This window comes from Ktedonobacter racemifer DSM 44963 (assembly GCF_000178855.1).
Taxonomy (GTDB): domain Bacteria; phylum Chloroflexota; class Ktedonobacteria; order Ktedonobacterales; family Ktedonobacteraceae; genus Ktedonobacter; species Ktedonobacter racemifer.
Genome location: NZ_ADVG01000001.1, coordinates 1557132 through 1614802, shown reverse-complemented (window position 1 = coordinate 1614802; position 57671 = coordinate 1557132). Strand labels below are relative to the sequence as shown.

Annotated in this window: 51 protein-coding genes and 4 pseudogenes (1 of these 55 only partly in view); 27 read left to right on the top strand and 28 right to left on the bottom strand. The window is 52.6% G+C overall.

The window, feature by feature from the left end:
- The 3 genes from KRAC_RS07105 to KRAC_RS07090 all read left to right on the top strand — a co-directional run.
- A protein-coding gene (locus tag KRAC_RS07105) for a hypothetical protein (RefSeq protein ID WP_007905610.1) crosses the window boundary here: on the top strand, positions 1 to 226 show its 3' portion. It extends 173 nt beyond the left edge of the window; 226 of the gene's 399 nt are visible here — the last part of the coding sequence; its start codon lies off the left edge, out of view; its stop codon occupies positions 224 to 226.
- Positions 227 to 959: 733 nt separating this feature from the next.
- Entirely contained in the window at positions 960 to 1772 is an 813-nt protein-coding gene (locus tag KRAC_RS07100; RefSeq protein ID WP_007905608.1) for a pentapeptide repeat-containing protein, read from the top strand.
- Between the two features lie 468 nt (positions 1773 to 2240).
- The gene (locus KRAC_RS07090) at positions 2241 to 2624 is read left to right on the top strand and encodes a DUF7715 family protein (protein ID WP_007905601.1); all 384 of its coding nucleotides are present in this window, start codon (positions 2241 to 2243) and stop codon (positions 2622 to 2624) included.
- A 45-nt stretch (positions 2625 to 2669) separates the two neighbouring features.
- On the opposite strand, the gene KRAC_RS07085 is transcribed toward KRAC_RS07090, so the two are convergent.
- Positions 2670 to 3002: a hypothetical protein gene (locus KRAC_RS07085; protein ID WP_007905599.1), complete on the bottom strand. Its 333-nt coding sequence runs from the start codon at positions 3000 to 3002 to the stop codon at positions 2670 to 2672.
- A gap of 497 nt (positions 3003 to 3499) precedes the next feature.
- Between KRAC_RS07085 and KRAC_RS07080 the strand changes: the two genes are divergently transcribed.
- Both KRAC_RS07080 and KRAC_RS07075 read left to right on the top strand, forming a co-directional pair.
- Complete coding sequence (locus tag KRAC_RS07080; protein WP_007905597.1) at positions 3500 to 4417, top strand: hypothetical protein; 918 nt, start codon at positions 3500 to 3502, stop codon at positions 4415 to 4417.
- 460 nt (positions 4418 to 4877) lie between these two features.
- Positions 4878 to 5507: an IS607 family transposase gene (locus KRAC_RS07075; protein ID WP_007905594.1), complete on the top strand. Its 630-nt coding sequence runs from the start codon at positions 4878 to 4880 to the stop codon at positions 5505 to 5507.
- A gap of 220 nt (positions 5508 to 5727) precedes the next feature.
- Here the strand turns inward: KRAC_RS07075 and KRAC_RS07070 are convergent, their stop codons facing one another.
- Both KRAC_RS07070 and KRAC_RS07065 read right to left on the bottom strand, forming a co-directional pair.
- Positions 5728 to 6207, bottom strand: coding sequence for a DUF4268 domain-containing protein (locus KRAC_RS07070; protein WP_007905593.1), 480 nt, complete (start codon positions 6205 to 6207; stop codon positions 5728 to 5730).
- Between the two features lie 48 nt (positions 6208 to 6255).
- Positions 6256 to 6498 carry a hypothetical protein gene (locus KRAC_RS07065; RefSeq protein WP_007905592.1) on the bottom strand — a complete coding sequence of 81 codons (243 nt, stop codon included), beginning with the start codon at positions 6496 to 6498 and terminating at the stop codon, positions 6256 to 6258.
- A gap of 248 nt (positions 6499 to 6746) precedes the next feature.
- Between KRAC_RS07065 and KRAC_RS61005 the strand changes: the two genes are divergently transcribed.
- Positions 6747 to 7868, top strand: coding sequence for a hypothetical protein (locus tag KRAC_RS61005; RefSeq protein WP_052568064.1), 1122 nt, complete (start codon positions 6747 to 6749; stop codon positions 7866 to 7868).
- Positions 7869 to 8147, top strand: a complete 279-nt coding sequence (locus KRAC_RS07055) for a hypothetical protein (protein ID WP_040442062.1) — start codon at positions 7869 to 7871, stop codon at positions 8145 to 8147. It begins immediately after the preceding gene.
- Here the strand turns inward: KRAC_RS07055 and KRAC_RS07050 are convergent.
- Positions 8139 to 8453: a DUF1841 family protein gene (locus tag KRAC_RS07050; protein ID WP_007905589.1), complete on the bottom strand. Its 315-nt coding sequence runs from the start codon at positions 8451 to 8453 to the stop codon at positions 8139 to 8141. The genes KRAC_RS07055 and KRAC_RS07050 overlap by 9 nt on opposite strands.
- 490 nt (positions 8454 to 8943) lie before the next feature.
- Here KRAC_RS07050 and KRAC_RS75635 point away from each other — a divergent pair, with 490 nt between their 5' ends.
- The 3 genes from KRAC_RS75635 to KRAC_RS07025 all read left to right on the top strand — a co-directional run bounded on the left by KRAC_RS75635 (position 8944) and on the right by KRAC_RS07025 (position 11082).
- Positions 8944 to 9441, top strand: coding sequence for a hypothetical protein (locus KRAC_RS75635; RefSeq protein ID WP_040442059.1), 498 nt, complete (start codon positions 8944 to 8946; stop codon positions 9439 to 9441).
- Positions 9365 to 10201, top strand: a complete 837-nt coding sequence (locus KRAC_RS75630; protein WP_157506337.1) for a hypothetical protein — start codon at positions 9365 to 9367, stop codon at positions 10199 to 10201. Before KRAC_RS75635 ends, KRAC_RS75630 begins: the two co-directional genes overlap by 77 nt.
- A gap of 416 nt (positions 10202 to 10617) precedes the next feature.
- Positions 10618 to 11082, top strand: coding sequence for a hypothetical protein (locus tag KRAC_RS07025; protein ID WP_007905588.1), 465 nt, complete (start codon positions 10618 to 10620; stop codon positions 11080 to 11082).
- A 129-nt stretch (positions 11083 to 11211) separates the two neighbouring features.
- Here KRAC_RS07025 and KRAC_RS07020 read toward each other — a convergent pair whose 3' ends face one another.
- The 5 genes from KRAC_RS07020 to KRAC_RS07000 all read right to left on the bottom strand — a co-directional run bounded on the left by KRAC_RS07020 (position 11212) and on the right by KRAC_RS07000 (position 17580).
- Positions 11212 to 11580, bottom strand: a complete 369-nt coding sequence (locus KRAC_RS07020; protein ID WP_007905586.1) for a calcium-binding protein — start codon at positions 11578 to 11580, stop codon at positions 11212 to 11214.
- Between the two features lie 538 nt (positions 11581 to 12118).
- Positions 12119 to 13324 (bottom strand): RNA-guided endonuclease InsQ/TnpB family protein, encoded by a 1206-nt coding sequence (locus KRAC_RS07015; RefSeq protein ID WP_007905584.1) that lies wholly within the window; start codon positions 13322 to 13324, stop codon positions 12119 to 12121.
- A gap of 250 nt (positions 13325 to 13574) precedes the next feature.
- Positions 13575 to 16460 carry a helicase-related protein gene (locus tag KRAC_RS61000; RefSeq protein ID WP_007905580.1) on the bottom strand — a complete coding sequence of 962 codons (2886 nt, stop codon included), beginning with the start codon at positions 16458 to 16460 and terminating at the stop codon, positions 13575 to 13577.
- 118 nt (positions 16461 to 16578) lie between these two features.
- Complete coding sequence (locus KRAC_RS07005; RefSeq protein WP_007905579.1) at positions 16579 to 16932, bottom strand: hypothetical protein; 354 nt, start codon at positions 16930 to 16932, stop codon at positions 16579 to 16581.
- Between the two features lie 147 nt (positions 16933 to 17079).
- Positions 17080 to 17580 (bottom strand): hypothetical protein, encoded by a 501-nt coding sequence (locus tag KRAC_RS07000; RefSeq protein ID WP_007905578.1) that lies wholly within the window; start codon positions 17578 to 17580, stop codon positions 17080 to 17082.
- Positions 17581 to 18187: 607 nt separating this feature from the next.
- On the opposite strand from KRAC_RS07000, the gene KRAC_RS78145 reads away from it, so the two are divergent.
- The 3 genes from KRAC_RS78145 to radC all read left to right on the top strand — a co-directional run bounded on the left by KRAC_RS78145 (position 18188) and on the right by radC (position 20002).
- The gene (locus KRAC_RS78145) at positions 18188 to 18322 is read left to right on the top strand and encodes a hypothetical protein (RefSeq protein ID WP_274532085.1); all 135 of its coding nucleotides are present in this window, start codon (positions 18188 to 18190) and stop codon (positions 18320 to 18322) included.
- Between the two features lie 466 nt (positions 18323 to 18788).
- Positions 18789 to 19016 carry a hypothetical protein gene (locus KRAC_RS06995; RefSeq protein ID WP_007905577.1) on the top strand — a complete coding sequence of 76 codons (228 nt, stop codon included), beginning with the start codon at positions 18789 to 18791 and terminating at the stop codon, positions 19014 to 19016.
- Positions 19017 to 19267: 251 nt separating this feature from the next.
- Positions 19268 to 20002, top strand: coding sequence for a RadC family protein (radC, locus tag KRAC_RS06990; RefSeq protein WP_007905576.1), 735 nt, complete (start codon positions 19268 to 19270; stop codon positions 20000 to 20002).
- Here the strand turns inward: radC and KRAC_RS06985 are convergent.
- Together KRAC_RS06985 and KRAC_RS06980 are read right to left on the bottom strand one after the other, a co-directional pair.
- Positions 19971 to 20690, bottom strand: a complete 720-nt coding sequence (locus KRAC_RS06985) for an HhH-GPD family protein (protein ID WP_007905574.1) — start codon at positions 20688 to 20690, stop codon at positions 19971 to 19973. The two genes, radC and KRAC_RS06985, sit on opposite strands and share 32 nt — an antisense overlap.
- A 66-nt stretch (positions 20691 to 20756) precedes the next feature.
- A complete protein-coding gene (locus KRAC_RS06980) occupies positions 20757 to 21134 on the bottom strand; it encodes a response regulator (protein WP_211221251.1) in 378 nt (125 codons plus the stop codon).
- Positions 21135 to 21554: 420 nt separating this feature from the next.
- Here KRAC_RS06980 and KRAC_RS06975 point away from each other — a divergent pair, with 420 nt between their 5' ends.
- On the top strand, positions 21555 to 22634 hold the full coding sequence (locus KRAC_RS06975; RefSeq protein WP_169460865.1) for an AfsR/SARP family transcriptional regulator: 1080 nt from the start codon (positions 21555 to 21557) through the stop codon (positions 22632 to 22634).
- A 366-nt stretch (positions 22635 to 23000) separates the two neighbouring features.
- On the opposite strand, the gene KRAC_RS06970 is transcribed toward KRAC_RS06975, so the two are convergent.
- The 3 genes from KRAC_RS06970 to KRAC_RS06960 form a co-directional block, all read right to left on the bottom strand.
- Complete coding sequence (locus tag KRAC_RS06970; protein WP_007905562.1) at positions 23001 to 23333, bottom strand: hypothetical protein; 333 nt, start codon at positions 23331 to 23333, stop codon at positions 23001 to 23003.
- A 760-nt stretch (positions 23334 to 24093) separates the two neighbouring features.
- Entirely contained in the window at positions 24094 to 24651 is a 558-nt protein-coding gene (locus KRAC_RS70885) for a hypothetical protein (protein WP_157506336.1), read from the bottom strand.
- A gap of 329 nt (positions 24652 to 24980) precedes the next feature.
- On the bottom strand, positions 24981 to 26603 hold the full coding sequence (locus KRAC_RS06960) for a hypothetical protein (RefSeq protein ID WP_007905558.1): 1623 nt from the start codon (positions 26601 to 26603) through the stop codon (positions 24981 to 24983).
- An 849-nt stretch (positions 26604 to 27452) separates the two neighbouring features.
- Between KRAC_RS06960 and KRAC_RS06955 the strand changes: the two genes are divergently transcribed.
- Positions 27453 to 28127 carry a response regulator transcription factor gene (locus tag KRAC_RS06955; protein ID WP_007905556.1) on the top strand — a complete coding sequence of 225 codons (675 nt, stop codon included), beginning with the start codon at positions 27453 to 27455 and terminating at the stop codon, positions 28125 to 28127.
- Between the two features lies 1 nt (position 28128).
- Positions 28129 to 29127 carry a sensor histidine kinase gene (locus KRAC_RS06950; RefSeq protein ID WP_007905553.1) on the top strand — a complete coding sequence of 333 codons (999 nt, stop codon included), beginning with the start codon at positions 28129 to 28131 and terminating at the stop codon, positions 29125 to 29127.
- 252 nt (positions 29128 to 29379) lie between these two features.
- Here the strand turns inward: KRAC_RS06950 and KRAC_RS06940 are convergent.
- Positions 29380 to 30775, bottom strand: a pseudogene (locus tag KRAC_RS06940) (zinc ribbon domain-containing protein).
- A 267-nt stretch (positions 30776 to 31042) separates the two neighbouring features.
- Here KRAC_RS06940 and KRAC_RS69000 point away from each other — a divergent pair.
- Positions 31043 to 31450: a helix-turn-helix domain-containing protein gene (locus KRAC_RS69000; protein WP_040442046.1), complete on the top strand. Its 408-nt coding sequence runs from the start codon at positions 31043 to 31045 to the stop codon at positions 31448 to 31450.
- Positions 31432 to 32379, top strand: a complete 948-nt coding sequence (locus KRAC_RS60995; RefSeq protein ID WP_007905547.1) for an integrase core domain-containing protein — start codon at positions 31432 to 31434, stop codon at positions 32377 to 32379. The genes KRAC_RS69000 and KRAC_RS60995 overlap by 19 nt, the downstream gene beginning before the upstream one ends.
- A 232-nt stretch (positions 32380 to 32611) precedes the next feature.
- On the opposite strand, the pseudogene KRAC_RS06925 reads toward KRAC_RS60995, so the two are convergent.
- Positions 32612 to 32809, bottom strand: a pseudogene (locus KRAC_RS06925) (hypothetical protein); the annotation flags it as partial.
- A 240-nt stretch (positions 32810 to 33049) separates the two neighbouring features.
- On the opposite strand from KRAC_RS06925, the gene KRAC_RS06920 reads away from it, so the two are divergent.
- Positions 33050 to 33322 (top strand): hypothetical protein, encoded by a 273-nt coding sequence (locus KRAC_RS06920; RefSeq protein WP_040442045.1) that lies wholly within the window; start codon positions 33050 to 33052, stop codon positions 33320 to 33322.
- A 383-nt stretch (positions 33323 to 33705) separates the two neighbouring features.
- Here KRAC_RS06920 and KRAC_RS06915 read toward each other — a convergent pair whose 3' ends face one another.
- The 5 genes from KRAC_RS06915 to KRAC_RS75620 form a co-directional block, all read right to left on the bottom strand.
- Positions 33706 to 34923, bottom strand: coding sequence for a hypothetical protein (locus tag KRAC_RS06915; protein ID WP_211221250.1), 1218 nt, complete (start codon positions 34921 to 34923; stop codon positions 33706 to 33708).
- Positions 34924 to 35266: 343 nt separating this feature from the next.
- Positions 35267 to 35950 carry a hypothetical protein gene (locus KRAC_RS06910; protein WP_007905543.1) on the bottom strand — a complete coding sequence of 228 codons (684 nt, stop codon included), beginning with the start codon at positions 35948 to 35950 and terminating at the stop codon, positions 35267 to 35269.
- 363 nt (positions 35951 to 36313) lie between these two features.
- Positions 36314 to 38224, bottom strand: coding sequence for an ABC transporter ATP-binding protein (locus KRAC_RS06905; RefSeq protein WP_052568059.1), 1911 nt, complete (start codon positions 38222 to 38224; stop codon positions 36314 to 36316).
- Positions 38225 to 38656: 432 nt separating this feature from the next.
- Positions 38657 to 39289 carry an IS630 family transposase gene (locus KRAC_RS75625; protein WP_244421975.1) on the bottom strand — a complete coding sequence of 211 codons (633 nt, stop codon included), beginning with the start codon at positions 39287 to 39289 and terminating at the stop codon, positions 38657 to 38659.
- Positions 39178 to 39639 (bottom strand): helix-turn-helix domain-containing protein, encoded by a 462-nt coding sequence (locus KRAC_RS75620; RefSeq protein WP_052568057.1) that lies wholly within the window; start codon positions 39637 to 39639, stop codon positions 39178 to 39180. Before KRAC_RS75620 ends, KRAC_RS75625 begins: the two co-directional genes overlap by 112 nt.
- A gap of 167 nt (positions 39640 to 39806) precedes the next feature.
- Between KRAC_RS75620 and KRAC_RS06895 the strand changes: the two genes are divergently transcribed.
- Entirely contained in the window at positions 39807 to 40619 is an 813-nt protein-coding gene (locus KRAC_RS06895; RefSeq protein ID WP_007905537.1) for a pentapeptide repeat-containing protein, read from the top strand.
- A 2003-nt stretch (positions 40620 to 42622) separates the two neighbouring features.
- Here KRAC_RS06895 and KRAC_RS06890 read toward each other — a convergent pair.
- Complete coding sequence (locus KRAC_RS06890) at positions 42623 to 43789, bottom strand: IS701 family transposase (RefSeq protein WP_007905535.1); 1167 nt, start codon at positions 43787 to 43789, stop codon at positions 42623 to 42625.
- Positions 43790 to 43854: 65 nt separating this feature from the next.
- Positions 43855 to 44726: pseudogene (locus KRAC_RS06885) on the bottom strand (IS5 family transposase).
- A gap of 110 nt (positions 44727 to 44836) precedes the next feature.
- Here KRAC_RS06885 and KRAC_RS06880 point away from each other — a divergent pair.
- Positions 44837 to 45499, top strand: coding sequence for a hypothetical protein (locus KRAC_RS06880; protein ID WP_007905534.1), 663 nt, complete (start codon positions 44837 to 44839; stop codon positions 45497 to 45499).
- Between the two features lie 36 nt (positions 45500 to 45535).
- Here the strand turns inward: KRAC_RS06880 and KRAC_RS06875 are convergent.
- A pseudogene (locus KRAC_RS06875) lies at positions 45536 to 46250 on the bottom strand (IS256 family transposase); the annotation flags it as partial.
- A gap of 562 nt (positions 46251 to 46812) precedes the next feature.
- Here KRAC_RS06875 and KRAC_RS70880 point away from each other — a divergent pair.
- Positions 46813 to 46983 carry a hypothetical protein gene (locus KRAC_RS70880; protein ID WP_007905527.1) on the top strand — a complete coding sequence of 57 codons (171 nt, stop codon included), beginning with the start codon at positions 46813 to 46815 and terminating at the stop codon, positions 46981 to 46983.
- Positions 46984 to 47008: 25 nt separating this feature from the next.
- Here the strand turns inward: KRAC_RS70880 and KRAC_RS70875 are convergent, their stop codons facing one another.
- The 3 genes from KRAC_RS70875 to KRAC_RS06855 form a co-directional block, all read right to left on the bottom strand.
- The gene (locus tag KRAC_RS70875; protein WP_007905524.1) at positions 47009 to 47197 is read right to left on the bottom strand and encodes a hypothetical protein; all 189 of its coding nucleotides are present in this window, start codon (positions 47195 to 47197) and stop codon (positions 47009 to 47011) included.
- 179 nt (positions 47198 to 47376) lie between these two features.
- Entirely contained in the window at positions 47377 to 47856 is a 480-nt protein-coding gene (locus KRAC_RS06860; protein WP_007905520.1) for a hypothetical protein, read from the bottom strand.
- A gap of 281 nt (positions 47857 to 48137) precedes the next feature.
- Positions 48138 to 48452 (bottom strand): DUF1841 family protein, encoded by a 315-nt coding sequence (locus tag KRAC_RS06855; protein WP_007905513.1) that lies wholly within the window; start codon positions 48450 to 48452, stop codon positions 48138 to 48140.
- Positions 48453 to 48722: 270 nt separating this feature from the next.
- Here KRAC_RS06855 and KRAC_RS06850 point away from each other — a divergent pair, with 270 nt between their 5' ends.
- The 5 genes from KRAC_RS06850 (at position 48723) to KRAC_RS06830 (ending at position 54707) form a co-directional block, all read left to right on the top strand.
- Entirely contained in the window at positions 48723 to 50354 is a 1632-nt protein-coding gene (locus KRAC_RS06850; protein WP_007905512.1) for a hypothetical protein, read from the top strand.
- A gap of 118 nt (positions 50355 to 50472) precedes the next feature.
- Positions 50473 to 50874: a tetratricopeptide repeat protein gene (locus tag KRAC_RS06845; protein ID WP_040442040.1), complete on the top strand. Its 402-nt coding sequence runs from the start codon at positions 50473 to 50475 to the stop codon at positions 50872 to 50874.
- 88 nt (positions 50875 to 50962) lie between these two features.
- Complete coding sequence (locus KRAC_RS06840; RefSeq protein WP_040442039.1) at positions 50963 to 51688, top strand: Type 1 glutamine amidotransferase-like domain-containing protein; 726 nt, start codon at positions 50963 to 50965, stop codon at positions 51686 to 51688.
- Positions 51689 to 51944: 256 nt separating this feature from the next.
- On the top strand, positions 51945 to 52370 hold the full coding sequence (locus tag KRAC_RS06835; protein WP_052568052.1) for an alpha/beta fold hydrolase: 426 nt from the start codon (positions 51945 to 51947) through the stop codon (positions 52368 to 52370).
- A gap of 228 nt (positions 52371 to 52598) precedes the next feature.
- The gene (locus KRAC_RS06830) at positions 52599 to 54707 is read left to right on the top strand and encodes a S9 family peptidase (protein WP_007905505.1); all 2109 of its coding nucleotides are present in this window, start codon (positions 52599 to 52601) and stop codon (positions 54705 to 54707) included.
- A gap of 587 nt (positions 54708 to 55294) precedes the next feature.
- Here the strand turns inward: KRAC_RS06830 and KRAC_RS06825 are convergent.
- A complete protein-coding gene (locus KRAC_RS06825) occupies positions 55295 to 57601 on the bottom strand; it encodes a LuxR C-terminal-related transcriptional regulator (protein ID WP_007905503.1) in 2307 nt (768 codons plus the stop codon).
- Between the last annotated feature and the right edge of the window lie 70 nt (positions 57602 to 57671).

Here is a 57671-nt window from a genome sequence, read left to right as displayed (position 1 = left end):
GCTAACCGTATTACAGTTACTCGGCTTTAATTTTAAGCAAGCCATAGGTGAACCGCTCACTCTTTTACTGCAAAAGTTTATTACATCAAAAATCCCCGCAGATCCACAGAGTAACATTGAATACAATAAATTAGTAGTGACACACAATATTGAAGCTCTCAAAGTGGTTCAGGACAAAGATGCGGCTGATAGGTTGGAGCAATTGAGGTCTAAAGGTATTTTATAGTTGCCTACCGTCTTTTAAGGCCTGTTAACACGGTCGGGGTCTTTGTATGCAGATCGATCTATCCCTTGCAGCATCGGCAAGTCGGCAAGAGTCGCAAGGGTGGGTAACATCGGTGGTGGTACGGTTCTCCGCTTCTGTAGCATGGGGTGCTGCCGCCAGTCCATCCCGCTCTAGCTTGAATGGCGGTAGTGCCCGATGAAACCCTATAACCTCATGGCGTAGGAAATCATGGGTGCTCAGGAGTGGTACAGCCTGCTCTGAGCGGCCTTCGCTGGTGTGGCCGTTCTGCAACCAAGGAGGAAAGAATGAATTAGAAATTGTTTATCAGAGACTTTCTGAAGGTTTATGTGTCCATTTTTAACTTCATGAAATTATATGAGTCCAAACCGTAAAAAAGTGTTTCCTTTCACTCTTAAATTTTGAGGTTAAGAGGGGTCTTCTACTGAAATTATATGCCATCCAATGCGCTGCAAAGAAATGGGAATAATAACAAATTGTCATTAATACCATGGTTTTAGAGGTTTTCTAAAACTATGCTTCCTATTTCTCGCTCCAAAACTATGCTTCCGTTTTTCTATATTATGTAAGGCAGTTTCTAAATTGGATTTAGTGGTGCAATCGCTATATACTGCTTAAAGCATCTATTTTTTAAAAAAACTAGGATTACCCCAGGAAGTGGTAGCAGCGTTTTCCTCAAGATCGGCTCTTTCGTTCATACAAGGAAAGAAAACCCATGGCAAATCAGGAACATCTGGCTCTCCTCAAACAGGGAGGAATAACATGGAACCGGTGGAGAGCCGATCATCCTGAGATCGAACCTGATCTCACGGATGTAGATTTCGAAGAGATTGACCTCACTGGAGCAGATCTACGCGGGGTCGATCTGCGAGGAAGCTCCTACAGTTTAGAGATGGATGGAATGGATTTACAGAAGGTCAACCTCAGTGGGGAAGATCTCAACTATGCTTATCTCAGGCACATCAACTTCAGGGAAGCCAACCTGAGCGGGGTTTGTTTTGACTCTGCTCTCTTCGTTGATGTTGACTTGCAAGGAGCCAATTTGCAGGGAGCTATCCTGGAACAGGCTGGTTTGACCAGAGCCAACCTGAGTGGTGCTGACCTGAGCGGAGTGGATGCAACCTGGGTTGGTTTGGATGGGGCGAATCTCAGCCAGGCAAACTGCTTTCGGGCTGAGTTGAGTGGAGCTTCTCTCAAAAATGCCAACCTCTGTGAGACGAATTTGCGAGAAGCCAACCTGAGCTCACTTCATTCTGATTGGCAAGAGGAACCCTGGGCAACATTTGAGCCAGCGAATCTCAGTGGAGCGGATCTTCGTGGTGCAAATTTACACCGGGCGAACTTGAGGGAAGCTGATTTGAGCAATACAAACCTGCGCGGAGCGAACCTGGAACAGGCACAAGTGGAAGGAGCGAATTTCCAAGGAGCGGATCTTCGTGGGATTCCCTGGACGATCATCACGACCTTGACAGCACAATCGGGAGTGAACTTTGAGGGGGTTCTCTTGGAAACTGCTGGGAATGAGTGACCTGGCTGAAAATCTCACCTTCTCTCCTCTTCCCCCAACACCACAGGCTCGTTTAGGAGAGCAACAACCAGTGCGCCATGAGGTGGCTTCGGTCAAGACCATTGGCAAGTCACAATTCCCAAATGCCATTTTTCTAAAATTACTGCGGATTCCGACCTTTTTTCTAAAGTTATAGGGCCACTCTAGACCCTCCTCATGCTCATTCTATTCTAAAATTATTGCGGACGGCACACTGTGAGAATTTGTAATTTAACCCATGAGTTTTGCAGATTCTCTTAGATAGAGAATCAGGGATGCCAGCAAGAACGAAAACAACGTTCTTGCTGGTGTTTGTTTTTATCGTTTTTTGCTTCTTCTTAAGAGTGGACAATATCATGAAACTGTGACAAAATGGAACAAAAGTTCAGTTTTTGGCTGAGTAGCGAGGCCATAAAACTGATGATCCCTTATGACGAAGAGGAGGCATGCATGAGTACACCGATTCCCATCTTCGTTGCAACAAGTCAAACCCAAGGACAACGCGACAACGATTTCTGCTTCGTGCCCGAGGGGGAGATTGTCACCTTCCCTGTCTTCACTTGCACGGGCGAAGAGGCTGATGGAGCGTGTGGGTGTCGTCGCTCCTTGTGCGGAGTACACTCCTCAACAGGCACGACGACGATGAAAGTCGCTCTGCTCGAAGGTGGACGTCCTGCATTAGAGCAAGCGATCCGTTCTTCCCTCAGAAGGGGAGGATGGCCACAAGTCGGGGTTGAGAAGACGATTGCAAAGATCGTCACCGCAGCCTCACAGTTTCCCATCGGGACGATTGTGGAATGGCGCGATGACATTTTTACCGCTCGGAAGAGCTAAGAGATATTTATCCTTGCACCAGCTACTTTGATGCCCCTTTGTCTTTCATGGCTCAAGCAGTCCCTCCGAGTATCTCCACTTCAGGTCCTCCAGAGCTTGCTCCTGCTCTTCGGCAAGATAGGCTTCATGCTCTTCTGGAGTCATCTGCTCTATCGTATACACAAGCTTGTTTCCGTCCCAACCAGCGTCGAGGAGAAAACCATTTCGCTGTGCTTCCTGCTGGAGCTCATCCAATTCGACGTCAACACTCGAAAAGAACTCGTAGTCGCCGCGGGCAACTCTGCGCTGGAAATCAGGGAGTTGCTCGAACTCGGCATATCGCCTCTCCGACAGTTCGATATAGCGATGAAGCGCCTGCTCTTTGTTCAATTCAGTCATCAGACCTCTTGTCTCCCTCCTAATTGCATAACATGCCCAACGCACTGTCTGATTTTTTCGGCTCGCTCTTTAGAGCGACGCCTACAGACACGATTTGCCATACTTGTGATTACAGCGACAAAGTCGTCTACCAAATCATGGCTGTGTCTGCTGACAACATAAACTTAAGATGGAGTCCTTGCAGTTTACTACACCTGAAGTTTTTCTGCAGAACGGCGCTTCTCCGAAAAGATCTTGGTTCGGACGAAGTTAGGAAAAAATTGAACTGACATAGTATACCAGATAAAGAAAGCGAAACAGTGTATCCTCTCCCAATAAGCGTGAATTTGTCTTACTTAGGTCTGTATTCCGTCTTGACTCTTGGGACAACTATAGAGTAAAGTACCCTTATTCTGTAATAAAAACTTTAAATGACTTATTCATGGATCAAAAAATGTCGCAGGTACATAGGCTGTTGATAAGGTATTAACGAGAAAAATTTGCAGGAGCGAGCAGCTATGGGGATGTACGGCCTCGAAGAAGAATTCTGGGTTAACGAGTATCATTTTGAAATCAGCTTCAGCAGTGACAATGATGTTGGCCTCTGCCAACGAGATGTTACGGTGGGGCATCGCCAGAACGTAGAGGATCTGGCTCTCGCCGACTTTACAGGCGTACAACTACTCAAAGCCTATGAGGGCCCTGATCGAGTCATACGCCGGGAAGCCTTTGCCCACCAGGTCGAGTCGCTTCGTGCTTCCTATAAAGAGGCGCGACGAGCACCACATGCGAACAGTAATCGTTTATTGCGCCAAGAAAAGAAAGACCTCAAGCGTCTTGAGAAAACTCTTGCACAGGAGTTATGTGCCCTCGATCGGAATCTGTTTGATCTCAGCAAAATACAGGACCAGGTCCGAATCACGGAGCACGACCACTTTCTCCGGTCCTTCTATTTTGATGAAGTCAATGATCGTTACATCCGCAATTTCTGCCGTAAGTATGCATCTGATCCAGCCTATCGAGCCAGTGTGGAGGACGGTTCCGCGCTGTGGATGGAACGCAATGCCCTGTTTCTCAAGAACCTAGAAAGGTCGGGCTGGCAAGAGACAGTAGGGGAGCTTCCCCCGGACACCCACGGGATAGCACAGATCCAAGCCCTCTTTGAAGAGCAGTTGTTTCTGTGGATCTGTAAACATGCCAAGAAGATTTTTGCTGATCCAACGTACCAACGTCTCAAACAGCTTGAACAGGCATCTGAGGCAACTTGCCGTGCAGGCGCGGCCGATCCTGGAATGGAGGAAGTGGTTGCAGCCTGGAACGCGATTCCGGGTGTCGTTGTCAGCAGTTCCTGTCAAGGGGCCAGTGGAGTCGTCAGCTATGCAGGAAAATCCCTACTGGTGCCTCGGCACATGATGAGTGCGCGAATGTGGTTGTGAGACTGAACGATGGGTCCCTCGCCGAGGTGATCGAGCGTTGTAGGTCTGCGTCCCGCATATTCACTTGACGCGATTTGATCGGCCCGTGAAATCGTATCGAGACCCCTATCAAAGGCATTGCGAGTTACGGAGCGATACCGCACTGGACAATCCACGGGTTCGGCAGGATCTGGTGGCTCTCGCATTGGAAGTAAGAGCACAGTAGCTGCGCTAAGGGTATCTCATGAAGCTTATACATTAAAGATTAGTAGTACTTATGTATAGAATATTCGAAGTGCTTTGAGCTTGTTGTACGTTAAAAGCTGGAAATGTGTTGATTTATGCTTATACTTAGATGTGTGAAGGTGCTAGGTAAATTGCAACTGGTTGACATTCTCATTAGGCTTCTCACCCCGTACCGCAATTCTGATTATAAGGTCGATAAACAGGGAACCTGATACGATCGATAAGGAAACAATGCATGAAGAAATCACTAGAACCATCTCCCATGCGGGTGGGAGTTGCAGCTCACACATTGGGCTTGCATCCAGTAACCGTTCGCAGATGGATCAAGGAGGGCAAGATTCGAGCCATCCGCGTGGGAAACGAAGCCCGCATCCCGGCTGCGGAAATCGCGCGCTTAATGGGAGTGCAACACAACAGGGCAGTACTGTTGTATGGACAAGTCTCGGGCCATGACCAGCAGGAGGATCTCCAGTCCCAAATGGAAACACTTGTAGCCTGGGCGAAGCGAGAGCGCCCGGAGCAGCAAATCGTCGAGCTGTCAGATATTGGCAGCGGGCTGAAGGCGAATCGAAAGCAGTTGCGGAAGATGCTGAGTATGATCCAAGCCAACCAGGTAGATGAAGTCGTCGTTACCTATGCTGACCGCTTGACCCGTTTCGGTTTGGAGTATCTGACCCTATTTTTTGCAGGCTACGGTGTCCGCCTCACTGTGTTGCACCCAAATGAGGGAAAGACGCCAGAACAGGAACTGACCGATGATCTCATTGCTATCTTGACGTCTTTCTCGGGGCGTCTTTATGGTTTGCGCAGCCACAAGCAGAAGGAACTGGTAGTGCGCATAGGGGAAGCGTTGCAAGCTACTTAAAGTACTCTGGATAGCACTTCACCTCTCTATCCTCTTTTGTAGAGCGTGCTCTGGAGAAGGAGACCTGCACGCTAGCTCAACCTGTGTCCTCTTTTTCGTGAGGGCGCTCAGATAGTCTGAGGGGCTTTGGTCTTGCCACCTAGAGGTTGGTTGAAAGCCTTGCCACGCTCCTTCAATGGGTATACCAGTCAGTTCACGTAACTGGTTTTCATACAAAGACTCAATCCTCTTCGAGCCAGCGTTGGAGATGAGGCACAACCGCCCGCTCCAAACGCACCATGGCATCAATCATTTGCGATTGGATCGATGGCCAGGCTTCGCGATCCAGATCACGTAAGCCAGGGCAGGCGATCGTCCAGGCAAGTGCAGGGTGTGGCCAGGAATGCTCCGCATGCTGCGTCTCTCGCAACCAGAGCAATGATCCGCCAAAAGCCTCGTCAATCTGCTCTCGCCAACGAACGAGGCTCTCGTAGATCTGCTCACTGTCACTGCGCAGGAGTGCAAACTCAACAAGCGCATTGGGAGCGTTGTACTCCAGACGATAGCGGAAGCAAAACCCGACACGGCAGAACTCAACAGAGGAACGCCGTGTCGGGCTCCGCAGTGAGAAGCCCGTCTGGCGATTTGATCGCGGAAGCAAACTCGCCCAGAAGGCATGATAGGTTTGGCTGATCTCTGAGCCTTGGGATCGTCTTCTCATCTTTCTTTCCCATTACTACCCCGTTTCTCTGTGAGAAAAAACGGCCTCTCAGCGAATATCCTGAGCCATATATCGAATGGATACGCCCAGATCATTGATCCACTCGATCCACGCAATAGGCTGTATCCATTCGTCGCGGGATGCTGTTCTGACTTCCAGAATGCCCTTTCGCCTGCGGGCTCGCGTAATTTTGCGTCTCCTGGTTAGGCCCTCAATCTGGGCGTAAGTCTTGTAATACTGACAGATCAGGTTGATATCTCGAACGTTCACCAATGCGCGTGCTTTTTCCATGCTCTGCCTCCTTCGTTGCTCACATATAACATATCACGCATGTGCTCCTTGGGAGCAATTATCTGAATCAGTTGAGCCTAACCTTCAACCAATGCGACAGACCTGGCAAACAGCTTTGACATCATGCCAGGATGTTCAATATTCTTGTTCCACGCTTATTGTTTTGTAGCGTACTTTTTCTACGTTGACCGCAGAGTTATTCTACGGTTATGGTGACCTTTTTCGCTGCTCGATGCTCATTCTTTTTCATGTTTACATACGAATTCATGACCAGCGATCGACCTCTGACACGGGCACAACTCGATGCAGTCAATGCCCTTTCCAGTCATATCGAGGTATCTTCCACCCATGCCCTCATTGAATATCAGTGGGGGAACTTCAAGCACGACCCCATCAAAGTGCTCTACACCTTTTTTGATGGCTTTCTGTATTGGGCCAACTGGGGCTCGCCCGAACTGGCTTTGCGTTTCCCGCATGGAATCTTGCCAGCCGAACTCATCAATGGTTATGATCTCGATGAGTTCGTCACGTTCACCCGGCACCCAGATTATGATATCCTTGATATCCACTTTGGTGAGATGGAGAGTCCTGATGAGTGGATTGACTATGAACTGGGATCACTTATCAGCATTCGCGACGAATTGATGGATGGCGACCTGCGATCGCTCTATGTTGTCTGGTTGGCCAGTCAGCGCATGATGGGAAACGGCGATGAAGAGGACGATGAAATCAATGTACCACCTGTTCCGCCCGCCTTTAGCAAGTTAACAGCAGCGCAGCAAGCATTGGCGGAATTGTTACAGGTGCCGCAAGAACTCCTTGCTGCTGCGGCTCAACATAGCCAAGCAACCGCACCATCGACTGACGATGATGTTGCCGCCTGGGTCAAGTTGCTGCCCCCAGATCGCTGTAGCGATTATCTGATTCGATTAGCACACAATGAGCCGCGTCTGAGCCGCCTGCTTGTCAAGGAGTTACGCGAACTGAACCCTCGCAAAGCCAGCCCAATTTTTCCAAGAGGTGAGCGTGTTCCTTATGCTACCCTCTTCGCCGAAAGTAGGACCATAAAGGCTCGGCAGGAACGCGAGGAGCGTGAACGGCAGCAGGAGATCCATCAGCAGCACCTCCAAGATATTCACGATCACCAGGATAACTACTGGCACCAGGTCGATCAGGCGGTGACACGTGGTTCAGGCGCAGGTTACGACGAAGCTGTTCGCGTCTTGATCGAATTGCGTGAGACCGCCAGCCACTTCCAGAAAAACCAGGAGTTTCAAGAGCGTTTCTCGGCCTGGGTCCAGCCACACCTGCGTCGTCCCGCCTTTGTCAAACGCTTGCAAGACCGCGCGTTTGCGTTGCCAGAAAGGTAAATGTTGGTCCATGCCGATACAGAAGAAAGCGGCGAAACGTTTTTCTGCCCAGATGCAATGGCTCTTTCCCCTCTCTCATCATTTTGTTCATCGGTGGCTGCCAGTCTGAAAAAAGAGAAGAAAGGACTTGGTGAAATTCTGAACCTCGCAAAAACGTGGAAAGAGCTTTTTCTACAATCAGTGCGGATGCTGATACTCTTTCTCAGGCGAGAAAACGGTTCTTCACCTTCTGTGCTCATTCTATTCCAAAAATTGTTCAGGACAGCACATTTAGCCTAGTTGCTCAAGAAATGCGGCAAAACGTGCTCGATCAAACGGTTTGTGGTCATGCATTACAGCCCAGATCTCTTCTACCACTGCAGATCCAATCATCTCTATGGCTTGCTTACGCGAATACCCTTTCCCCAGAAGTTGCTCAAGTGCCTGTCGCGTTTCAGGAGGATCATTGTGACGAACCTGATTTTCGACCACCTCCAGGATGGCTGCTTTCAGGTAAGGATTGAATGGGGTCTCCTCATCATATGCTTGTTCGACCCCTCGGTTTTTACTGCTTGACCTCTGGTGCTTCTTTCGCTTTTCTCTCATCTGCTTTATTCCTCCTTCTGGCAACTTCCCCCTCTGTATACTATATTATCTCTGGCGTTCTGAACAGCTACTTTACAGCAGTCGCTGGCGTCTGGAAATGGACCTCCTGGGAAAAGAAGCACGCCTTTGCCTCCAATCCAAACGCCCAGGAGCCAGAAAGCATCACTCTGTGAAAAGAGATCAAGGCGCTCACATTCTCAGATTCATGGAATACCACTTGGGGGAGCACCCTTTGAATCGTGCAATGTACTGAGGAATACTGTTCATCTTTTCCGAAAAAGTCCGTTGCCGACTGCCTCAACGACGGTCTCTTCCGTCTGCGCAGATGTTGTCTCGTGAGAAGATTCGAGGTATAACATGATCGGGACCGTCGTACAGGAAGAAAAACAGGTCCCAGGTAAAAGGGATCTAAAAGCGGCCAGGCCACGCGGTCAGTGAACGTGAAACCACTTTGAGATGCTGGCAGAGAAAGGGAACGGAGGAAACCTCGATGGCAAAAATCCACCGTGGAGCGAATGGGAAAGATCAGCCGGGACTCATGGGGCGGCTCGGCGAAAAGAGCCGCGAAGAGCTCCTGGCTTTACTAGAACAACTGGTGCAACGACAGCCTGAGATAGAACCCTTACTAGAATTGCTGGCGGAGCTGCCGCTGACGGCAACGACCCAACAGAAGAAGCGGCCAGGCAAGGGGCGAGAGCGGACGCTTGATCCCTCCGCGATTCGAAGTCAGGTGGACTCGGCTTTCTATCACGCGGGAGAAGGATGGGATGCGGCCAGTCGCGTTGCAGGTGATTTAGAGCACCTCTCCGATATTGGTAAGGACTTTGCCGAGGTGGGAGAGTGGGCCAACGCTCAGACGGTGTACGCAGTTCTTGCAGAAGAAACGATGATCCACTATGAGGGATTACACGATGAGGGCCAGGTCAGTTGGGTTCTGGGTGAATGTGGTCGCCTGTCTGAACGCTCAGTCCACGCTCCCACAACATGAACGATTGGGTCCTTCAGCACGCGAGGAGCTGTTAACAGCGCTGTTCGACCTCTGGAAATTTGGCTACAATTATGGTGGAATTGGGGAAGATGTCGCTGAGGCGCTGGCGGAGCACGCAACAGCACAGGAACGGAAGAGCATTGAAGCATGGATACGTGAGGAGTTGAGACCCGGGCAGGACTTCTCAAGCAAGTGGCACAACCGCCACCTCATCGATTTTCTGGCAACACTCAAACAGGCAGAGCACTTCAATGATGAAGATGTCCTTGAAGAATATCGCAAAGTCGGCCTGTATAAAGAAATGGCAGAGAAATGCTTGCAGCTTGGCCGTCAACAGGAAGCACTGGCCATTGCCCAGGCTAACTTAACCGAACCGATGGATGTGACCTGGTTTGCAGAGCAGTTGGTGAAAGCAGGGGAAATATGGCGAGATCCGGCTCTGGCTTTTGTGGAAATGAGGCTGGGCGAGGTCAAACCTGCTCTCCCGGGCAAGTCACAGGACTTCACCAATGCACAGACCGTCGAGACGTATCGGCGCTGGCTGGGCGAAAAGTACCTGTTGTACGGCCAGGCAAAGCAAGCGACGGACATGGAGCTCGAGCGTTTCCAGGCGAACCCGGATCATACCACCTATCGCTCCGTTCGATCGGCAGCCCTGGCAACTGGTCAGCCGGGAGATCTCTGGCCTACGACCACAGCTAATCCAGACGTTAGAACAGCAAGGACGTTGGGGAGCGCTCGTCACTCTCTACCTGGATGAGAAAGAGATCGGCCAGGCGCTTGCAGCCTTGGCGGAGATGGAGCATACACCAGGAGCGATATCCATAGGATGGCGCTTTGAGGGTCCTGCGAGCCGCTACCAAGCGCAAGTGGCAGAAGCGGCCGAGAAGTCTTACCCGAATGAAGCACTTCGGCTTTACAAGCTTGTGGTCCAAAGACTCATTGATGGGCGCGGACGGGAAAATTATCAGCAAGCGACAGGCTACTTGACTCGGATCAAGCGCTTGTATCAGAAGCAGGGACAGGATGCGGAATGGGAGAGGTATATTACCACCCTGCGGAACAGTAACAAGAGTTTACGAGCGTTAAAAGAAGAATTGGACAAAAGAGGTCTCTAATGGAGCACTGAAGACCTGTGCGTTCGCTACGCGTGACCAGGGAAAGTGAGGAGAAAGAATGGCCAATCGGAAGAAGAAAGTCACGACACAGCTTGGCAAGCAGCCCCCTCGTTACCGCTTTTTTCTTAATCCGTACCAGGATATGCGGTGGACAAGGTGTCCGCAATGCGACAACACGATGCATCAGCGAAAGCTGCCGCTGGTGATCCATGTCGATCCAATGCAAGTGCTCTCTCTCAACAAGACGTGCCGCTATTGCCCCTACTGTGACCTGCTTATTGCTCATCAAGACGATGTGGAGCATTTTCTTGCCACCTTTTTCGGGGAGCAAAAGCCAGAAGTCGTTGGCAATGATTACCTGGTACTTGGAACACTCGACAAGCCAGCATGGAAACAGGGGACACAGCAACAAATGACCTTGCAGGAAATGCTTGAGGCGCTGCATGATTTCAAGGAAGTAGTCACATTCAAACTGACCGGAGGTTGGGTCAGAGATGGGACGAAACTTCCTAAAAAACCTTGAGCAATCAGCTTCTCTCCGCCTGGAGAAGCCAAAAGAAAAAGCGTCAAAAAGAAAATATCTATGCGCGTCTCTTTCATCACAAAGGCTGAATGAAGCTGCTGTGCGGACCAGAGGCCCGAAAATAGGAGATCACAACGCATATCCTCGGTTCACCCAATACTGCCAATCCTCTATGGCTTGCCGAGCCTCCTCATCGACCTGAAGACCTTCGAGCTGTATTAACGGCACAGCAAATTGACGACGGTTCCATTGGATCGACACTAGCATATCATGCTCACACACCTCATCTGGAGCCATTGCTACCACTTTAACTACTTCTCCTGGCTCCAATGGCGAGGTTGTGTGGCGAACAGCGCAACGGGCAGAGAACGGAAACTGCAAGGTATCGGATAAATAGGTATACCAGCTTGTCGCTTGCTCTTCGGGACCATAGGCATCCACGATAATTTCCATGTGGATACGCTCTTCACGTTCTTCATCTTTGTCGGGACGAGTCATCTCTTTCCTCCTGATATCCATAAAGATCAAGAATCTACAAAACGTTATCACCTGGCTCCCTGCCACTCAACAGTATATAACAGGCGCCAAGCTAAAGAACTGAGCGGCCTGGCTTGACCAGGGGACGGTTGCAATCAACAGTAATCGGAAACATCGTGTTGTACAATTTGTCGGTGAGCCCGCTTACGACTATACCTGAAGTTTTTCTGCAAAACTATGCTTCCTCATCAGAATAGCTAACGACATAAAGCCAAAAAAACGGATTTAGCCGTCTCTTCTTTCAAGCTTAGATGGCTACAACTTCCTGCAAAACTATAGTTCCACGAATCTGCAAGACCATGGGAATAATGACAGTCATTAATACCATGGTTTTAGAGGTTTTCCAAAACTATGCTTCCCTTTTCTCGCTGCAAAACTATGCTTCCTCGAAAAGACACAGTACATATGAAAGCAGAAAAACGTAGTCGCTCTACTTTCTCATTGATCTCAACTGTCTGATAGGACAACGCCAGGTTATATCGTGACTTCTCCGCATGATCTAAAGACCAGCGGCTTCTCGCAAGTACATTTCCTCCTTGCGAGCTACACCGATATGAGGCATGAACCTCAGACCGATGGGGGCAGCCATATCAGCCCCAACTACGTGAGGGATACCCATTTCCCCACGATACTTGTACCGAATGTTGCAGGCTCCTACAAAATCACGATGCCCTTTCCACCCACATGCTTTGTTCGTACAACAGAAATTGCGTCCTTGAACCGGGCTTTTGCGCCGTTTCCCACAGACAGGACACGTCTTGCTGGTATAAGACTCTTCGTGTATCTCTACCACCATACCGACTCTTTCAGCCTTGTAGGTGAGTTTGTGTCGAAGAGAGCCAAAGGACCATTGGTGCAATTTTTGATTGTTCTTGGAGCCAACATCGAGGTCTTGTCGAATAGCTCGCACATCACCTATTGCCAAGGTCTGCACACCGTCTTTCTGAAGTGTGGAGATCAATCTTGACGTGCTCTGATGCTCAATAGTTTTGATCTGATTTGCCAATTTCTTCAGTTGTTTTTGCTTTGATCGGACAAGCCTTTTGCGACGACGCGAGCCTTTCTTTTTCGCGTCAATCTTCTTTTGCAACCTTGCTAGCAATTTGTTCCGATATTGCCGCTTCGACCTGAGTAACCGTCCATTGAGGATATAGGTGTGTTCCCCATCGTGACTGACAGCCATATGAATTTCACCTAAGTCGATACCAGCGATCTTGTCTCCGTTCTCTGGGACTGGCAAGAAGCAGGGTTCATAGGTTGCAATGGCTTCGTACTCGGTGCCAGTCCAGCGTATCACCAGTGTTTGTGGCATCGTCCAAGGCCAATCGAGAACAAGAGGCTCATTGCCCTTGCCATTGGAGAGGAGAAGCTTGCCATCTTTCATCCCCATAGCAGAGCGTTTGTACTCAATGCGAAAGTACCACTTACGCCGCCGTGGTGGCTTGGCAGTCGGGTCCGTTTTGCGCCGTTCCCTCCAACTTTTGAGCGAAGCAAAGAACGATTGCACGCAGGCATCAGCCGTATGAGCATGGAGTGTGTTGGAACTGTGCCATCGCATCAGATGCTTGGGCTTGAGCCAGATACCCTTTTTTCTGACCGTACGCCAGAAAGAGACAAGGGTAGCGGTATAGACTTCGCCGCAAGCATGGGCCAGTTCTTCAAGTTGTTTCGTCTTGCCGATCTTGACCCGTTTGATCTGATACATGTCGCTTCCCCTCCTCTCTCTCAACGTATTGCTCTAAGGCCCACATGACTTCGGCATTAAATGAACGCTTGTGCTTTCCCGCTAATCGGACCAAAGCATCATGGAGTTGCTTTGGATAGCGGGTATTGGTTGCTATAATTTCCTCTTTCATGTTGCCGGTATAGCACTAATTTAGCAACGTTGCAACAAGCAAGGGGTAAAACCAGGGACGCCTGACCGCGAGGGATAAATCCCTGCGGCTTGCGGCGGGCTAAAGCCCATAAACGTCATAGCCGCGATCTAGGTAGCAGTTTTCACAGAGCCGATAGTGATGGCGAAGGGGAAGGACACGTCCACAAGAGGCGCACCTCTTGCGAGTATCCAGCCGAGAGGGGAGAGCCTGATCAATACGCTCTGCGAGAACATAGCGAGCTCTGCGGACCTCTCCATAGCAGGGGCCAAATGGTCGAAACTCAGGAGTGCGCGCTAGCCACAGATACAGGTCGGCACAGGCTATTACCTGCTCAGCTCGTACCAGATCATCAGAACTGGCGAGATCTTTGGGCGGGTCTGGAGGGGAAGGAAGGCGGTCCCCTTTGACAAGCGCCCTGGCACACCATCGCCAGTAGAAGCGCGACTCCGGTCGTGCTGGTGCATGAGTCAATTTGACGGCTGCGCCCAAGCCCAGGTCTGCTTCTTCCTCTGGTTGTAGCATAGAAGCCAGCTCAATGCGATCCCCAAGATCGGCAGTCTTGATGAAGGATCGCATACTTGCCGGGATAGATTCCAACTCACACCACTGGCGCAGGCGAGCAGCAAGTCGCCCTGGAAGCAAGGCCAGGTCCGAAACCGATGGAGCTACATATGCCTGTCTAATTGGGGAAGGTGTCTGCTCAAATTGCTGGCGGAGAAAATCAAGATCTACCTTATTGAGCGCCGTGATAATCCCTTGCTCAGCCAGGCCAAAACGTCCTGCCCTCCCCCCAATCTGGTGAACCTCCATCGCGGTGAGTGGACGCACCCTCTTGCCATCATACTTTTTCGTTTCATAGAAACAGACGGCATCTGCGGGAAGGTTTAAACCCATGCCAATCGCATCGGTAGCCACGCAAATCTCCGTCTCACCGCAGGCAAAACGATCCGCTTGCCGACGGCGGACCTCTGGCGGCAATGCGCCATAAACGATGGAGACTTTTCGCCCCATCTGTTCCAGATCGGCCTTTAATGCCAGGACCATGCCTCGAGAAAAGGCGACCACAACGGTTCTTGCCGGAAGATCTCGCAACTTGTAGGGGGTGGTTGCCATCCTGAGTGGGACGAGGCGGGAAGATTGCTCAAAAGTAAACGGTTGCCCAACAGCGTAAAGAAGTCGTTCCACAAGAGGTCGAGCAGCAAGCGGCCCAAGCACGAGCATTTCTTCCGCACGCGCCTCCATCAGAGCACGTGTCCAGGCCCAACCTCGATCCGGGTCTCCCAACATATGGGCCTCATCGATAACCACGCACCCTCCTCCAGAACGGGCATCAAACATTTCAATCGTGGCGGCAGTGATCTGTGCTCCTCTTACAACAATCTCCTCTTCCCCTGTGAGGAGATTGCAAGCAATCCCTCTGCGATTGAGGGCGTCATATATTTCATAGGCTAACAGGCGCAACGGTGCCAAGTACCAGCCGCTGCCGGCAGCAATTAATCGTTCAAGCGCGGCCCGGGTCTTTCCGCTATTCGCCTCGCCCAGCAGAACTTTGATTCGCTGATTCGCTCTCTGCTCATGTCTCCAGTCCGGGAAGGTCGCAATGAGCTGCTCACGAAGCGCGCTCTTTTCTGCCTCTTCGCGAGCTTTCTGGGCCAGGAGAAGTTGCTGCCGCTCCTCTTCCGCGGCTTTCCTTGCCTGTTGAATAGCCCGCCAATTGCCATCGAGCACTTTCTGGTAAAGTACGTACGTAGCTGGCAGCTCCCAGCGCCCTCTGACTTCTCCCCAGGTGGCTCTCGTTGTTGAGGTGCCGAGTTTTTGCAGGCGGCGGTACATGCTACTCCGATGGACTCCACAAGCGACTGCCAGGTCGCGAGTTTTGAGAGTGATAAAATCCGCTATCTTCTCGTAAAGTTCTTCGTGGGTGGCAATGGCGTCAACGGTTGAGGCTGGTATACGGAGCCGGCCATCCGGGTCTCTAAATGCCGGGGCAATCTCCTGCTCTATAGCTGCGAGAAAGGCTTTCTCAGGGAGACCGATCCTCCTGGCCGCAGGCTGCGTGCGATAACTGCGACTAACAACCTGCATGCGATTGGTTTTGCCCCCTTTCGCCCCCGGACGTATGACCTCTCCGCACAGGTCAAGCAACTTCTTCCACTGCTCCTCCCTCGCCTGGACGAGCGTTTTCATCTGGGATTTTGCGTACTGGAGGGCTGTTTTCTCATCAATATCGCTGCGCCTCATCCACCAATGCTCGCGAGGAGGAAAGGGGGTGGTCAGGGAGATCTTGCCGACCTGCTTTTGATGATTCAGCCAGTGCCGCTGTCGGTCGTTGAACAGGCTGTTCCATTGGTCTTCGTTAAAGATGCCTGTGGCATGGGATGTGAGGGTCGCTATGGCTTCTGATACGTCTTGCTCTTCCTGGCTGCGCCTGGTCAAAAAAGCGGTAAGTTTTGCGTTGATTGTGACACGTAGAGGGTCAAAGACAAATTTTTCAGAAAGGGCGAGTATATCCTGCTCCTGGAGCCTCATCAGGACGCTGTGGTAATTTGGAATATCTCCAAAGCTTTCAAGCCAAAGAAAGCCCTCATCGCTCCGGTCGAGTCGCAGGATAGCCTGAATCTCATCGGGACAGGTTAATTTGCCAATGCGATGCTTTCGCATCTGCGCCAGTTCTTGAATGGTTGGACCAGCCACTGTCCCACCACTTGTTATTGCTGGAATTTGTGGGCGAGCCCATTTTTGCTTCTGACAGACATCCCTCCATGCCACACGGGAGGCATCAAAAAAAGTTAATCCCTTGCACCCTACTCCCCTCTGAGAGGCTTCTTTGCTTATCGATTTCCAGGAGCCATTCATCTTTTCTACATCAAACTGTTCGCGAATCTGCCACCATTCGAGGTATCCCTCAGGGACACGTTTCACCAGCTCTGCAAGCAAATCGACACTAAAAGGCTTTTTCGCCATCTACTTCCTCCACAGATATACGAGCCATTCCTGGATGAGTCTGCTCATGTTTCGGGCTTGCGAACGGCGCGAACGCCCCTCGCAAGCCCCCACATTCGATGCGGGGTACATGACTGACTTATAACCTCACATACCACTGGTCATCGAGGACATTGAGCGCTTTGAGCGCCGCGATGCCAGTGCGCCTGGCGGTGAGTCCAAAAAGCACTTTGTGAACTTCGATCACGTTAGACTTGTTCAATGCGCCCAGCTGTGCGCGGTACGCTTGGGTGAAGGCGAGCTGCACAGCCATGGGGCGTACGGCCATGGCGTTGAGCACCTGGTCGACGGTGTGCCACTGAGGCGGCAACGGCTGCCCAAAGAGATGCAGCGCGACCAACTCGGCGACGCCGCGATCATCGTAGTGTTCGATAGAATTCTGAATACTTCGTCGTCGATTCAAGGTATCCGTCGATGCATAATTTGCTGACATAATGATCCCCCTTGCTATTATCGGCGGTTGTAACACCTGAGCCCTGTAAGCGATCCGAACGATGCCTCCGTTGTTCCGAACTCCCGTGGGGTGGCGGTTGACGCTCTGAAAACGCCAACGGCGCGGCGAGACAGCGGGGTTGAAGTCTTACTTGTGGCGCCGCTTGTTCCGTTTCCTTTTTCCCCTCCGCCGCGACTGGGCCTTGTGGGGCGGAGGGGAACCAAACGCGTCCCTCGGCGGCGCGGAACCAATCTCTTCGGCCGTTACGATGTCGCCGCCGAGCACCTCTAGCAATTGCTCGAGCCATCCCTCTATTCCCATGCTGCGAATTTGCTTGGCGTTGACGTCGATCCACATCTGCTGCTGAACGAGAGGTGGATGTGCTGAGGCGAACAGAGGGTCTATGTTGATGGCCCTGGATGGGCTAATGAGTTGGCTTTGCGCGCAGGGCTTTCCCTCCAACACATCCAGCAGCTGTCTGAGCCACTGCTCGGCTCCTATCTCTCTCATATGAGAAGCGTTCTCCTGTACCCAATCAGCCTCCTCCGCGAGTTCCACGTGCTGCTCTGTCGGCTGCACCGCAGCCGTGATGGCGTAGAACGGATTGATGAGAATTCTCTGCAAGGTGTCTTCCGTGAAGCGCGCCACGCATTTCCCCTTCCTTTTGGTGTTGGTGACTGCACGATCAGTATCGGCGCTGTCTCTGGAAGCGAGGGAACGGAGTGCCTGTCTCCGCCTCGTCCTCCCTTGCAATGGTAGCAAGCCACGCTCACCTTAGGTCCACAAAAGTTCACGAGAAGCTCACGAACCTTCATGGGAAAGCCGAAAGATCCGGGTAGACAAGCTTGGCCTTCCCACCCTAAGCGGGAAAGGTGAACCGCGCAAACCGGAGCGCGGTGCCCGCTGCCAACGCGGTGAGATCGGGGGAAGCGCTCAATAGGTGCTGTCCCTGCTCCGTAGTTGCCCTTCGCTGCACTGGGGCATTCCTAAGCCCTTGGCAACTTTTCGGTTTTGCCTGAACTGCCACTACGAGGAAGGATGAATTGTTGCGTGCGGCAAGTACCCGTGCTATTTGCCCCTCGGGGATCTTTCTGGCAATCGCGTGGGCTTGCTTTTCTGCGCCGGGGTCCGGCTTCGGTTTCCCTCCGTATCGCCTGGCGGAGTCTACCGCAGCAGGTGTAGGGATGCGCTTCGGTTGCTGCAGATGGGGAAGTCCTGCATTTTCCGGGAGTGCGGCACGGTTCGGGAGGAATTCGTGACGTCCTGTGTGGATATGGTGAGTACGGTCGCCGGAGAGGAGAGGCTAATTGGTTACTATCGCTGTGAGAAGCGATCGCAGGGGCCAAGTGGGGTTCCCGATCAACTCCTCTGTCAACAACCCGCCCCCTAAAACGGGGCGGGCTTGCGGGGAGGGCTACCGCAACGTAAGTGTTTGACTAGAGGCCACAATCCGCTCAGCCTTGTGTTGAGCCGCTTGTGGAGCAGCGATACCGGGCTAAGAAATAGTTCGATCCCAGGCTCATGTGCTAGAGAGAGAGCAAAAGTACGTCCAGATGCCCCCTAGTCTGGACCACTACCTGCCGCGCCCAAGCAGACGGCTTCGGGCCTATGCCTGTATCGCAATCTCGAAGGGGAATATTACCACGGCATAGACCGTGCGTGCTCGAAATCGAGCAAGAGTTTTGAGGTCTTTCTCCTAAAAAGGCCCTCCCGTAAGGGAAGCTACCAACAGAGACGAGCGGAGGCTAGCGCCGTCCGCCCGTGTTTCCTCCCGCAGCCTGAAGGCGTGCGGGTCTCCACACGGAGGGAACCTATGATCAATGTGTTTTGTTCCTCTTCGAAAGGACTGGTGAACAATGCAGGAGAGTCAAAGCGATCTGGCGCAGCTTCTGCGCCAGATCGAGGACGAGTACAGTGCCGCCAAGGGGGGGCTATCAGGTCTATGCAGTGGAGCCGCGAAACACCAATTCATCACGGCTCGGATGGAGAATATAGGGGCGTATTGCGCGCGTCTGTCTCAACTTGTCGGTGAGGAGAACGCGATACGCTGTGTCCTCGAGGCGGCGGAACGTCAAATACCGTAAAAGGTGCGCTCTTTCCGGCGCGGAGAGGATGCCCCATAGGGGCCCAGTGCTGTGCAACGCCGAGATCCCAGCCGCTGCCCCATGGGCAGATACGGGGCAGCGACTGGGAATCCCGCGTTATGATGGGAAACCATATTTCCCCATTTCCGCAAGAAGGAGAGGCCCCGCCGATCCGGCGCTTCCACTTTCGCCCCTGCCTCTTGAGAATAGGGTGTTGGGGGATGTTCCCCAGGAAAGGAGGATGATAAGCCATGGATTACTCTGAAAAAGGTCTCCCGGCATCTCCTGATACCAAATCGGCATACCACGTGACTGTACGCGAGCTTCCAAGCCATGAGCGGCCACGAGAGCGACTGCGCCGCTACGGCCCACAGGCGCTCTCCACTATAGAACTGCTCGCGATCATCCTGCGCACTGGCAGCACAAAGGGAAGCGTACTCGATCTGGCCAACCGGCTCCTCGCCAAATACGGAGGGCTCAGCGGGCTCATGCGTGCCGATTTTAGTGAACTCTGCCACGAGTATGGGCTCGGAGAGGCCAAAGCATCGCAGGTGAAGGCCGCGCTCGAGATTGGAAGGAGGCTGAGTATGCTGCAGCCCGACGAGCGCTACCGCATCAGGTCCTCGACGGATGCTGCGAACCTGGTTATGCTTGAGATGGCGTATTTGGATTACGAGCAACTTCGCATCCTGCTCTTAGACACGAAGAACCAGGTCGTCGAGAACATTAGCCGGTACCACGGAACGGTCAATAGCTCCGTTATGCGCGCTGCGGAGATCTTCCGCCCCGCGGTTATCCGTAATTGCCCCGGTATCATCCTCTGCCACAATCACCCCAGCGGGGATCCCACCCCTAGTCCAGAGGACATCGAAAGCACGAAACAGCTCGTTGTGGCGGGCCGCATTCTCAATATCGAACTGGTCGACCACATTATTATCGGCAACTTGCGCTTCGTCAGCCTGAAGGAGCATCTGAGATGGGAGTAATTTGAGAGCGAACATACCAGCATTCCACCTTCAACTGGCATTCCTGGCAGTGAGGTCGTCTGGCTTTACAGACGAGTGCCCCGAAATCGAGCACTGACCAGTTGACCTGTAGGCACTGCTCGCCACTAACCAGAAGAAGCGCGAGCCGGTGGAGCGAGCGGTTACGGCCTTCCCCAGCCCTTTCGGTCGGCCCAAAGAAGCGATTCAGGAGCCGTACCATGTTTACATCGAGGAGGGGTTCGGTTTGTCCGTATACGATGGCCAGTACCGCGCTTGCTGTGTAGGGACCAATACCTCGCAGGCGCTCTATTTCCGTACGAGAGCAGGGGATGGTACCCCCATGCTCCTCGATCGACTGTGCGAGGTGCTGTAACACCAGTGCCTTTTGCCGCCAGAGTCCCAGTGGCCTCAGTGCGCGCTCGAGGTCTTCCAGGGGGGTCAGCGCAAGGGATGCCCACGAGGGGTAGCGCTTGATGAACCCGCGATAGGCTCGCGCGACCCCCGCGGCGGTCGTTCTCTGCAATAGGACCTCCGCGACAGTGATTTCATAGGGCTCCCTGCCGGGATCGCGCCATGGAAAGGTGCGCCCGCAGCTTCGGAACCAGGAGAGAAGCTGCCCGCGCAACCAGGAGGCGCGCGCTACCACCTCCGGCGAGAGCTCGTAAGGGAGGCCTTCTGTTTGTTCCATCACCCTGACTCCTTCCTGACAGTTGGGTATAGCTTGTCGAACGGGCCGACTACTAACAGGCATGCTTCAACGTTGGTACGCGGACACCAGGGATACGATCCGCATCTGTACTAGAGGCTTCCTCACCACCCGCTGGGCGCCCAATAGGCGTGCTCTCACGCGGCGCAGAATCCCGTCGCGGCTGCTGAGGAGGGCGATGGGAACCATAGAACGGAAGCGGGGCTCGCCCCTGAGGTACTTCAGCACGCCGAAGCCATCCATTCTGGGGAGGTCCATGCCCAGGAAGAGCAAGTCAGCGGGACCGTGGCGGCGGAGAAAGCGTAGCGCCTCCAGTGGATCGCCGAAGCAGGCGACTCTATGCCCCTCGCGGCTGATGATGACCTCAAGGATCTTGCGCGAGGTAACTGAGGTATCCAACACCATGATCCGTAATTGCCGTTCCATAGCTACTTCCCCGACTCTCTTTTTGTTGTCGCCTCTGGCATCCACAGCTACCATAGCATGCCTTCCTCATGGCCTCCCTATGGACATTCACCGGGGAGGAGTGGTTGCCTCACAGCTCTCTCACGGTATTGGGACAGTAGCAGGGGACCTCCCGGAGCAGGGGAGGGAGGGGGGAACCTTCCGGCCTTTTGCGATCGGACAAGAATAGGCAGGGAGAGAGGGGGAGCGTGGGTCTGCGAGAGGCACCTCTTCACGGGTAGCTCACGAAGAATCACGACATCCTCATAGTGGCTCCGGACCTCCCTGCTATAATCTGGTAGGGAACCGGTGCACGGTAGAACTGAAGGGGCCCTCGCTTGCCCCTTTCGGAGCAGCAGATTTCTCATGGATCACCAGGATCCAGGCAGCGCAGGAGGAGATATGCGGATAATGCATGATGCCGACGGGTTCAGCCGCGCGGGGCACCCACTGATGCGGATCACCACACTCGGTGAATTTACTCTCGAGCGGTTCGTTCCTACCCCTTTGGGTGATCAGGATGGGCCGCCTCGTTACGTGCGCGTGGCGCGGAGCGAGTGGGGCAACCGCGGACCGGCAATGACCCTGCTGAAGGTACTGCTCTGTCGCGCGCAGCGCCGGGCCACCCGCGGCGAGCTCATCGAGGCGATCTGGCCCGATCACGAAGCGATCAATGCCGCGCACGCGCTCGATTCGGCCGCATCCGTACTCCGCAGGCACATCTTGAGAACGGGTGAGGTCGGAGGCATGCTCCTCACGCTACGCAGCGGCGGTGAAACGGTCCTCAAACTGCCGGGGCAACACCGTCTCTGGGTTGACGCTGACGCTTTCCTCTCACAGGTGTCAGGTGCGATGCGGATCGAACACCAGGGGCAGAGCCCGATCCCTTTGCTAGAAGACGCGCTGGCTCTTGCCAGGGGGGAATTTCTTGAGGACGACCTGTATGCTGAGTGGGCGCAAGGTCGCAGGCACACAATCAACGGGGCGAGACATCGTGCGCTCTTCAAGTTGGTAGATCTCTACCTTAAATGTGGGCAGGTATCGTTGGCGGAGGAGTGGCTCTTCGCCGCTCTCGAGGAGGACCCGGCCGACGAAGACGCCCTGTGCCGCCTGATGACTCTGCTGGCGGAGCAGGGGAGGCGAGGAGAGGCATTCCAACTTTATCAGTATACCGAGGATGTGCTCCAAGAGGAACAATCTGCGCCTGCCGCCTATACGCGAGAGGTTGCGCGCCGCGTCCGGCAGGGGCTCGCCTTGCACGAGCAGGTGGAGCGCTACACTGCGTCGGAGGCGCAGGTCCCCGCGATGGCTCCGCATCCCGCCCCACCATGGCAGGAAAGAGGCTACTGGGGCGACGCCGGGATGGGACGAGCCACGTTGGCGATCATGGCCTCTTCATGCAGAGGCCAAACGGCAACTCCTTATCGGTACCACACTCTACCCCGCAGAGTTCGGAGGCGACCAGCGCTCCCTACAGGTTGAATCCAGAGGTCCTCCGGTGGGGAGGGCATCATAGCAGAGCAGATACCGGTTTCCGTTCTCTCACTTATGGATATTTAGGCCATCCATTTTCAAGCTCCTGCTTCGCCCTCTCCTGCCTGATGTCCCAAGTCTTACAGGGGGCCCACAGACGTCGATTTCCTTGAAATTCAGGGTAGCCCAGTTTTGCCTTTAGACTATCCCGCTAAATTGATCGCGACGTGGTAATCCCAATCAAGCACGACGACGCACTCAAAGCAGGCAAAGACCCGCTCACTATATGCGAAGCGAGCCACTTCTGCACATCGGCAGAAGAAACGCACTGCTTACTGCTCAGGTCCAGTTCGGCTTTGATGCCCCCTTGGACCTTCATGGCTCAAGCAGTCCCTCCGAGTATTTCCACTTCAGGTCCTCCAGAGCTTGTGCTTGCTCTTCGGCAAGGTAGGCAGCATGCTCCTCTGGTGTCATCTGCTCTATTGTGTACACAAGCTTGCTTCCGTCCCAACCCGAGTCGAGGATAAAGCCATTTCGTTGTGCTTCCTGCTGAAGCTCATCCAATTCGATGTCAACGCTTGAAAAGAACTCGTAGTCGCCGCGGGCGACTCTGCGCTTGACATCAGGGAGTTGGTCGAACTCAGCATGTCGCCTCTCCCACAGTTCGATATAGCGACTAAGCGCCTGCTCTTTGTTAAATTCAGTCATCAGACCTATTGTCTCCCCGGTTGCATGACATGCCCAACGCACTGTTTGATTTTTTCGGCTCGCTCTTGAGAGCGACGCCTATAGATACGACTTGCTATACTTGTGATTACAGCGACAAAGTCGTCTACCAAATCATGGGGTGTGTCTGCTGTAAACATAACCTCAAGATAATACCCTTACAGTTTATTACACCTGAAATTTTTCTGCAAAACTATGCTTCCCCGAAAAGGCCCTAGTTCGGACGAAGGTGGAAAAGGGCAGTCGGCCTGCTTTGCCATTGAGCTTAGCAAACTGCGTCTTCCTGCAAAACTATGGGTCAAGTTACAAGGTTTTCAGAAATATGATATAAAAGTACTTTTTCTAAAATTACTGCGGATTCTGGTACTTTTTCTAATGTTATTGCGGATTTTTCTAAAGTTAGAAGGCCACTTTTTGTCCTCCTTGTGCTCATTCTATTCTAAAGATATTGCGGACGGCACAGGTAGGAATTCCTGCATAACTCCGAAATGCAAGCTCATTCCAGTGTAACTCCGAAAAAAGTAGGCACCTTGTGACCATGGCCCTCCAAACTGGGTCAACAACACCGTGTTCTCAGTTCTGACAGAACCGCCTTTCTCTGAATTCTGACAGAACCAAGAATCTGGGCTACGACAGAACCATCAGTTTTCCTTTTCTGTTTATACGTTTGAAGTCTTTTCTGATCGTGTTGACGCATTCAAAAAAAGGCTGACTTCGATTCGTGACTTAACTTACTTGCTCATCAGCTCACCTGAAAGAGCAGCGAAAAGGCTTCCTGAGAGGATCCAAATACGCTGCCCGTGTGACCACTGTATTGAAAGGCAATGCGATAGGTGCCAATAGGCCAGGGCGTAAACCCGGCTTTCAGGGAGACGGTCAGGCTCTTACCTGCTTCAAGCGTTGCGATTCTAGTCAGAACCATGAGCTTACAGAGAGCTATGGATCGCCAGGAGGAGCCTGTCTGCAACTGGAGGAGGACAACCGAACAGTTTGTCTGACCGTTCGGGAAAAGGATCACACGGGCCATGTGAGAGGAGATCGTGACCACAATCGTATTCCTCGGGTGGTAGAGCGCTGACGACGTTTGCACCGTTACCAGCCCGGATACCGGCGCTGGTGTGTTCCCAGGAGAAACGATTGCAGAGGCGTTTGCGCCGGGAGTGAGAGATCCTGGCGTGGCCCGTGTAGGCGAAAGTGTGGTCACCGTTGGCGAGGGAGAGTCGGCCGTTCCCGACGCGTTATATCCACATCCTCCAAGGAGGAGGCAGAACCAGAGGCAAAGAGCAATCTTCACCCGCATCGCCAGATTCTTTCTTTTCTCGCACAGAGAACCGTTCTTGATTGACAGAGAATACATGTGAAAAGCCTCTCTGGTTTCCGATCCTTCTGCCGCCAAATTATACCAGAAAGAGTGATATAACAAAGGAGAAACATTTATGAAAGGAAAAAAGTTCCCGCCTTTTCACTGTAAAAATACCGGAGCTCCTCATACTCGTTTTTTCTGAACAAAATGAGATTAAGAGGGGAGCAAACGTACGATAATGTGTCGCTTCCCCCCTTTGTTACAGATCCTCCGAGGGAGAGCAGAGCCTCATCGCTCTGTTCTCCCCTTGAAGCATTCTTGTCTGTTTACCAGGTTATTGACTGGCTCCAGATTTGCATGCTGGCTCCGTCGCGGGTATCGGACCACGCTGCATGCACCACATTGTCCGGGCCAGAGACGAGCTGCGTGTAGTCACCGAAGAAGCCGCAGCCTGGGAAGCCTGTGCAGGGGTTGAAGCTGACATCGTTAACGGCTTTTTGTACTGGGAAAGTCTTGCCGCCGTCGGTGGACTTGCCAACGAAGTAATCCACTTTCACGCTGAATGGATCTCGGCGGTCATCATACCACCCCACATAGACACCATTCGCGGTCGCCGTAGCCCAGGGGAAAAAGTGATGCTTATTGCCCAGGAAGGGGTCGTTGTTCACTTGGCTGATGGTTGACGCACCGGTGAGGGTGTTCACCCTGGCCAGGAAAACGCTGGAGGTATTGGCGACCGGGCCAGTGCCGATCTGGTTGGCGCCAAAGGCGCAATAGGCCGTATCTTTCCTGATACCGCAGCCCGGAGCCACGGTACCGCTGTCGCGGAAGCCCCAGTTGCTATTGCCGGTGGTGGTAAAGTTGAAGGTCGCGACCGGCTTCGGGTTGACCACCCAGGCGCCATTGACAAGGGTAGACTCCATCATGTTGATGTTCGTGAAGCTTGAGAAGTCATCGAAGAACATGTGCGGCGTGCCATGGCTGTCAACGACGAGATCAGAGAACTGCTCCTGGAAGAGCGAGCCGCTGACCAGCGTTGGAGTTGAGAACTGACCGCCCGCGCCGGGTGCGCTGGAAACCAGGATAGCCGAGCTATTCGCCGGGATTGTGGCGCTACCATCAACACAGGGCTCACCTTTCGGGCCGCCATTACAGAACAGTGTATAGTAGACGTAGATGGTGCCGTTGTTCGGACTGCCCTTGACATTATCCACGGTGATGAGCGGCTTATCCAGCGTGGCGAAGCAGCTAAAGAATGTGAAGGTGCCATTGCAGGGCTGAGTATCAATGACCGTTGGGAGCAGTGAGGCGAAGGTACGCTGGCCTATGGCGACCTCGATTTGCGAGTCCAGGTTTTCGTAGCCGTTGGTGAAATCAAAGATCAGGTTGCCGGTGATGGTACTCAGGGCAAGGTTGCCAGAGCTATCGAAGGCGACACCGGGATCGCTCTGGAAGGTCAGCGGGACAAAACCGGTGAAAGGATCGTTGCCGCCGACCATAGAGTCGTCGGTGAATTTCTTGCCGCCATTGGTCGAGACATGGAAGAACTGGTGATCGAAGTTTTCGCGGAAATCGTTGCTCATGACCACGTAGTTGTTCCCGTCCGCCGGGTTGATAGCCGAGCCAATCTCAGCCTTGGGCCAGGGGTTGCTGTCCTGGGTGACACGGACATTGCTTGTGCTACTGACAGCAGAAATGCTCGCGTGTGACTGTTTCGCCAGAGCTTTGGCGCTGCCGGCTGGCATAACGGCCTGTGCATCCATGTCGTACGGCGCCTTATGATGGGCACGCACATAGTTGACGTACGCAGCGAAAGATGAAAACCGTAAGCCTGCGGCATGCGTGCTACTCCCCATGTTGGCCATCAGGCCAATGGCGAAGCCTGTGGCCAGGGAAAGCGCCAGTAAGAGAGAGAGCATGCTTTTACGCTTGAAATACCGGTGCCTCATGGAAATCTCCTTTTTCCTTCGCCCTTCTGTATTGTCGAGTTCCGCTTTGCCAGGCGTTATCTTTCCTACAGCAAGCAAACGGACGATGCAGAAGAGTATCCAATGGTTTCTCCTGAGAGAAACTATGTGGCTTCCCCCCGAAGCCTGGTGCGAGGGTGGCACGTCTGTGATTCCAGCAAAAGTCTGAAATGAGGAGCCAGACTTTTAGCAATTGAGCGAGCACCTTAAGATGGATCGCGACAATAAATAGATATATATCTATTTATTTATGTATTAAAAGATATCAGAGGAGCACTTTATTTGTCAAGTAAGCTTTCGTTATGAAACATGTTTTTTGAAAGTTCTCCAAGAAAGGCCACATAAAACAGGTGCTTACTTATTTCGGAGTTACGGTGGAATAGCTTACTTATTTCGGAGTTAGCATGGAATATTTCGGAGTTGAAATGAGCACTTTTGGCAAATCGTGCTCATCTCATTTCGGAGTTACGGTGGAATTCCCAACTTGATGGGAATGTCATTTTACCCATAGGTTTTGGAGGTTTCCAAAACTATGCTTCCTTTTTTCTCTCCAAAACTATACTTCCTTTTTCTATGCCTTATTGGTGCGTTTAATTAATGAAGAAATGGACTTAGAAATTGCTTGATAGAAGCAGAATAAGAGTAGCTTCCTACTTTTGCTTCAACCACTTTGTACCGTCATTTTATGTGTGGTAATTCTCGTGTTTCCTATTCCTACCAGAGAGGTCGCAAGTTTTGCTAAGCTGAAACACCCGTGGGGAAAACTGACTTTTGGTACCGCCATCTATCGCTCTCATATTCTTCTCATATTTCTTCCCCTATAATAGGTATATGCAAATATTAATTGTTGAGGATGAGGCAAAGATCCGTCACTTCTTACGTCAGGGGCTTCTTGAAGAAAGCTATGCCGTAGATACGGCCGTAGATGGAGAGGAAGCGCTCTATAAACTGGATATTAATGAGTATGATCTTGTGCTTCTCGATATCATGCTTCCAAAGGTCAACGGCATCGCCGTTTGTAAAGCTTTACGCGAGAAAAGCTCATCTCCGCCAATTCTTCTGCTGACTGCAAAAGATGGGGTGGCAGATAAAGTCCTCGGCTTAGACGCAGGAGCAGATGACTATCTTACTAAACCGTTCTCTTTTGATGAGCTTACAGCACGGATCAGAGCGCTTTTCAGACGTGGAAAGAAGGCAGACGCCACGCTGTTAACCATTGGTGATCTCTCCCTGGACCCGGCAACGAAGACGGTAAAAAGAGGCGAGCAAAGCATTGTGCTGACGACCAGAGAGTATGCCCTGCTGGAATACTTTCTGCGGAATCCGAATATCCTCTTGACGAAAACACAGATTTTAGAGCATGTCTGGGATTATAACTTTGAAGGGCTGTCCAATATCGTTGAGACGTATGTCAAGTATCTCCGCAAAAAAATAAAGACGGCCCCCAATGCTCCTGAACTGATTCATACCATGCGTGGTTCAGGATATATCTTACGGGAAGAATAGCATGTTGACGAAAGCGGGACTGAAGCTGGCCCTTTTTTACTCCGCCTTATTCTTCGGCTTTTTCTGGATATTTAGCCTCGGCTTATATGTCTGGATGGATAAATCCATAGGTGATGGCCTGATCGTCCAACAGGTGCAACAGCAGGAGCAACAAGGGTCGTTTGAAGGGGTGTTTGATGAGAAGAGCGTTACCATAGCAGGCAATATTGCGCTTGACCAGTTGAAGATGATTCTTCTGGTTTTAAATGGCGGACTTTTAGTCGTGATTCCTCTGACTGCCTGGTTTCTCATGCGCCGAACTTTAGGACCAGTACAGGCCATCCATGAACAGCAGCGCCAGTTCGCTTCTGATGTCTCGCATGAATTGCGTACACCTTTATCGATCATAAGCGGAGAAATAGAAATAGCGCTGAAGAAAGATCGCACCAGGGATGATTATCAACAAACGCTCAAAAGCACAAAGGAAGAAACAGACCGTTTAATCCAACTCGTCGAACACCTATTGTTGCTGACACGCATGGAGCAGAGCAAGCAAGCGCGCGAGATGGAAGCAGTCGATGTTACGGATCTCATCAATCAAATGATTGGGGTCGTGCAGCAGAAAAGTAAGGAGAAACAGATAGAAATACTCGTCACCTTCGCCGAAGAAAGTGTGATAGTTGTCGGACAAGAAGCGCTCCTCAAACAGCTTTTTCTCAATATTCTTGATAATGCCATAAAATATACCCCTAAAAGTGGAAAGATCACGATTGGATTATCTCAAGATAAGTCTCACGGTATTGTCACGATCAAGGATACTGGCGTTGGTATTGCTCCTGATCAACAAGCAAAAATTTTTGATCGTTTCTATCGTATAGAGGCCGCGCGTTCAGAAACAAAGGGGTATGGGCTTGGATTGGCTATTGCTCGAGCGATTGTGGCTCTCCATCACGGAGAAATACATATTCATTCTGCTTTAGGCAAAGGGACAACATTTTTCCTCTCTTTACCGCTGGCCTGAAACGCTATTTACTCATGCTTTTCTGACATCGGGTCGTATAATGCTTGACCTGTTGTAGCATGAAGATACCCTACTACCAAAAGTGTATACTTGGCTCTACCACGCACGAGGTTGCATAGACGTGTTTCTCTTTGTTGCTTCATGGAAACGTCTGAAGCCGTTTGTCCACTCTGTGACACTCCGCATGGGCTAAAGCCCAGCAGCTTCTGACACGGTTCCGTAAGCGCCTGCGTGAGACATATCCCGTAGGGACTACTCAAAATGGAGGCGTAGTGTGGTAGCCATATCTGAGAAGCGCGCACCCATCCGGCGCAACCCCCCCTGGGCGGTGCCAGGCCCGTTGGCGTGATCCCCTTGCCTTGCTTGAGCAAGAGATGGTTGCCCTTCGCGTTCGGCATCCTGAGAGATCCCAACACCTGGGTCTTTCGACCCCCTCATCGCACATCGCGAACGAGCATGGGGCTTTTCCTTCAACGGTTCTTGGGAGCGCTCGATCAAGCGCTGACCGATTCTCAGACTGGCATTGCGGTCGGCATGGTCGCGCATCTGGCATTGCGGGCACAGGCAAAGCGCCGCGCCGGGCGTGTATCCCTCAACCGGCTCACCCTCATTGTAGCGAATGACGGGCGCGTGACAGCGATGGCATTGCCGGCTCGTATTGCGCGGATTGACGCGGCACGTGATGAGACCACCTGCATTCCACGCCTTGTACTTCGCGTACTTGAAGATGCGCCCTGCGCATCCAGTATGCGCGTTTCCTGTTGCTGCGGCGCGAATACGTGCCTTTTTCCGGGCACAGGGTGCCTAGATGCTCGAAGACGAGAATACTCGCCTCGTGCTTGGTGGCGAACTGGACAATGCGGGCGCTCACCAGGTGCGCGATCTGTTCGTCCACGTGCCTGATCTTGCGCCACAGATCAGCATTGTCCTGTTCCCCTTCGGCAATGATGCCAGTCTGAGATCGCTTGTGTGCAATGCGTCCGAGCAGTCGCTTCCTACAGCCCGATACCGCTGTGCCATTTCCAATGAAGGAAGTAGCCAGGATGGTGCCGTCAACCGTCTGGACGCTGCACACAGCGAGATGCTTGTCGAGATTGAGATCCACCGCGCAGAGACGTGTCTGGGCGGTGGTGAGTTGCTCTCCGCTCTTTGCGGGAGCCTCGAAGGTCTTCTCAATGGGAGTATGTAACCACCAGCTATCCCCCTTGCGAACCAGTTGCGGGCTCCCTATTGCGTACCCCTCGGGAATATCGCGAGAAAGCGCACCAATTTTGAGCCAGGACCAGCACGAGCCGGTCCACACTCTGAGCATGATGGAGTGCTGAGAGCGTTCTTTCCACAAGCCCGCGTAGAAGGAGGCCGACTTGTTCCAGGTGCGCGGCGGGACCGGTGGCCGCTCCCTGAACGGCTGCTTCTTCTTGCCCTTTTTGCATGGTTTGGCCTCGTGCTTCTCTTTGCGTGCTCGCCACGTTTTGAGCGAGGAGAAAAATGCGCGTGCAGAGCCAAGGGCCGCATTGATGGCGGCGCGGCGGAACATCGCGGGGATATCCGGGGCGATGTCGGAGAGTGGCAGAATGGGATGGGGGCTCTTCTCTGTATTGTTTTCCGACTTTGGCTCTCGCAAAAGTACTTGAGATCGAAAAAGCAAACAAGCTATGAATATCGCACTTGCTCGCTTGTTTTAGCAAGCAAACAGTAAATTTGCGCTTCCTTGATTGCTTGAAATAAGCAAGCAAGTAGTAAAAAGAGAGCCTGCTCGCTTCTCAAAATCAAGCGAGCAGGCTCTCTTTTTACTCCTTGCTTCTCACTGTGAAATAGCCCTTGTCCGCTTGCTCGACTCCCTTCCCTTTCATCAGGTAAACTCCATGACAGGTGATCGTTTTCTCTGCTCTCCGCTTCTCAGAAAGGGAGTGTTATGGAAGTTGAATATGTTGGAAAGCGTGCTCACCTCTTCCACCTGCTTCAGCAGCATCCTGAGTGGACACTTCAGCAGTATGCTGATGCGGTCGGCTGCTCTGTGAGCATGGTTTGTACCTGGCGTCAGCGGTTTCGAGAAGCCCAAGCCCAGGGAGCGCTCGATGCTTCCATCTTCTTTTCTCGCTCTCGCGCCCCTCACCATCACCCTCCTCGCATTGACACTGAGGTCAAAGAGCGGGTGCTCTCGATCCGTCAGGCTCCCCCAGAGCCGTTGCAGCGCACGCCTGGACCACTGGCGATCCTGTATTATCTGCAGCGAGATGCGCGCCTTGCAGGCAAAAAAGGCCCGCTTGCCTCGTTCGACACGCACCATCTGGCGCATCCTGGATGCTGCAGGAGCCATTGAGCGCGATCCCCCTCGTCAACGCTCTCCGCGCCTGCCAAGAGCCCCTTTGGAAGAAGTCCAACTCGACTTCAAAGACATTTCCACCGTTCCTGCTGATCTGCATGATCCTGATGCCCGCGCGGCAGCATGTGATCGAAGCGTGCAACTTTGTCGACGCGGGCACCTCCCTCTTGCTCGATGCCCAGGTTCATGAAGATTTTCACGCGGAAACGGCCTTCCAGGCGGTGGTCGCCTTCTTGCGTCGCTCTGGCTGTCCTAGCATCTTGACTTTTGATCGCGATCCCCGCTGGGTGGGAAGTGCAACAGCACGCGATTTTCCCTCGGCCCTGTGCCAATTTCTCTTGTGTGTCGGCGTGCAACCCAATATCTTGCCACCACGCCACCCGGAACTTAACTGCTATGTGGAGCGCTATCATCGGACCTACAAAGAAGAATGTCTGTTCGTACATCGTCCTGGGACCCTCGAAGAGGTGCGCAACGTTACCGAGGCCTTTGAGCACTTCTACAACACACAACGTCCTCATCAGGGGCGCAGTTGTCGCAATCGTCCTCCCAGCCAGGCGCATCCTGTTCTGCCCACCTTACCCGCGCTTCCAGCTGTGGTCGACCCGGATGCCTGCTTACAAGCGGTTCACGGGCGGACCTATGCACGACGCGTCAAGTCAGACGGTCGCGTGAGCGTTGATGGGGCTGACTATTACATCAAGCAAGCACTGGCTGGACAGCTCATCACCTTGTGTGTCAATGCAGTTGAGCGCTGCTTCGAGGTTCTGCAGCATGAGAGCATCATCAAGCAGCTTCCCATCAAAGGGCTGCAAGGCCAACGGATGCCGCTCGATGACTACATTGCCTTGATGCAAGAGCGCGCTCGTTCAGAGGAACGACAGCGCATGATGAACCTGCGACGGCGACACCTCCAGGCGCGATAATCTTTGTGCTTGCTTGCGGGAGTAGATTCGTCGAGGAGACTGCTGTCCACTTTTCTGCTTGCTCGTTTGCTCTTCATCACTTGCGCGCCTACTTTTCTCCCTTCCTGGACGACTCTTTCCTCATTTTTCTCGCTCATGTTCTCATGCTTACTCGTTTGCTTTTTGCTTGAGCGCTTGTTTTTTGTAATCTCAAGTACTCTTGCAAGAGCTGAAGTCGGAAAACAATACACTTCTCCGTCGCATGGGTGAGTTTCTCCAGGGCGGTGAGGGCCTCCTTGCTCTTGAGAGAGAGGAGGCCCTCATGGGCCTGGATGACCTCAAAGTAGAAGGCCACGACACGATTGTAGAGCGCCTGATGCTCCGCGAAGGAGCGGGCTGACTGTGGCGGATACTGCAACGCTTGTCTGATTGTTTTCGTGGCTTTTGCCATTTTTCGTACGTTTCTCTCAAACAAATATATTGTGTCTCTTTTAGAGTATACTCCAATACGTTGGAGTTGTCAAACATATGTTCTATAATGTGCTATGCACGGGCTAAAGCCGGGACACGCCTCACTGCCGCCGTTGAAACGGCGCAGCTTGCGGCGGGCTAAAGCCCGTTGTGTCAACAACGTTCCCACCGTGGCAAAAGATATGGGACTATTCTCATTCCTTCAGAGGATGGAACGCCATTGATCTCCTTCCAGACCACCAAGCCGTCACACTGGAGAGGCGGCTCAAATACCATCCAAGCGTCCAACTCATCGGCCGAGATCGTGCAGGGAAGGCGAGCTTGTGGTGCCAAGCAAGTTGATCCACAAGCGCTGCAAACGGCTGATCGCTTTCCCGAAAAACCTGAACGCCCAGTCCCTCCAGGAATCCTGGCTCCCTATGAAACCTACTTGCGAATCCGTTTCCTGGACGGAGCGCGCAATGTGCCTGTTTTTCAAGAGGTCTTTGCTTGATTAGGTACATCTTTTGAACGTATGAGCTTGCTTAGGTCTCGTTGCGCATTCCGTGGTTTCTATTGCCCAAATATGATGAAGAAAAGGCCAAAGGCAATACCGAGTACGAAGATCGCGTAGAAGAGTACGGTGAGTAGCACCCTTAGAATGGTCAATAAATGGCGAGGATTTCCGTATCGCTTCATATGCAACCTTTCTTGCATACTCACTCTATCAGCGTTGCCTTGCTCCAAATATCGCAGGTGGCGTCGTAGATGCAGTGGCAAACAGTACCACGCAAACGCTACCTTCCAGCCTGAGCGTTCGAGTCGAGAACGTGAGCGTTCAACACTCGCGTTCTCTCGTTACGCAATCCGTGGGGGGCGGGAGACCTCCCTTCCCTCTCACTTTCCATTGGCGGGTGGAATCGTGGGAGCAAAGCGGGTCAGGTAAAAGAAATCACGCGCCGTGCCGTTCAGGTATTCGTATCCAGTCCCCTGCATCTCGGAGTGCAATTTGTTGACTTGTAACTGCCCGTTCCGATCACGATTGTAGAGAAAAGCACGTACCCAGAATGGATTGATGTCCGTTTGCATCCCCATCACTACGCCGGCAGATTTCATGGCCACTCCGAGGGTTTCAGCGGTGAGCGCATTCCCTGCCGCATAAATGAACGTTCCCCCCGCCGTAATGCCAATCGCCGAGCGCCAGGTATAGGCGCTATTTAAGACTGTTCCACCCCAGGCCGCTCCATCCTGCGTCAACGAATTGATTACGCCCTTATCAATCAGCAGAGCCGCGTTTTGCCGCCAGGCCACGAGATCCGCATTCTGGCTGTTAAGCTGTGGATCAACCCCCCAAGCACCAAGGATCAGTTTGCCCTCTTTCGTGATGGCGATGGTGGCAACGCCAGAGACAGGAGGAACATACACCGTACCACCCGACATTAACCCATAGTGACCATCCCTGTATTTGAAGCCACCATTGAAGGTCGCCAGCAACGCGTGGCCTTGCTGATCAGTGACGGGAATGACTCCGGGGCCACGCATACCTCGTGGTCCCCCCGGTTCGGCGGTACCACCTACGATGTGCAATGACGTGAAACGCGAATCAAATTGCAGCATGGTCACGATAGCATACGGATGCGATGGGTCAGGGCGTATATAGGCTTTGGCATCCAGTGGTAAGTAGTTATACGGCCGAGGAGCTTGATCCAGCGTCGTCCAGGTTCCCTCACCAGTGAGCGCGGGACTGACCAATGGAGTCATCGAGGTGAGCGTCATGGGCGATAAGGTTGACCACGCGGGCCGCGTTGGCGAGGGCGATGGGGTTACTTGTGCCCCGCTCCACGGCGCGCTCACTTTTTTATTACCCATTTGATACTGTACCTGCGACGCTGTATTCATAAAGTTGAGATACCACGATTCGGCTCGCGCCGTGATCGTAGGCCCTGCTACCGCCCGCAACGTATCTGCCAGCCATGCCCCACCTGACCCATTCCCTTGCGACACAAAGACTACCACGAGAATCGCAACAATGCTACACATAGCAAACCAGAGCGGTACCCGCTTCTTGCGCGACTTCGATTTTCTCTTCGACGCCACGCAAATTGGTGGTGTCAAAGGCGTCAGCTGTCTCGATGTTTGTCGATTTGAGAACACTTTATCTATCCCTTTTCATATTCTTTAAGAAATCAGCAAATTACTCATAAATGTGTTAACTGACGCTCTCTGCGCATCCATATATCCCCAAATGCGCATCACTCGATTGCGGAATGTGCCCTTTTGCCCTCTCCACCCAGTTCCTGGACCGATGTGGTACTTGCTTAGTCGAACGGGGTAAGATCTCCTGATTGCTGTTCCAGGACAACACCTACAGGTATATCAGCAAAATGGTGTGTACCCGGACCAGGAAGCGCAACCGGCAAGTGACGCAAACAGACGAAAGGGGGGACGTATCCTCCCCTCATACCTGCGCAATCGACAAGTGTTGAAAAACGACCTCACCATCATTAATGCCGCGCAAGCCCACGGTACCACTTGCAGCGGTTGAGAGGGTTGCTTGCCCAACGGGGGTGCCATTCACCAGGAGCGTGATTGTCTGACCCGAGGCGATTACCTGGAGCCGATTTGTGGCTTTGGCTCCTGCATGGATAGCAGCATTCGGAGTGAAAGGAATGACCGTGTGGCTGACATCGTTGACAACAGTGGTGAACGCAAAGTGTCCACGCCCATCAATGCCGAAAAAGGCGTAGGTCTTTGGGGCCGTGTGGCGGATGGCGATACCGAAGGCGTGGGTGGGTGTACCACTGGTCTGTTGCACTGTCACAGTCACTGAGAGATCTGTGGGCGGTGAGGTTGGGGCAAAACAAATGTACGCCTGACCTCCATTGGGTCGTATTGCGAGCCCATGACTGGTAAAGGCGCACTCTGGGCCACTTGCCCAGCCTGCTGCCTGAGCGGTGAGAGCACTGCTATAAAGCGACTGGGTGCTACTGGGGGTTGGGTAGGGTTTGATGACTGCGGTCGAGGCCGTCGCCTGCGGGGGGGGAGCTGACGTCACGAGCGCGCCGCAACCAGCCAGCCAGATTGCTAGGAGGGTGACGATACCAATGGCGGATATTTGTCTGTACCACGCACGAAATTGCATAGATGGGTTTCTCCTTGTTGCTTCGATCTTTCTCTCGCGGGGAAAAGGCGTCTTCACGATGCTCACGCGCGTCTTCACTCGCTCATTCATGAGGAAACCAGGGCCTGAAGGGAATGTTCCCCCTCCAGGCCCCAGTATTATCTCGGATCGGGCAACTTAGTAATTGCCGTCAAAGTTGCCATCCTGTTGGGTATTGGGGCCACCAGGTCCATCGGTTTCTGGCCCTGCTACCTCGATGCTCTCGCTTTCGAGACCTACTGCTTCCATCAGTGTATCCTCCTTTCTTTTGTGATCTCTGCGTGACTGTCACCCGTCTACGCACTGCGAGTATACCGGATCGGCGATGGGAGGAAGATGAGTTTCTTATGAGAACAAAGATGGTGAGGGAAGACGGGGTGACACCATGGGTGTTTGTTGCATGACATCCACTGACAGTTGCGCCTGGACGAGCGCCGCGTAGGCCCCATTACGTGCAAGCAACGACACATGGTTGCCGAACTCAACGACGCGTCCACCATCAACCACAGCGATCATGTCTGCAGTACGGACGGTAGAGAGACGGTGCGCGATCAACAGGATGGTATGACGCTTGCGCAGCACTTCAAGTGTTGTCCTCAAGCGTTCCTCAGCCAGCGCATCCAGCGCCGAGGTGGCCTCGTCCAGAATAAGCAGTGGCGCCTCACGCACGAGCGCCCGTGCGATCGCTATCCGCTGGCGCTGGCCGCCGGAGAGCCTGGTTCCACGAGCACCAATATGGGTGTCCAGTCCTTCTGGCAATTTCATCTCGCCTACTCCGGCTTGTTGGGCGGCTCGCGTGATGATCTCTTCAGTAGCATCGAGGCGGCCATACACAATATTGTCTCGCACTGTACCCATCAAGAGTGAGACCTCTTGTGGCACCACAGCCAGCCGCTGCCGTAGCGTCTCGGTATCAAATTCGCACAGATCATGGCCAAAGAACAGTATACGTCCATTATCCGGGTCATAAAGCCTCTGGAGCAGAGCCACAGCTGTTGATTTGCCTGCTCCACTCGCCCCCACAAGTGCCACAATGGCTCCCGCTGGAACGGTTAATGAAAAGTCGCGCAAGACGGGTTGCTCAGCCTTGTACGCAAATGTGACATGATCAAAGACTAGCGCCGGAACAGAGGCTGCTTGTTCTGGTAGCAACACAGACCAGGGGCATGTCGCAGCACGCGGCTCGTCCTCGCTTTCTGGCAAGTCGAGGGTCTCAGCGACTCGTTCTGCCGCAGCAAAGCCTCCCTGCATCGTATTCCCCAGCCTGCTCAAGCCGAGCAGTGGTGTGTAGAGTTGCCCCAGGTAGCCCAGGAAAATCACCAGCCCACCAATAGTCAGCGTCCCCGTTGCCAGAGCCTGGGCGCCGAAATAGACGACGATCACCGTCCCTACCGTTGCTACTACATCGCTCACCGGAACAAAAATGCCACGGAGCGTAGCAACGCGCTGCCGTGCCTTCCAATGCTGCATACCTCGTTCGCGCAGGCGTGTCTCTTCATGCTCCATGCGCATGAACGTCTTGACCAAGGCAATGGTAGAGAAGCCTTCCTCTGCGGTCGAGGTCAACTCAGCCAGGCGCGTTCGTACCTCACGCGAGGCAACCCGACTTTTTTGTGCATAGACCACCAACGACGCAAAGAGGAAAGGCAGAATCAGCAGCGAAATCAACGCCAGGCGCGGGTCCAGGGAGAAGAGCATACCAGCGAAGATCAGTACCGTCAGCGCCTGCGACAAGCCATCGGTCAGGCCTGATACCAGCAGGTCTTCGATGGCCCCAACATCGCTCATCAGGCGGCTGATGCTTTCGCCAACGCGGTGTTCGCCATGATAGCGCAAGGACAGGCGCAAGAAACGATCATAAAGGCGCTGACGCAGATCAATCACCATGCGTCCGCCAACAAATGCACCATAATATTGATCGACAAAGTTTGCTCCACCTTTGACCAGCGCGATGAGCAGGTACGCTCCACAGATGATCAAAGCCAGTTGACTGGTAGGCGACTGCGCCAGATTGTCGACAATCAGCTTGAGCAGGTAAATCTTTGCCGCATTGAGGAGAGGACGGACCAGTGTCGCCAGGAAGGTGACGAGCAAGCGCCCACGATAGGGTTTGAGTAACGGGAGGAAACGCCACCACAGCCGCATGTCAGATGAGCCTTTCTTACCATTCGTGTGCGAACAGTCCCATTTGCAGGATATCCACACCGTTTTCCAGGGGATCAGTGCCAGCACCGTCACCAGAAAACGAATGGTCATGTGTGATCTCTGCGTGACTGTTATGCTTACACTCTTCGAGTGTACAGTCTCGTGGATGGGAGGAAGATGAGTTTCTTATGAGAAGGGAGACGGTGAGTGGGGCAGTCAACCACAAAATGAATTCAGATCGCCTATTCTCCTGAATATGAAGTTTTTCTGCAAAACTATGCTTCCTCGTCAGAACGGCTCACGACGCGAAAGTCCAAAATCGGAGGTAGCCGCCTCTTTCCTCAAGCTCAGACGACCCCGACTCTCTGCAAAACTATGGTTTCACTCATCTGCAAGACCGTGGGAATAATGGCATGTGCCTGTCATTAATACCATAGTTTTAGAGGTTTTCTAAAACTATGCTTCCTATTTCTCGCTCCAAAACTATGCTTCCGTTTTTCTATGTTATGTAAGATAGTTTCTAAATTGGATTTACAGCAGTAATCAAAAGGCTTGAGCCTCGAATTGTTGTGCTTCTGTAAAGATGGCATTCTCCTCACGGGCGAGATAGCCGCAGTGAGTAAACCAACCATGGGCATCCTGAGCGGTGACTGCCTCCAAGGCTTCGGCAATCGCCTGTTGGAGCGCCTCCCGTGTCCGAGCTCCCTTGCGCCGTAAACAGGTTTTTACCTTGGAGAATGCCTGCTCAATCGGCGAGAGATCAGGTGAATAGGATGGTAGGTACAAGAGATGGCATCTTTTGGCCTCAATGGCCTGACGAACACGTGGACCTCGATGCGTGCTCAAATTGTCCATGACCACGGTTTGCCCTGGCTTTAAGCTAGGAGCCAGGACCTGCTCGATGTACATCTCGAAAGCGCAAGCATCCGCTGCTCCGTCCAGGATCAAAGCCTCACCCATCCCGGTCGCGGAAAGCGAGGCGATCAAGGTGGTATTTGCTCCATAATTGCGGGGAACCTTACTGACGGCTCGTGTCCCTCGTGGTGAGCGTGCATATAGAGAAGTCAGGGCGATGTGCGTTCCGCATTCATCGACAAAAATCCAGTCTTCCTGCTGTTCTTGTCCGACCCGGACTCGCCAGGCTGCTCGCGCCTCCTCATCACGCTCGGAGGCCACCAGCGTCTTTTTTTTCGCGTCCAGCCTAGGCTCTTGATAGCGCGGCCCATCGTCGCTGCACTCACTCGTTGCCCATGCGTGGCTTCCCAAATGTGACAGTGCTCTTCCAGGGTCGCATCTCGATTGGCTTCCAACTGGCCCCACAAGTCTGCTCGTAAGGTATCGCCTTTGCGGGCTGGTCGACCTGGAATCGATTTTGGGGCCAGATCCCCGGTCTCTCGGTGTTGTTTCGCATAGCGTTTGATGGTGGCACGAGAAACCCCAAAGAGATGCATGATTTCTTCGCGCGGGCGGCCTTCCTTGACGGCGCGCACCACTCGTTCTCTCAGGTCTGTTGAATAGGCTTTCATGTATCCAGCCTACTCTTCGGTTCAAAACTTATGCGTATCGCTGTAGTGGTGCAATCGCTATATACTACTTAAAGCATCTATTTTTTAAAAACTAAGATTACCCCAGGAAGTGGTAGCAGCGTTTTCCTCAAGATCGGCTCTTTCGTTCATACAAAGAAAGAAAACCCATGGCAAATCAGGAACATCTGGCTCTCCTCAAACAGGGGGGAATAACATGGAACTGGTGGAGAGCCGATCATCCTGAGATCGAACCTGATCTCACGGATGTAGATTTCGAGGAGATTGACCTCACTGGAGCAGATCTGCGCGGGGTCGATCTGCGAGGAAGCTCCTACAGTTTAGAGATGGATGGAATGGATTTACAGAAGGTCAACCTCAGTGGGGAAGATCTCAACTATGCTTATCTCAGGCACATCAACTTCAGGGAAGCCAACCTGAGCGGGGTTTGCTTTGACTCTGCCCTCTTCGTTGATGTTGACTTGCAAGGAGCCAATTTGCAGGGGGCTATCTTGGAACAGGCTGGTTTGACCAGAGCCAATCTGAGTGGTGCTAACCTGAGCGGAGTGGATGCAACCTGGGTTGGTTTGGATGGGGCGAATCTCAGCCAGGCAAACTGCTTTCGGGCTGAGTTGAGTGGAGCTTCTCTCAAAAATGCCAACCTCTGTGAGACGAATTTGCGAGAAGCCAACCTGAGCTCACTTCATTCTGATTGGCAAGAGGAACCCTGGGCAACATTTGAGCCAGCGGATCTCAGTGGAGCGGATCTTCGTGGTGCAAATTTACACCAGGCGAACTTGAGGGAAGCTGATTTGAGCAATGCAAACCTGCGCGGAGCTAACCTGGAACAGGCACAAGTGGAAGGAGCGAATTTCCAAGGAGCGGATCTTCGTGGGATTCCCTGGACGATCATCACGACCTTGACAGCACAATCGGGAGTGAACTTTGAGGGGGTTCTCTTGGAAACTGCTGGGAATGAGTGACCTGGCTGAAAATCTTACCTTCTCTCCTCTTCCCCCAACACCACAGGATCGTTTAGGAGAATAACAACCAGTGCGCCATGAGGTGGCTTCGGTCAAGACCATTGGCGAGTCACAAATCCCAAATGCCTTTTTCTAAAATTACTGCGGATTCCAACCTTTTTTCTAATTTTATTGCGGATTTTTCTAAAGTTAGAGGGCCTAAAATGGCCCTCTTTGTGCTCATTCTATTCTAGAATTATTCCGGACGGCACAGCTGGTGCATCAATTACCGTCTCGATTTTGCGAGTAAAGAAGAGGTACTGTCAATGGGTATCTCTCCAAATCAATGGTTGTAAAGGGGCGTTGCTACACAGTTGCTACATACCAAAGTCCGCTCAACGTAGCCTCTGGTAGGTTCAACTCCATATGCCTCTGCTTTCATGAGTGAAATGGGTGTATTTGGCATCTCTTGTATTCACGTGTTAGTGACAAATGATGAGTGATTGGCTTAGATCATCAATGATTGTAAGCGGGCATTGTTGTACAGCTACTGTTGTAAAATTGACAGGAAGCTTGCGTCGATGCCCGCTTCGTTGTTTTTCTACTAGTGGGTCACACCACAATTGACCGTCACCCAGATTTGTGGAGACCCTAAACTGGATTATCTCATCGCTTGTACAAAGGCTTGTTCATAGACAAGCGGACTGACATACTGTAGTATACAAGCCACTTTAAGCCTTGCTCAACACTTTGCCAAGCTGGTTTTTCTCTCATTGGGGCGGCAAAATTGTCTAGATTGTGTAAAACCATTTCCACTTCTGACTAAGTACATTGCTGTCAATTTGACGTCAGTTTAGAGCAGGCCGCAGCTGTTTTCTCCCCGTTTCATCCCCAAAATGGAGCATTCCATTCAAATTCAATAATTGTTGTGTTAATTATCTACAAACGAGTTCAGGAGTGTAATGAGTGGTATTGAATTTACAGAGAATGTCAATAGTATAGGGAGTGATTGTGGACAATAGAGACGGTATTATGCAGCGTTGCTCAAGCTTTGTCTAGCAAGCTTGTTTTGCGTTCGTAGCCGTCCGTAGAAGTCGCTTCTTACCGCCAAAGTTCGCAGCATTGGATTATCAATTGGATGTCAAATATACGGAGCACTGAGCGCCGCTCCTAGCGGCGCTCAGCCTTTTTATGAAGGAGAGGTTTGCTGTCTTTTGGGCTTTCCCGCCATCTTGATGGGACTGTGAAGTCTAAGTGATCACACAATTTTATTGTCTTGGCATTTTAACATTGTACCTCTTGGAGGAGAGAAGGAATTCTATCACAACAGTCTGGTCCCCCTTCGTTGACTCTCTTTAAGAGGATCAACCTTATTAGATGCTAAACATGCACTTGTGGGTTTATGTATGGTATAATGTTTAGGCACTCTTTAATCCCTACTATTGCACTGTAGCAAACTCTAGTGATAGTCAGTTAACGATTTTGCATTTAAGCAAGCGGTAATATATTCGCACTATAGAGGATTTAGACCTCTACTTAAAAGTAAAGGCGGACTAAGTTGGAGAGAGACCTCCTCCAAAAGATTACTTTTTTACCTGGTATGTACGTACGAGTGCCTTTGGATATCGGAAGGACAGACTCAGGCTTGGCGCTCTGAAGCGCGGGAATCGCGCTTGCAGGAGTGGCTGGTATCACGCAGGTGAGTGCTCTCGCAAGAAGAGCAAGAAAGCAAAGCAACTCGTCAATTAAAAATCTTCCTTTGGAACGTTTTTCTAAAAGAGATAATAATTCTATTCACTCTGATACACATTTACTGGTGTCCCTATCTTTTTCCATCGTGCTGACATCCCCTTAGTACTACAGCCGCACTTATGCAGCCCGCTTCTTTGCTCGCCGTTTGATATGGAATTGTTTGGCTCTGGCTTGATGTCGCCGACGCCAGCGTGACCAGTACAGAACACCTTCCGGCGTCGCAGGTGCTTGCCACACCAGCCGCCAGAGCAGGCGGCGCACTTCTGGGACCGTCAGGGGAAGAAGCTCTGCGACTTCTCGCTCCTGAAAGTGGGCCCCCTTTTTTGCCCTGCCACTTTGATCACCGTCAAAAACGCCAGGGCAAACATCGCCAGAGTGATATGCCGATACCACCCCTGCCAGTGCCGCACTTCGTATTCATCCAAGCCGACCTGCTGTTTGGCCAGTTCAAAGGCTTCTTCGACTTGCCATCGGCTGCCCGCTGTCCGCACGACCTGCTCCAAAGTGACTGCTTCTGGCGCGAAGACGAAGTAATAGGCGATCTCGGTGGGGTCGGACAAACTGCGCCGAGCCAGCAGCCACTGCTTCCAGCCCGGCTCGGTCCACCGGAAGTCCAGAGACTGCCAGGCCCAATCGTAGAAGCGCGGCCCTTGACTGCTCTCTCCCGCTGAAAGACGTTGCCACCTTTCGGCAGGCCAACTCGCCACGACTTCATCTGCCCGATGGCTGAGCCCAATGCGCTGGTTCTTCGGCACGGCCAGCACGTAGGGCTGCAGGCGCTCCTCCAGCCAGATGCGCAGTTTGGTATCCCCGCCATAGACAGTATCACCTGTCACCCACGTCGCTTTGACCCCGTGAGCGAAGGCACGCTCCAGCATCTGTTTGGCCAGCATTGGCTTGGGGATCGTGGTGCGCCGGTCCTCTGGGATCGCTGCCTCCTTGCACCGCTCGGGCTTCTTCTCCCAGTCGGCATGCAGATACAACTCCCGATCGAGCAGGACCGCTCCATACCGATTGGCGTAGGCCAGAAAGACTCCGATTTGACAGTTGGCGATCTTGCCGACCGTCCCGCTGTATTGGGCTGCCACGCCTGCGGACTTGTTCCCTTTCTTGACAAAACCCGTCTCATCGACCACCAGCACTGCCTCCGGGTCAGCCAGATGGGTGAGGATGTACTCCTGCAGGTCATCGCGCACCTGATCCACATCCCACTTCGCCGCGTTGAGCAAACGTTGCATCCCGTCGGGTGTGGCTTCTCTCGCCAATTCGGCGAGTTGCCACCCGTTTTTTCGCTCGATGGTGCTTATCAACCCACGAATATAGGCTATGGCCCGCTGGCGTGGCTCCGAACGCTCAAAGTAGGGCGCTAACCGCACTTGCACTTCTTCCAAACGATCCGCCCAGGTGCGCAGATCTTCGATTGAGGGAAACACTTCCATCTCTCTCCTCCTCGGATTGATTTCTCCTTCATTGTATTACATAAGTGCGGCTGTAGTATTAGAACTTATCCGAAAACTGAGAGACGTTCACAATGATGGAAACACATGAGAGCACAGGCCAAACGCAGGAAGGCATCATAGGTGCGGTCCAGCTTTTCCCAACGAATGATGATTCGACGCCAGCGATTGAGCCAGGAGAAAAGGCGCTCGACCACCCAGCGCCTGGGGACTTTGGTCGTTTGCAGAGCGTTGGCAGGCTCCTGGGTCTCTCCTTGTTGCGAAAGCGCTTGCCAATACCACGCATGGTTATGGCGATTAAGGCGAATATGCGGCTCATACCCCTCCTCATAGAGCAGGCTGTAGATGACATCATAGTCATAGCCAGCATCCAGGCACAGATGCTGGGGATGCTCAATGGTGGGTTCAGGGCGTGCAATCGCGTGATGCTCCAACGTCGCAGCGACCAGTTTCATATCATGGCGATTGGCCCCATCAATGACCAATGCCAAGGGCAGACCTCGGCGATCACAGAGAATGCTCCGCGCGGGTTCCCTGCTTGCCGCGATCGGTGGGAGCGGGTCCGACCGCGGCTTGGGCAAAAGGGGCTTTGCTCGTCGAGCTATCCAGGCTCTGCCAGTCCCAGCCAATGCCTTGCAACTCGTCGTAGAGGTGCAGACCTGCTTTCCACAGGCGAGCGAAGACGCGCTTCCGCTTCCCATTGACGGAACCGGTCATAGACGGTAGAACTGGCACCCATTTCACGGGGCAAGGCATTCCATTGAATGCCCGTTCGCAGAATATAGACGATGGCTTCAAACATCGCTCGATCATCGGCGGCTGGTCGTCCTCCCTTGGGGTGAGGAAGGCGAACAGGAATCAGAGGACAGACGTGTTCCCACAATTCATCGCTGACTTTCCATGGATGGGTTCGAGCCATATGCTTGTTTCACCTCGCTTGGTTTTCTTTTCATTGTACCAACCACAGTTTTCGGATAAGCTCTTAGAGACTCAAGAGAAGAGAAAGAATACAGTTGTAGGAGACTACACATGTACGAGTTGGTACTTATATTGCTCACTTATGGCAGTTACGCCCTGGAAAGCTACTGGACACACACGCTCCCTCAGGGATCAGAACAACTCACAGCATGGGCCATTGCTGGCGGTGTCTCATCCCTGCTCGTCATCATAGTCTTAAATGTTTTTGGGTGGATTAGCGGATTTAAAGAGGGGCATTGGATATGGACACTGCCAACCGCTCTTCTCCTTGGCTTCTTTGTGACACCTCGCTATATGTATCCTCTCGTGGTAGTCTATATGCATCAACCTGCACTTCTTTGGAGGGACACACAATGGGTATGGGGGGGGATATGGTTCGGTATTACCTGGGTTGGAGGTGGTATCTGGAATGTCCTCGCCTGGATTCTCATTGGACTCTGGAATATTCTCGTCTTCTTATTTGGTTGGCTGGTGGCACTGATGATAAGCATCTTGACCGTCGTTATTATACCTATCTTTGTCGGTCTTGTTGCCAACGATGCTGTGGGCAATCAAAGAATTCTTGCATTCAAAGGTCTGTACGCTTTTCTGGAAAAAGGAGGAGTCCTCAGAAAAGCGAAGGAAGGCAAACAACCCAGCAGGCCATTGGAATGGTCAACTCCATCTTTTAAAAGCGGGAATGAGCAAGAGCAGAGCCAGGAGGATGCTGATTAACACCGCTGTCAACCAGCATCCTCAATAACATTAGTGCGTGAACCCATCCACGCAGGCAATGAAGATATCGCTTCCGTCCTCGGTTGTGCAGTTCCGTGAAGACTGACAACCAAAATTTGGCGCCTTCATTGTGACCTAGCCACATCCCAAGCAGTTCTTTTTGCCCTTCCATGCTCACGCCCAGAGCCAGATACAGCGCCCGATTGAGAATGCGCTGGTTCTCGCGGACTTTCACCACCAGGCAATCCACGTAGACAATGGGATACGCCTGCTCAAGTGGGCGATTTTGCCATTGCCTCACCTCATCCATCACGGCCTCAGTGATGTTGGAGACAAAGATGGGAGAAATCTCCACCCCGTACAATTCCTGAACTTGAGCTTGAATATCTCTGGTCGTCATTCCACGAGTGTAGAGAGCCAGGATCGTGTCCTCGAAGCCATCGAGCCGGGTCTGATGCTTGGGGATCAGGGCTGGCTCAAAGCTGGCCTCACGGTCACGTGGGACGGCAATGGTGATCTCGCCTTGTGATCCTTTGAGGGTCTTGCGGCTGCTTCCATTGCGGGCGTTGCGTGTGGTGTCGCTGCGTTTGGCGTGCTTGGGATAGCCCGGGTGCTCCTCCATCTCCGTTTCCAGGCAACGCTCAATCAGGGCGCTGGTCAGTTGTTTGAGCAAGCCACCTTCGGCCAGAAGTTCCTTGGGATCAGTGCATTCTTTGAGCAGTTCGTCGATCAGTTCGCGTCGAATGGTCATATGTTGTTCTTCTTCCTCCCTTCATCCACTACATTTTCTGTGACCACATACACAAAATATTTTACACCCTCAAAGTCGGCCTGCCAGCGGAGTTGATGGCGCAACTGAAAGCGCATGATAACCTGTGGCTGGAGAATGAAAGTTGGTTATAAAAGCAGAGTCCTGTGATGACGGATCAGTACGGCGACCCTGCTGGCCTCCTTATAGTTGGCAGGAGATTCATCGAAGGAACTGCCAAGATACTGGCCTTTGAGATCTGGGTGGAAGAGATCTGTTGGTGGGACAATGTGTGTCGAAACCTTCCTCAAGGAGCGTATGCCAGCTCATCGAGTTGCATGACTGCGAGTTGCTCCCCTTACTATTGACCTCAGCGTAAGAAGCTAAACTTCGCTAGTAATTCTCTGCTGGTTCAGGATGTTCGAGTTTAGTAATCTAGGTTGAGATCAATAACACTCTTCCCTTCATCACGCAAAGCGCGGGAGAGCCGCAGAGTTCTGGGATTTACAGCCTGTCGGCAGAGGAGCAAGGGCAGGGGAGACAACTATTCGAGCGTGTGTTAAGAATGCCTCCGGAGAAAGCTGCGGCAGTAATTCTGCGTGTCGTTGAGGCCAACCGGGCGCGCATCCTGATTGGCCAGGACGCTCGCCTGATCTACGTGATCCAGCGTTTCGCGCCTGTTCGTGGGCCTGCTCTGCTGCAACGTGTTATAGCAAACGCGCTGCAGAAACGATGAAAACTGAGGGGTACTATATGCTGACTCAGGTTTTCTTCGTCATAGTATCGATTTTCCACTGCCCATTGGTGTTCTGGATCAGAGTGACATTGTATACTTCTTGTTGACTGTTTTGTTGAGTGTGCGCAAATATCTGCACCGTAATCGTACCATTGGTGCTGCTGCCTGATAAACCTTTAATGGAGCCGATGCAATCACTTATAGGGTGAGTCATGAAACTCCAATCCTGCTCAAACTGAGCAGCAGAGACATTCTTTCTGAAGTTATCTGAAGTCAATCCAGTATAAGCCTCGCTTGATCCATTGGATCGAACCAGCATGCAAAAATACGTGAGTGTCCCTTCTGACGTGGATGTTAGAGAAGTAGGGGCAGGGGTTGGCGCCTGACCGGGAATCAACTCTCGAAAGGGGGAATTTGCCAGAGGACGAATGCAAAAATAGCTACGAGCACAATAGATACGAAAGCAACAACTCCAGGACGGCCATTGATAATGTTACGGCCTGCTAACGTATTGCCTTGTCCTGAGGCGGCAAGAATTTGTTGAGCTTCTTGCACCTGCATATTGCCAGTACCTGATTGTTTCATTGAAGATGGGTATTGAACTTTTTGAATGACATAGTTTGCCGTACGTAGAAGCTCGGGATCGCGATCAGCTCTCGACTGTGCGACTTCTTCTTGGAGAACCGCCTTGCGAGCTGGGGAGGAGGGATTGCTTTCAAGATCTTCAACCGCTTTGAAAACGCTACTTTGCGGGCCAAATTTTCTATAGAGGAGAGATTTGAGTCCTTGATAGGCATCGCGAATACCTTCTTTACCTACATCGGCCAGTCCTGCCGCGAGAGCGGATACAATGGCTGCTGTAATTGGGTCCATGGGAGCAAGCCTTTCTCATGTTTGTACATGGTGCCATGGAAATGAAAAGGATCAGAAAAACGAATGGATGGAAAAGAATATAAAACTCTCTAGAGAGAGACGTTCTGTTGAGGCAAAATTTGCATACGATTCTTGCATCTCGAAGCTGCAAGGCGGCAGATAAAGCTAGCTGCCCAGAGGACACTCTTGATTCTGCGAGCCTGCAGAGTATCCGATACCCTGGCCAGACAGGTGGGGCCCTTATCTTCCCCATCTTCCTTGGCTTGAGGCTGTCCGATACTTTAGCCCAACTGCTCGAGTAATGTGGTAAAACGCGCTCGATCAAACGGTTTGTGGTCATGCATTACAGCCCAGATCTCTTCTACCACCGCAGATCCTATCATTTCTATGGCTTGCTTGCGCGAGTACCCTCTACCCAGTAGTCTCTCAAGTGCCAGCTGCGTTTCAGGAGGATCACTGTTACGAACTTGATTCTCGACCACCTTCAGGATCGCCGCTTTCAAATAAGGATTGAATGTTGCCTCCTCATTATCAACTTGATCGACTCTTCGGTTTCCACCGCTCGGCCTATGGCTCTTCTTTCGCTTTTCTCTCATCTGCTTTGCCTCTTTTTCTGACAACTCCTCACTCTGTATACCATATCATCTCTCTGGCATCCTGGACAGGTGCTTTATGCCGATCGCCGGTGCTCCTCCTGGCAGATGTTGTTTCGTTAGAAGATTTGAGGTATAACATGTTTGGGATCTTCATACAGGAGGAGAAACAGGTCCCAGGCAAAAGGGATCTGAAAGCGCCAGGCCATGCGGTCGGTGAACGTGGAGCCACTTTGAGACGCTGGCAGAGAAATGGAACGGAGGAAACCCCCAATGGCAAAAGTCCACCCTGGAGCGGATGGGAAAGATCAGTCGGGGCTCATGGGACAGCTCGGCGAAAAGAGCCGCGAAGAGCTCCTGGCTTTACTAGAGCAGCTGGTGCAGCGACAGCCTGAGATTGAACCCTTAATAGAACTACTGGTAGAACTGCCGCTGGTTCCGACGACGCAACAGAAGAAGCGGCCAGGCAAGGGGCGAGAGCGTACACTTGATCCCTCCGCTATTCGAAGTCAGGTGGACTCGGCTTTCTATCATGCGGGAGAAGGATGGGATGCTGCCAGCCGCGTTGCAGCTGATTTAGAGCAGCTCTACGACATTGGCAAGGACTTTGCCGAGGCGGGCGAGTGGGCCAACGCGCAGGTGGTGTATGCAACGCTTGCTGAGGAAACAATGACCCACTATGAGGGGTTACACGATGAGGGCCAGGTCAGTTGGGTTCTGGAGGAGTGCGCTGCTGGCCTGGTCGCCTGTCTGAATGCTCAGCCTACTCTTCCACAACATGAACGATTGGGTCCTTCAGCACGCGAGGAGCTGCTGACGACGCTGTTTGATCTCTGGAAATTTGGCTACAATTATGGTGGAATTGGGGAAAATGTCGCTGAGGCGCTGGCGGAGCACGCAACAGCACAGGAACGGAAGAGCATTGAGATATGGATACGTGAGGAGCTGAGACCCGGCCAGGACTTCTCAAGCAAGTGGCACAGCCGCCACATCATCGACTTTCTGGCAACGCTCAAGCAGGCAGAGCACTTCAGCGATGAAGATGTCCTTGAAGAATATCGCAAAGTCGGTCTGTACAAAGAAATGGCGGAGAAATTCTTGCAGCTTGGCCGTCAAAAGGAAGCACTGGCCGTTGCCCAGGCCAACTTGACCGAACCAATGGACGTGACCTGGTTTGCAGAGCAGTTGTTGAAATCAGGGGAGTTGTGGCAAGATCAGGCCCTGGCATTTGTGGAAGTGAGGCTGGGCGAGGTCAAACCTGCCCTGCACGGCAAGCCGCAGGACTTCACAAGTGCACAGACCATCAATACGTACCGGCGCTGGCTGGGCGAAAAGTACCTCTTGTACGGCAAGGCAAAGCAAGCTGTGGACATGGAGCTCGCACGCTTCCAGGCGAACCCGGATCATACTACCTATCGCTCCGTCCGATCGGCGGCCCTGGCAACTGGTCAGCCAGGAGATCTCTGGCCTGGCCTGCGACCACAGTTGATCCAGACATTAGAGCGGCAAGGCCGTTGGGGGGCACTCGTCAGTCTCTACCTGGATGAGAAAGAGGTCAGCCAGGCGCTCGCAGCCCTGGCGGAGATGGAGCGCACACCAGGGGCACCGTCCTATGGGTACCGCTCTGGGGAACCTTCGAGTCACTACCAGGCACAAGTGGCAGAAGCTGCGGAGAAGTCTTACCCGGATGAAGCGATTCGGCTGTACAAGCCTGTGGTCCAAAGACTCATTGATGGGCGCGGACGCGAAAATTATCAGCAAGCGACAGGCTACTTGACCCGGATCAAACGCTTGTACCAGAAGCAGGGGCAGGAAGCGGAATGGGAGAGGTATATTATCACCCTGCGGAACAGCAATAAGAGCTTACGAGCGTTGAAAGAAGAATTGGACAAAAGAGGTCTCTAATGGGGGCACTGAAGCCACGTGCCTTCGCTGCGCGTGACCAGGGAAAGTGAGGAGAAAGAACTATATGGAGAGCGGTAAGAGGGAGGAAGCCGGGCAGGCATTTCAGACATAGCTTGCCATGGGAGATTGCTTGCCGCTGCCGTGGGGGAACCTGGGAATCTGCTTGATGATGCAGGAACGCTACGATGAAGCCGAAGTGGCATTGAAACGCGCGCTTGGGATCGACCCCACCTACACACTTGTAAAAAGCAATCTTGCGGCATTCCCTGGTTTCCGGCGGACAGGCCCACTGGCTCTGGTCGCACTGAACGAGCCGTTTAAGGACAGCAAGCTCAAGCAAACCATGACCTTTTTCAGGGCTATGCGGTGGAGCCGCGAAACACCAATTCATCACGGCTCGGATGGAAAACATAGGGGCGCACTACGCGCGTCTGTCTCAACTTGTCGGCGAAGAGAACGCGATACGGTTCGTTCTCGAAGCGGCGGAACGGCAAATACCGTAATAAGGCTCGGCAGGTGAGGGCCTGCTAGAACAATATCATGCTTGACAACTAGTATGTATCTCCTTTTTTCACCGCATGGCTGTTCTTTGTGATACCATTTTCTTTATGAAAAAGAAACATATTATTGCGGGGAGCGCAGGTTTTCTGAGACCTACACCTGCACGTCCAGAATTGGGGCCGGTCATGCGGTACATGCTTGATCTCACCGGTCAAAAGCGACCGAAGCTTTGCCTGCTCGCAACTGCGGGTGGTGACGATCCGGCTTGGATGAGGAATTTTTACGATGCCTGTAGCGGCCAGAATGTTGAACCAGGTCACTTGCAGCTGTTCCCTATGCCCAACCATACAGACATAGAGGACTATGTCTTGGGACAACACGCCATTTGGGTAGGTGGGGGTTCTGTCGTGAACCTTCTGGCTGTTTGGGAAGCGCATGGTCTGCATCGCATACTTCGACGTGCCTGGGAAGCAGGAGTGGTTCTCGGAGGAATTAGCGCCGGCGCCATCTGTTGGAGCGCAGGCGGAACAACCGACTCATATGGTCCAGAGCTACGACCAGTCATAAATAAGCATAACTTGCTCCCATACTCTATGGGTGTCCACTACGACGGTGAGGAGCAACGCAGACCATTATTCCAGGAATTAATCGGAAAAGGTATACTGCCTGAAGGCTATGCTACTGACAACGGGGTGGCCCTACATTTCGTGAATGAGAAGCTCTACAAAACCATATCACAAGAAGCGGGTAAAGGAGCTTACCACGTCTACCTTTCTGAGTCTGGGCAAGTCATTGAAGACAGAATAGAACCTCAGCTTCTAACCGCTGCGTAGGTCATAGACATAGTTTCTACTTACGAGAAATACGTAGATAACCTTCGCGCTTTTTACCAGTATCCATTGCGATAAAAATGGACGCTCATTGAATGTTTACATGTAAATGTGCGAATGAAATGCAGCGGGATCTTGCTCATTATGTGCGGAAGCAAACAGTATGAAAAACGCTCTGAGCATGATGAAAAAGATCAACGAGGCGTGCACTGAGCAATATTCTCCCTTGTGGTGATGGGACGAGAAGGGATATACTCTGATGAGAGACCCCATCACCACACTTTCAATGATGGAAAGGATTCTCATCGTGGCATTGACATCATCTGTTCGTGAGGGCTTCATTCCTTTTCGGGGATATCGTACATGGTATCGTCTCATTGGAGACTTCACTCCTACCGCAGAGGGCACTTTTCCTCTGCTCACCTTACATGGTGGCCCGGGAATACCGCATGATAGTCTTGAACCTCTTGAAGAGCTTGCGGAGACTGGCCGCCCGGTCATTTTCTACGACCAGCTTGGCTGTGGTAACTCTGATTGCCCCGACGATCCTTTACTCTGGAAGGTGAACCTCTTTCTCGAAAAGATTACGGCTGTACGTCATCATCTGACGCTTGATCAGATCCATCTCTTTGGACACTCCTGGGGAGGAGCATTGGCTCTCCACCTCTCAAGCTACCTGATATGAGCTGAAAAGTCAACAGCAGGCAGTAATCATCAAAATGGCGGAAGACCTCCTATCATGTGAGTCGGTGTCGTACGTGTCCCCGGTACCTGGCATGGTGATTCGTCCAAACCGGGGCAAGCCCTCGCCATGTGGGAGCAAACTCTCGGTTGGTTTGAGCGTTACATCGAGATTCGCCCCGAAGAGTACGACAATCGCTCATAGTTCTCCGTACAGAAAGGACTTTTGCATATGGCCGATGTGATAGTGTCAACACGCAAACTAACGCACGATGACCTGTGGACCCTGCCGGAGATGGGACACGTGGCGCTCTCGCCTGATGGTCGGAGCGTGGTCTTTAGCCTCGCGCTCAAGGACAAAGCCAGCAACGAAGTGCTGAGTGATATCTATTTGCTGCGTCTGGACGAGCATGGACAGGCTCTCAACGAACCTGTACGCCTGACACGCGGCGGGAAACAGAACAACTTTCCCGTATGGTCACCTGATAGCCAGCGCCTCCTCTTCACCTCCAATCGAGAGGGAGACAAGGCGCAACTCTGGCTTCTGGAGATGGGCGGAGGCGAAGCACGTAAGCTCACCAACTTCGCTCGCGGCATCAATGAAGTGGCGTGGTCACCCGATGGCAAATGGATTGCCCTGACATCCGCCGCCCTCAATTCCGATGAAGACGATGTGCTCACGGGACGCAAGATACTGGACGAGGCGGCAAAGAAGCGCCAGGACGAAGAGGAACGCTATCGCCAGCGTACCATCAAAAGCGTCTGGTATCGTCTGGATGGCCGTGGCATGCTTGAGAAGCGTATGCACGTCTTTGTCATGCCCGCGCCTCAACCCGGCGACGCGAGCGAACAGCCCATAGACCCGCAACATATCAGGCGCCTGACCACGGGCGATTATGACCATTATGGCATTCGCTGGACTCCAGATAGCCATGAGATCAGCCTGGCCACCAATCGCAATGAGGACTACGACCGCACCTGGGTTACCGATCTGTGGAACATAGATATCGAAACGGGCGAGATGCGTTGCCTCACCGATAGTTCGCTCCAGGTACATAGCTGGTCCTGGTCCCCTGACGGCAGCCAGGCTGCGGTACTAGCCGCGCAGGATATGAATAAAGAGGGAATAAGCGTTATTCGGTTGCGCCTGATCGCACGTGAAGACAGCGAGATGCGCACGCTGCTCTCCGACCTGGATTATGATGTTGCACCAACCGTTGGCATGCGCCTGGGGTCTCCAACGCCCTACCAGCCACGCTGGAGCGAGGATGGCAAACGCGTGTACTTCGCCATCGCCGAGCATGGGCGCGTCAATCTGCATGCTGTTGATGTTGAGCACAACACACAGATACCACTGACCGCAGGGGAACACGTCACCCATTACTTCGACCTCTTGCCGGGCGGTCACGGCATCATCTACGCGCAGAGCCAACCGACACACCCGTGGGAGCTTTACCGTCTGGAACTACGCGATGGGCAGCCCAGTGAGGAGCACAGGTTAACGCATCTCTACGATACGCTATTAGCCCCCGTCACGCTCAGCGAACCGGAACGCATCACCTATGAAAGCTCGGGAGGCGAGCAGGTCGAAGGCTGGTTGCTTCGACCGATTGGGTATAAAGAGGGGACGCGTTATCCCCTCTTCTTGCATATCCACGGCGGGCCACAGTCAGCCTTTGGCGCTGGCATGGACCCCTTCTTGCAGTATTGCGCGGCGCAGGGCTTCGCCGTCTTCTACTGCAATCCCCATGGCAGCACAACCTACGGCGAGGCTTTTGTGCGCCAGGTAGAGGGCGATTGGGGTGGCTGGGATTATCAGGACATCATGCGTGGTGTAGACGAGTGTATCACACGTGGTATAGCCGATCCCGAACGCCTAGTTGTCTCAGGCTACAGCTATGGCGGCTACATGACCATGCGCATTATTGGGCAGACGGACCGCTTCAAGGCGGCGGTCCCAATGGCGGGCGTCTCCAACCTGGCAAGCTTCGTGGGAACCTCCGATATCGGCTTCTGGATGGCTTTCCAATCAAAAGGGTATCCATGGGACGCGGAACGCACTGCATATTATCACGACCGCTCACCTCTTACACACGCCGGAAAGGTCACAACGCCTACACGCATCTATCATCCAGAGAACGACCTGCGCTGTCCTATCAGCCAGTCGGAAGAGTTCTATATCGCGCTCAAGCTCATGGGCAAGGTTCCCGTCGAGTTCGTGCGTGTTCCCGGTCACTGGCATATAGGCGCGGAGAAACCCGCTCTGATGCTGGAACGCTGGGAAATTATGCTCGACTGGTTCCGCCAGTACGTCGACATCCGTCCGGAAGAGTACGTATAAGCACAATGCTCGTCACCTGCTCTACTGAGAGCAGGTGACGAGACCATGCAAAGCGTCACACGATATCATAAGCCCATAATTTACAGCTCACGTTTGAGGCGATGCAAGAATGTCAGGGCTGGTTCCTTGAAGAGATGTCAGAGAGCCTGAGAGCCACGAATCTCTCCATGGGCGTGATAGGCGTGAGCAGACCACCCCTCGCTGTACTGGCTACCTGGTACATCCGTTCACAAAATTACTAGTATCACCTTCCTTGAGCTATCTGCTGACTCGTTCTGGCTCTTCAACTTTCTAAAAGTCCTTTTTTAAAAATCACTGCGGATTCTGGCATTTTTTCTAATTTTATTGCGGATTTTTCTAAAGTTAGAAGGCCACTTTTTGCCCTCCTCGTGCTCATTCTATTCTAAAATTATCGCGGACGGCACATGTTGGGAATGTCATTTAACCACTGAGTTTTGCAGATTCTGCAAAACTATGCTTCATATCTACTATTAAGAGATTTTGTAATCATTTAAGCAATTTCAGAAAATTGACCTCATGTTTTGCTTAGTCAAAGACCACTACGAATCGCCTGAAATTGGGACGTCTCACTCATCAAGCGCCTGGGCCACGGCTTGTTCTAGTGTCAGCTCGCGTCCCTGGGCCCAGGTAGCCTGGAAGGTCTCCTCATCGAGTTGGGCGCGCACAGTGGCGATTATGCCATCTATCTCCCGTTTGTCATTCGGTTGGTGGAAGGCCCCCAATCTCTCCAGGGCTCTTTCTGAAGCGCCAAGCAAACGTGCGGCTTGCTGCGGCTGGCCCAACGTACTAACGGCTCCTGCGAGGAGCGCCAGATCCGTTGCTATTTGGAGCCTATTGTTGATTGCGCGTGATAACTGTAGCCCCTGGCGTCCCAGGTCTCTGGCGTGCCCAGCCTCACCTTCATGTAGGGCGATGTAGGTGAGGTTATTGTACATAAAGACGATCCGGCGTGTTTCTCCCGTTTGCTGGGATACGGCAAGGCATTCCTCATAAGCGTGCCTGGCAAGGTCATCATCCCCACTGAAACGCGCTATTTCCCCCATGATGTTCAGCGCCTGCGCCATCCCTGGTTGATGAGAAAGTTCGCGGAACAATGCTAGACTTTCCTCAACGAGAGGCATGGCTGCAGATCGCTCTCGCAACATCGTGTAGCCCAGCAAAGCAAGTGCCCAGGCCATCTGGAGCCGATCCCCTAAATCACGGGAAATCTCAAGCGCTCTCCTAAACAGGGGCTTTCCGGCATCGAGATCGTAGAGAAATGCTAGATGTCCGGCGCTGAGCAGGAACTTGGGATGATACACCAAAGATACTTCATCAAGCCGCTCTAAGAGTTGTTGGGTCCATCGGCGCCCTTCAACATGATACCCATCACCGTACCAGAACAGGCAGAGAGCACCCGCTAATCGTATGCCCAACGCCACATCTCCACTGCTCAAGGACCAGGAGAGCACCGCGCGGATATTCTCCATGTCCAATTCGAGCCGCCCAGACCAATAATCGTACCCTGCCAGCCGCAACTCTGGCTCGGCACGTTCTGCCAGCTCAACAAAATACTCGGCGTGCCGTCTCCGCGTTGTTTCCTCTTCACCGCTTGTTTTCAGTCGCTCACGTGCGTACTCCTGGATCATTTCCAGCATGACAAAATGCGATTCACCGCCTGGCATCTCTTTCTGCTGCACGAGATGTTTATCCACCAGGGATGTCAGCCCGTCTAACACATCAATGGATAGACCTTCACCACAAATGCGCTCGATGGCTTCCAGCGAGCAGCCCCCACGAAAAACTGCCAGTCGCGCCAACAGATGTTTCTCATCCTCATCAAGCAGGTTATAGCTCCATTCAATGGAGTCGCGCAGGGTTCGCTGTCGCGGCGGGGCGTCACGTGAACCGCCTGCGAGCAGACGCAAAGGCGAGCCCTCCCTCGTTCCTTCCAACCGCTCCAGCAACGCCTGCGGCGTGAACAGTTTACAACGCGCCGCAGCCAGTTCGATAGCGAGCGGTAACCCATCAAGACGGATACAGATTCGCCCAATCGCCGGGGCTGTAACTTCATTCAGCGTAAAGCGAGGCAGTGTCATCTGTGCACGTCGAAGGAAGAGCAGACCTGCTTCAGATTTGGTGAGGCTCTCAACGGAAGGTGCCTCAGCGAGAGGCAGTGAGAGCGGCGGGATGAGGTATTCCTGCTCCCCGGCGATGCGCAATGGCTCCCGGCTGGTGACGAGGACTTTCAGGCGTGAAGAAGCTGTCAGTAACTTGGATACCAGTGGAGCTGCCTTAATCACATGCTCAAAGTTGTCAATCAGCAGCAACAGTTCTCGTTGGGCGAGCGCCCGTTTCAGGGTATCTGGTAGGGGTTCCATAGGACGTTCAACCACACCAAGCACTGAGGCGATGGCTTTTGCCACCAGGGTGTAATCTGAGAGGGGGGTAAGGTCGACGAAGCAGACACCATCAGCGTATGCTGAAGCTTCCTCTGCCGCCACCCGCAACGCCAGCTGCGTTTTGCCAGTTCCTCCGGTGCCAGTGAGCGTCAGCAGACGGGATGTGTCCAGCAGTTGCTTTACTTCAGCAATTTCACGGCTGCGCCCGATAAAGAGGAGGGTCTGTGGGGGAAGATTGGACCTGGATACCGGATGTGGCGACGTCGAGACCCTGCTCTCGAGCAAACCGAGGTCTTTCACGCACGCGATAGCTTGAGTACGGCTTTTGACCCCCAGTTTGCTGTAAATCTGGCGATTGTACCACTTAATGGTATTTGGACTCAGAAAGAGCTCGTCGGCAATCTGCTGATCTGATAATCCGGTTGATAGTCGCTTCAAAATCTCTTGTTCGCGTTCGTTCAGGAGATCAGGCGACGTCGCCTTTCCTTTCATAAGCCTGTTCCCAGATGATAATGAGACTTATACATAATTATCACGTATTATCACGAACACAAGCATTCTA

Coding starts and splice junctions, on each gene's coding strand:
- KRAC_RS75630 (WP_157506337.1), top strand. CDS start 9,365: ATGAGGGCCAGGTCAGTTGGGTTCTGGGTGAATGTGGTCGCCTGTCTG.
- KRAC_RS06955 (WP_007905556.1), top strand. CDS start 27,453: ATGCAAATATTAATTGTTGAGGATGAGGCAAAGATCCGTCACTTCTTA.
- KRAC_RS07075 (WP_007905594.1), top strand. CDS start 4,878: ATGAAGAAATCACTAGAACCATCTCCCATGCGGGTGGGAGTTGCAGCT.
- KRAC_RS07015 (WP_007905584.1), bottom strand. CDS start 13,324: ATGTATCAGATCAAACGGGTCAAGATCGGCAAGACGAAACAACTTGAA.
- KRAC_RS07080 (WP_007905597.1), top strand. CDS start 3,500: ATGGGGATGTACGGCCTCGAAGAAGAATTCTGGGTTAACGAGTATCAT.
- KRAC_RS06880 (WP_007905534.1), top strand. CDS start 44,837: ATGTACGAGTTGGTACTTATATTGCTCACTTATGGCAGTTACGCCCTG.
- KRAC_RS07090 (WP_007905601.1), top strand. CDS start 2,241: ATGAGTACACCGATTCCCATCTTCGTTGCAACAAGTCAAACCCAAGGA.
- KRAC_RS07005 (WP_007905579.1), bottom strand. CDS start 16,932: ATGTCAGCAAATTATGCATCGACGGATACCTTGAATCGACGACGAAGT.
- KRAC_RS61005 (WP_052568064.1), top strand. CDS start 6,747: ATGTTTACATACGAATTCATGACCAGCGATCGACCTCTGACACGGGCA.
- KRAC_RS07025 (WP_007905588.1), top strand. CDS start 10,618: ATGGCCAATCGGAAGAAGAAAGTCACGACACAGCTTGGCAAGCAGCCC.
- KRAC_RS07070 (WP_007905593.1), bottom strand. CDS start 6,207: ATGAGAAGACGATCCCAAGGCTCAGAGATCAGCCAAACCTATCATGCC.
- KRAC_RS06980 (WP_211221251.1), bottom strand. CDS start 21,134: ATGGAACGGCAATTACGGATCATGGTGTTGGATACCTCAGTTACCTCG.
- KRAC_RS75620 (WP_052568057.1), bottom strand. CDS start 39,639: ATGAAAGCCTATTCAACAGACCTGAGAGAACGAGTGGTGCGCGCCGTC.
- KRAC_RS06845 (WP_040442040.1), top strand. CDS start 50,473: ATGGGAGATTGCTTGCCGCTGCCGTGGGGGAACCTGGGAATCTGCTTG.
- KRAC_RS06860 (WP_007905520.1), bottom strand. CDS start 47,856: ATGGACCCAATTACAGCAGCCATTGTATCCGCTCTCGCGGCAGGACTG.
- KRAC_RS07020 (WP_007905586.1), bottom strand. CDS start 11,580: ATGACTCGTCCCGACAAAGATGAAGAACGTGAAGAGCGTATCCACATG.
- KRAC_RS69000 (WP_040442046.1), top strand. CDS start 31,043: ATGGAAGTTGAATATGTTGGAAAGCGTGCTCACCTCTTCCACCTGCTT.
- KRAC_RS06825 (WP_007905503.1), bottom strand. CDS start 57,601: ATGAAAGGAAAGGCGACGTCGCCTGATCTCCTGAACGAACGCGAACAA.
- KRAC_RS06840 (WP_040442039.1), top strand. CDS start 50,963: ATGAAAAAGAAACATATTATTGCGGGGAGCGCAGGTTTTCTGAGACCT.
- KRAC_RS06855 (WP_007905513.1), bottom strand. CDS start 48,452: ATGAGAGAAAAGCGAAAGAAGAGCCATAGGCCGAGCGGTGGAAACCGA.
- KRAC_RS70880 (WP_007905527.1), top strand. CDS start 46,813: ATGCCTCCGGAGAAAGCTGCGGCAGTAATTCTGCGTGTCGTTGAGGCC.
- KRAC_RS06960 (WP_007905558.1), bottom strand. CDS start 26,603: ATGAGGCACCGGTATTTCAAGCGTAAAAGCATGCTCTCTCTCTTACTG.
- KRAC_RS07065 (WP_007905592.1), bottom strand. CDS start 6,498: ATGGAAAAAGCACGCGCATTGGTGAACGTTCGAGATATCAACCTGATC.
- KRAC_RS06950 (WP_007905553.1), top strand. CDS start 28,129: ATGTTGACGAAAGCGGGACTGAAGCTGGCCCTTTTTTACTCCGCCTTA.
- KRAC_RS07085 (WP_007905599.1), bottom strand. CDS start 3,002: ATGACTGAATTGAACAAAGAGCAGGCGCTTCATCGCTATATCGAACTG.
- KRAC_RS06850 (WP_007905512.1), top strand. CDS start 48,723: ATGGCAAAAGTCCACCCTGGAGCGGATGGGAAAGATCAGTCGGGGCTC.
- KRAC_RS61000 (WP_007905580.1), bottom strand. CDS start 16,460: ATGGCGAAAAAGCCTTTTAGTGTCGATTTGCTTGCAGAGCTGGTGAAA.
- KRAC_RS07100 (WP_007905608.1), top strand. CDS start 960: ATGGCAAATCAGGAACATCTGGCTCTCCTCAAACAGGGAGGAATAACA.
- KRAC_RS75635 (WP_040442059.1), top strand. CDS start 8,944: ATGGCAAAAATCCACCGTGGAGCGAATGGGAAAGATCAGCCGGGACTC.
- KRAC_RS06890 (WP_007905535.1), bottom strand. CDS start 43,789: ATGGAAGTGTTTCCCTCAATCGAAGATCTGCGCACCTGGGCGGATCGT.
- KRAC_RS06995 (WP_007905577.1), top strand. CDS start 18,789: ATGCAGGAGAGTCAAAGCGATCTGGCGCAGCTTCTGCGCCAGATCGAG.
- KRAC_RS70885 (WP_157506336.1), bottom strand. CDS start 24,651: ATGCGGGTGAAGATTGCTCTTTGCCTCTGGTTCTGCCTCCTCCTTGGA.
- KRAC_RS06835 (WP_052568052.1), top strand. CDS start 51,945: ATGAGAGACCCCATCACCACACTTTCAATGATGGAAAGGATTCTCATC.
- KRAC_RS06895 (WP_007905537.1), top strand. CDS start 39,807: ATGGCAAATCAGGAACATCTGGCTCTCCTCAAACAGGGGGGAATAACA.
- KRAC_RS06985 (WP_007905574.1), bottom strand. CDS start 20,690: ATGGAACAAACAGAAGGCCTCCCTTACGAGCTCTCGCCGGAGGTGGTA.
- KRAC_RS06910 (WP_007905543.1), bottom strand. CDS start 35,950: ATGCAATTTCGTGCGTGGTACAGACAAATATCCGCCATTGGTATCGTC.
- KRAC_RS06905 (WP_052568059.1), bottom strand. CDS start 38,224: ATGACCATTCGTTTTCTGGTGACGGTGCTGGCACTGATCCCCTGGAAA.
- KRAC_RS06830 (WP_007905505.1), top strand. CDS start 52,599: ATGGCCGATGTGATAGTGTCAACACGCAAACTAACGCACGATGACCTG.
- KRAC_RS60995 (WP_007905547.1), top strand. CDS start 31,432: ATGCTGCAGGAGCCATTGAGCGCGATCCCCCTCGTCAACGCTCTCCGC.
- KRAC_RS06975 (WP_169460865.1), top strand. CDS start 21,555: ATGCGGATAATGCATGATGCCGACGGGTTCAGCCGCGCGGGGCACCCA.
- radC (WP_007905576.1), top strand. CDS start 19,268: ATGGATTACTCTGAAAAAGGTCTCCCGGCATCTCCTGATACCAAATCG.
- KRAC_RS07050 (WP_007905589.1), bottom strand. CDS start 8,453: ATGAGAGAAAAGCGAAAGAAGCACCAGAGGTCAAGCAGTAAAAACCGA.
- KRAC_RS70875 (WP_007905524.1), bottom strand. CDS start 47,197: ATGACTCACCCTATAAGTGATTGCATCGGCTCCATTAAAGGTTTATCA.
- KRAC_RS06970 (WP_007905562.1), bottom strand. CDS start 23,333: ATGACTGAATTTAACAAAGAGCAGGCGCTTAGTCGCTATATCGAACTG.
- KRAC_RS07055 (WP_040442062.1), top strand. CDS start 7,869: ATGTTGGTCCATGCCGATACAGAAGAAAGCGGCGAAACGTTTTTCTGC.